The 57671-nt window shown below is 65.2% G+C and carries 48 protein-coding genes and 1 pseudogene (2 of these 49 cut by a window edge); 32 read left to right on the forward strand and 17 right to left on the reverse strand.

Annotated features, from left to right (window positions below; genetic code table 11):
• The 4 genes from NH14_RS12490 to NH14_RS12505 all read left to right on the forward strand — a co-directional run.
• On the forward strand, positions 1–355 hold the 3' end of the coding sequence (locus NH14_RS12490) for a ribonucleoside-diphosphate reductase subunit alpha (RefSeq protein ID WP_035532979.1). The gene continues 2627 nt to the left of window position 1, outside the view; 355 of the gene's 2982 nt are visible here — the last part of the coding sequence; its start codon lies off the left edge, out of view; its stop codon occupies positions 353–355.
• A 510-nt stretch (positions 356–865) separates the two neighbouring features.
• The gene (locus NH14_RS12495; RefSeq protein WP_035533029.1) at positions 866–2089 is read left to right on the forward strand and encodes a ribonucleotide-diphosphate reductase subunit beta; all 1224 of its coding nucleotides are present in this window, start codon (positions 866–868) and stop codon (positions 2087–2089) included.
• 92 nt (positions 2090–2181) lie between these two features.
• Positions 2182–2508 carry a hypothetical protein gene (locus NH14_RS33475; RefSeq protein ID WP_084225893.1) on the forward strand — a complete coding sequence of 109 codons (327 nt, stop codon included), beginning with the start codon at positions 2182–2184 and terminating at the stop codon, positions 2506–2508.
• Between the two features lie 28 nt (positions 2509–2536).
• Positions 2537–3157 (forward strand): histone H1-like DNA-binding protein, encoded by a 621-nt coding sequence (locus tag NH14_RS12505; RefSeq protein ID WP_035532982.1) that lies wholly within the window; start codon positions 2537–2539, stop codon positions 3155–3157.
• Positions 3158–3477: 320 nt separating this feature from the next.
• Here NH14_RS12505 and NH14_RS12510 read toward each other — a convergent pair whose 3' ends face one another.
• From NH14_RS12510 to NH14_RS12555, 10 genes are all read right to left on the reverse strand, one after another.
• Complete coding sequence (locus tag NH14_RS12510) at positions 3478–3954, reverse strand: outer membrane lipoprotein (RefSeq protein ID WP_035532984.1); 477 nt, start codon at positions 3952–3954, stop codon at positions 3478–3480.
• A 52-nt stretch (positions 3955–4006) separates the two neighbouring features.
• Entirely contained in the window at positions 4007–4948 is a 942-nt protein-coding gene (locus NH14_RS12515; protein WP_035532985.1) for a carbohydrate kinase family protein, read from the reverse strand.
• Between the two features lie 109 nt (positions 4949–5057).
• Positions 5058–5558: a thiol peroxidase gene (tpx, locus tag NH14_RS12520; protein ID WP_035532986.1), complete on the reverse strand. Its 501-nt coding sequence runs from the start codon at positions 5556–5558 to the stop codon at positions 5058–5060.
• A gap of 102 nt (positions 5559–5660) precedes the next feature.
• The gene (locus tag NH14_RS12525) at positions 5661–6854 is read right to left on the reverse strand and encodes a zinc-ribbon and DUF3426 domain-containing protein (protein ID WP_035532987.1); all 1194 of its coding nucleotides are present in this window, start codon (positions 6852–6854) and stop codon (positions 5661–5663) included.
• 98 nt (positions 6855–6952) lie between these two features.
• Complete coding sequence (gene prmA, locus NH14_RS12530) at positions 6953–7849, reverse strand: 50S ribosomal protein L11 methyltransferase (protein WP_035532989.1); 897 nt, start codon at positions 7847–7849, stop codon at positions 6953–6955.
• 3 nt (positions 7850–7852) lie between these two features.
• The gene (gene accC / locus NH14_RS12535) at positions 7853–9220 is read right to left on the reverse strand and encodes an acetyl-CoA carboxylase biotin carboxylase subunit (protein WP_035532991.1); all 1368 of its coding nucleotides are present in this window, start codon (positions 9218–9220) and stop codon (positions 7853–7855) included.
• Positions 9221–9242: 22 nt separating this feature from the next.
• On the reverse strand, positions 9243–9713 hold the full coding sequence (accB, locus tag NH14_RS12540; RefSeq protein ID WP_035532992.1) for an acetyl-CoA carboxylase biotin carboxyl carrier protein: 471 nt from the start codon (positions 9711–9713) through the stop codon (positions 9243–9245).
• A gap of 103 nt (positions 9714–9816) precedes the next feature.
• Positions 9817–10269, reverse strand: coding sequence for a type II 3-dehydroquinate dehydratase (gene aroQ / locus NH14_RS12545; RefSeq protein ID WP_035532993.1), 453 nt, complete (start codon positions 10267–10269; stop codon positions 9817–9819).
• 205 nt (positions 10270–10474) lie between these two features.
• Positions 10475–11020 carry a TlpA family protein disulfide reductase gene (locus NH14_RS12550; protein WP_035532995.1) on the reverse strand — a complete coding sequence of 182 codons (546 nt, stop codon included), beginning with the start codon at positions 11018–11020 and terminating at the stop codon, positions 10475–10477.
• Between the two features lie 28 nt (positions 11021–11048).
• Entirely contained in the window at positions 11049–11693 is a 645-nt protein-coding gene (locus tag NH14_RS12555; RefSeq protein ID WP_035532997.1) for a hypothetical protein, read from the reverse strand.
• 212 nt (positions 11694–11905) lie between these two features.
• Here NH14_RS12555 and mpl point away from each other — a divergent pair, with 212 nt between their 5' ends.
• From mpl to mtgA, 5 genes are all read left to right on the forward strand, one after another.
• The gene (gene mpl / locus NH14_RS12560) at positions 11906–13309 is read left to right on the forward strand and encodes a UDP-N-acetylmuramate:L-alanyl-gamma-D-glutamyl-meso-diaminopimelate ligase (protein ID WP_035532999.1); all 1404 of its coding nucleotides are present in this window, start codon (positions 11906–11908) and stop codon (positions 13307–13309) included.
• Positions 13306–13926 (forward strand): YqiA/YcfP family alpha/beta fold hydrolase, encoded by a 621-nt coding sequence (locus tag NH14_RS12565; RefSeq protein ID WP_052148456.1) that lies wholly within the window; start codon positions 13306–13308, stop codon positions 13924–13926. Before mpl ends, NH14_RS12565 begins: the two co-directional genes overlap by 4 nt.
• Positions 13927–14028: 102 nt before the next feature.
• Positions 14029–16155: a ribonuclease catalytic domain-containing protein gene (locus NH14_RS12570; RefSeq protein ID WP_035533000.1), complete on the forward strand. Its 2127-nt coding sequence runs from the start codon at positions 14029–14031 to the stop codon at positions 16153–16155.
• Entirely contained in the window at positions 16152–17024 is an 873-nt protein-coding gene (gene aroE, locus NH14_RS12575) for a shikimate dehydrogenase (protein WP_035533002.1), read from the forward strand. The genes NH14_RS12570 and aroE overlap by 4 nt, the downstream gene beginning before the upstream one ends.
• Positions 17025–17035: 11 nt before the next feature.
• Entirely contained in the window at positions 17036–17839 is an 804-nt protein-coding gene (gene mtgA / locus NH14_RS12580) for a monofunctional biosynthetic peptidoglycan transglycosylase (protein WP_084225894.1), read from the forward strand.
• 98 nt (positions 17840–17937) lie between these two features.
• On the opposite strand, the gene queF is transcribed toward mtgA, so the two are convergent.
• The 3 genes and pseudogenes from queF to ilvA form a co-directional block, all read right to left on the reverse strand.
• A complete protein-coding gene (gene queF, locus NH14_RS12585) occupies positions 17938–18762 on the reverse strand; it encodes an NADPH-dependent 7-cyano-7-deazaguanine reductase QueF (RefSeq protein WP_035533003.1) in 825 nt (274 codons plus the stop codon).
• Positions 18763–18872: 110 nt separating this feature from the next.
• Positions 18873–19778 (reverse strand): annotated as a pseudogene (locus NH14_RS12590) (5'-nucleotidase); the annotation flags it as partial.
• A 12-nt stretch (positions 19779–19790) separates the two neighbouring features.
• Positions 19791–21317 carry a threonine ammonia-lyase, biosynthetic gene (ilvA, locus tag NH14_RS12595; RefSeq protein WP_035533005.1) on the reverse strand — a complete coding sequence of 509 codons (1527 nt, stop codon included), beginning with the start codon at positions 21315–21317 and terminating at the stop codon, positions 19791–19793.
• Between the two features lie 582 nt (positions 21318–21899).
• Between ilvA and NH14_RS12600 the strand changes: the two genes are divergently transcribed.
• The 18 genes from NH14_RS12600 (at position 21900) to NH14_RS12685 (ending at position 44550) form a co-directional block, all read left to right on the forward strand.
• Positions 21900–25955 carry a DUF3683 domain-containing protein gene (locus NH14_RS12600; protein ID WP_035533007.1) on the forward strand — a complete coding sequence of 1352 codons (4056 nt, stop codon included), beginning with the start codon at positions 21900–21902 and terminating at the stop codon, positions 25953–25955.
• Between the two features lie 42 nt (positions 25956–25997).
• On the forward strand, positions 25998–26429 hold the full coding sequence (locus tag NH14_RS12605; RefSeq protein ID WP_035533009.1) for an HIT family protein: 432 nt from the start codon (positions 25998–26000) through the stop codon (positions 26427–26429).
• A 78-nt stretch (positions 26430–26507) separates the two neighbouring features.
• Positions 26508–26921: a gamma-butyrobetaine hydroxylase family protein gene (locus NH14_RS12610; RefSeq protein WP_035533011.1), complete on the forward strand. Its 414-nt coding sequence runs from the start codon at positions 26508–26510 to the stop codon at positions 26919–26921.
• 100 nt (positions 26922–27021) lie between these two features.
• Positions 27022–27753 carry a bifunctional demethylmenaquinone methyltransferase/2-methoxy-6-polyprenyl-1,4-benzoquinol methylase UbiE gene (gene ubiE / locus NH14_RS12615; RefSeq protein WP_035533012.1) on the forward strand — a complete coding sequence of 244 codons (732 nt, stop codon included), beginning with the start codon at positions 27022–27024 and terminating at the stop codon, positions 27751–27753.
• 36 nt (positions 27754–27789) lie between these two features.
• Positions 27790–28812 carry a Tim44 domain-containing protein gene (locus NH14_RS12620; protein WP_035533014.1) on the forward strand — a complete coding sequence of 341 codons (1023 nt, stop codon included), beginning with the start codon at positions 27790–27792 and terminating at the stop codon, positions 28810–28812.
• Between the two features lie 163 nt (positions 28813–28975).
• Positions 28976–29647, forward strand: a complete 672-nt coding sequence (locus tag NH14_RS12625) for a ubiquinone biosynthesis accessory factor UbiJ (RefSeq protein WP_052148457.1) — start codon at positions 28976–28978, stop codon at positions 29645–29647.
• Positions 29648–29650: 3 nt separating this feature from the next.
• Positions 29651–31228, forward strand: a complete 1578-nt coding sequence (gene ubiB, locus NH14_RS12630; RefSeq protein ID WP_035533015.1) for a ubiquinone biosynthesis regulatory protein kinase UbiB — start codon at positions 29651–29653, stop codon at positions 31226–31228.
• A 55-nt stretch (positions 31229–31283) separates the two neighbouring features.
• Positions 31284–31985: a methyltransferase domain-containing protein gene (locus tag NH14_RS12635; RefSeq protein ID WP_084225896.1), complete on the forward strand. Its 702-nt coding sequence runs from the start codon at positions 31284–31286 to the stop codon at positions 31983–31985.
• Between the two features lie 167 nt (positions 31986–32152).
• Entirely contained in the window at positions 32153–32503 is a 351-nt protein-coding gene (locus NH14_RS12640) for an FmdB family zinc ribbon protein (RefSeq protein WP_035533017.1), read from the forward strand.
• A 72-nt stretch (positions 32504–32575) separates the two neighbouring features.
• On the forward strand, positions 32576–33205 hold the full coding sequence (locus tag NH14_RS12645; protein WP_035533018.1) for a DUF502 domain-containing protein: 630 nt from the start codon (positions 32576–32578) through the stop codon (positions 33203–33205).
• A 63-nt stretch (positions 33206–33268) separates the two neighbouring features.
• Entirely contained in the window at positions 33269–35074 is a 1806-nt protein-coding gene (gene aspS / locus NH14_RS12650; protein WP_035533019.1) for an aspartate--tRNA ligase, read from the forward strand.
• 154 nt (positions 35075–35228) lie between these two features.
• On the forward strand, positions 35229–35714 hold the full coding sequence (gene nudB / locus NH14_RS12655) for a dihydroneopterin triphosphate diphosphatase (protein ID WP_035533020.1): 486 nt from the start codon (positions 35229–35231) through the stop codon (positions 35712–35714).
• Between the two features lie 53 nt (positions 35715–35767).
• Positions 35768–37120 (forward strand): cardiolipin synthase ClsB, encoded by a 1353-nt coding sequence (clsB, locus tag NH14_RS12660; protein ID WP_035533035.1) that lies wholly within the window; start codon positions 35768–35770, stop codon positions 37118–37120.
• A gap of 257 nt (positions 37121–37377) precedes the next feature.
• Positions 37378–37977, forward strand: coding sequence for a TetR/AcrR family transcriptional regulator (locus NH14_RS12665; protein ID WP_168727141.1), 600 nt, complete (start codon positions 37378–37380; stop codon positions 37975–37977).
• Between the two features lie 88 nt (positions 37978–38065).
• A complete protein-coding gene (locus tag NH14_RS12670) occupies positions 38066–39853 on the forward strand; it encodes an acyl-CoA dehydrogenase C-terminal domain-containing protein (protein WP_168727142.1) in 1788 nt (595 codons plus the stop codon).
• Positions 39854–39982: 129 nt separating this feature from the next.
• Positions 39983–42424 (forward strand): 3-hydroxyacyl-CoA dehydrogenase/enoyl-CoA hydratase family protein, encoded by a 2442-nt coding sequence (locus NH14_RS12675; protein WP_035534675.1) that lies wholly within the window; start codon positions 39983–39985, stop codon positions 42422–42424.
• Between the two features lie 39 nt (positions 42425–42463).
• The gene (locus NH14_RS12680; protein WP_035534678.1) at positions 42464–43663 is read left to right on the forward strand and encodes an acetyl-CoA C-acyltransferase; all 1200 of its coding nucleotides are present in this window, start codon (positions 42464–42466) and stop codon (positions 43661–43663) included.
• Positions 43664–43779: 116 nt separating this feature from the next.
• Positions 43780–44550 carry an enoyl-CoA hydratase gene (locus tag NH14_RS12685; RefSeq protein WP_035534719.1) on the forward strand — a complete coding sequence of 257 codons (771 nt, stop codon included), beginning with the start codon at positions 43780–43782 and terminating at the stop codon, positions 44548–44550.
• Between the two features lie 69 nt (positions 44551–44619).
• Here the strand turns inward: NH14_RS12685 and fdhD are convergent, their stop codons facing one another.
• Positions 44620–45573 carry a formate dehydrogenase accessory sulfurtransferase FdhD gene (fdhD, locus tag NH14_RS12690; RefSeq protein ID WP_407947141.1) on the reverse strand — a complete coding sequence of 318 codons (954 nt, stop codon included), beginning with the start codon at positions 45571–45573 and terminating at the stop codon, positions 44620–44622.
• Positions 45574–45757: 184 nt separating this feature from the next.
• On the opposite strand from fdhD, the gene NH14_RS12695 reads away from it, so the two are divergent.
• Both NH14_RS12695 and NH14_RS12700 read left to right on the forward strand, forming a co-directional pair.
• Entirely contained in the window at positions 45758–46252 is a 495-nt protein-coding gene (locus NH14_RS12695) for a nitrate reductase associated protein (RefSeq protein ID WP_035534681.1), read from the forward strand.
• A gap of 201 nt (positions 46253–46453) precedes the next feature.
• On the forward strand, positions 46454–49669 hold the full coding sequence (locus NH14_RS12700) for a sensor domain-containing protein (RefSeq protein WP_035534684.1): 3216 nt from the start codon (positions 46454–46456) through the stop codon (positions 49667–49669).
• 97 nt (positions 49670–49766) lie between these two features.
• On the opposite strand, the gene NH14_RS12705 is transcribed toward NH14_RS12700, so the two are convergent.
• Positions 49767–50162: an acyl-CoA thioesterase gene (locus tag NH14_RS12705; protein ID WP_035534687.1), complete on the reverse strand. Its 396-nt coding sequence runs from the start codon at positions 50160–50162 to the stop codon at positions 49767–49769.
• 299 nt (positions 50163–50461) lie between these two features.
• On the opposite strand from NH14_RS12705, the gene NH14_RS12710 reads away from it, so the two are divergent.
• Entirely contained in the window at positions 50462–52372 is a 1911-nt protein-coding gene (locus tag NH14_RS12710; RefSeq protein WP_035534689.1) for an ABCB family ABC transporter ATP-binding protein/permease, read from the forward strand.
• 16 nt (positions 52373–52388) lie between these two features.
• Here NH14_RS12710 and murU read toward each other — a convergent pair whose 3' ends face one another.
• The gene (murU, locus tag NH14_RS12715; RefSeq protein ID WP_035534691.1) at positions 52389–53090 is read right to left on the reverse strand and encodes an N-acetylmuramate alpha-1-phosphate uridylyltransferase MurU; all 702 of its coding nucleotides are present in this window, start codon (positions 53088–53090) and stop codon (positions 52389–52391) included.
• Between the two features lie 84 nt (positions 53091–53174).
• Complete coding sequence (locus NH14_RS12720; RefSeq protein ID WP_035534694.1) at positions 53175–54224, reverse strand: aminoglycoside phosphotransferase family protein; 1050 nt, start codon at positions 54222–54224, stop codon at positions 53175–53177.
• Between the two features lie 140 nt (positions 54225–54364).
• Here NH14_RS12720 and NH14_RS12725 point away from each other — a divergent pair, with 140 nt between their 5' ends.
• Entirely contained in the window at positions 54365–56752 is a 2388-nt protein-coding gene (locus NH14_RS12725; protein ID WP_035534697.1) for an LPS-assembly protein LptD, read from the forward strand.
• A 111-nt stretch (positions 56753–56863) separates the two neighbouring features.
• On the forward strand, positions 56864–57671 hold the 5' portion of the coding sequence (locus NH14_RS12730; protein WP_084226013.1) for a peptidylprolyl isomerase. 554 nt of this gene lie beyond the right edge of the window; 808 of the gene's 1362 nt are visible here — the first part of the coding sequence; the start codon lies at positions 56864–56866; the stop codon falls past the right edge of the window.

Here is a 57671-nt window from a genome sequence, read left to right on the forward strand (position 1 = left end):
GTCGCTGAACATCTTCATGGCGGGCGCATCGGGCAAGAAGCTCGACGAGATCTACAAGCTCGCCTGGATCCGCGGCCTGAAGACCACTTACTACCTGCGCACGATGGCAGCCACGCACGTCGAGAAGTCGACGGTCGCGCACGGCGCGCTCAACGCAGTGCCGACCGGCGGCAACGGTAACGGCGGCAGCGCGGGCGGCGCGGGCTTCGGCGCGGCAGGCGGTGCTGGCAACGGCGCGGGCTCGAGCGTGATGCAGGCGGCGCCGGCAGCAGAGGCCGCGCCCGAAGCGGAAGGTCCGGTGTGCATGATGCGTCCGGGCGATCCCGGCTTCGAAGAGTGCGAAGCTTGCCAATAAAGCGGCAGCGCGCGATGCAACGTCGCGCGTATGCAGCAGGACCGCAAGCACGGCAGCATCAGTAGTAAGTAGTAAACAGTAGGTAGTCGAAGTAACGGTCAGCGCGCGCCATGCGCGCGGACCGCTCTCCTGGCGACGCGCGGCACGCGCGTTGCGAAGCGCGAAGCTGACGCAAACGCAGGATGCAACGAGATGCACATGCGAGAAGCCAGAAGCGCTAACAGGAAGGAATCCTTGGAGTTTCGCGCGCGAGCGAACGGCGCGTGGCGAACCGACCTTCACACACGTTCGCGATGTCGCGAAGACTCACGATCGGCCTCGCAAGGACATGATCGTCGCGACGAACACGCGATGCTTGAGCGCCGTTCATGCGATGCGAACGACACGATGCAATAACAAAGTGTTGTATCGAGGTCGCAACGCGAATCGAAAACAGGATTTTTCGTGTGCGAGCCCTTTTATCGCGCATGAAAAGATGGTACAAACCGATCTAAATTGATGGTGACATTTATGCTCAACTGGGATGACGAGATCACGGCCGTAACTCCGTCGAGCGGTGCGCAGCAAAACGCAATGCGCAACCTCGCGGGAGTGGCTGTCTCTGTTCCGGAAACGCAGCTCAATCTGCATTCCGCTCCTCAGTCCTCTTCGGCGCACAACATCTTCGCCGCCGACTTCGCAGTCGCACCGCCGCCGCAAGCACCGGTCTCGGCAGAGGCCCGCGTGAATGTCGCCGACAAGCGCATCATCAACGGCCAGACCGACGTGAATCAGTTGGTCCCGTTCAAGTACAAGTGGGCCTGGGAGAAGTACCTGTCCGGCTGCGCGAACCACTGGATGCCGCAGGAAATCAACATGTCGCGCGACATCGCCCTGTGGAAGGACCCGAATGGTCTGACCGAGGACGAGCGCCGCATCGTCAAGCGTAACCTCGGCTTTTTCGTCACCGCCGACTCCCTCGCCGCCAACAACATCGTGCTCGGCACCTACCGGCACATCACGGCGCCCGAATGCCGCCAGTTCCTGCTGCGCCAGGCGTTCGAAGAGGCGATCCATACGCACGCCTACCAGTACATCGTCGAGTCGCTGGGTCTGGACGAGAGCGAGATCTTCAACGCGTACCACGAGGTCAAGTCGATCCGCGACAAGGACGAGTTCCTGATCCCGTTCATTCAGACGCTGACTGATCCGTCTTTCAAGACCGGCACGCTCGAAGCGGACCAGACGCTGCTCAGGTCGCTGATCGTGTTCGCCTGCATCATGGAAGGCCTGTTCTTCTACGTCGGCTTCACGCAGATCCTCGCGCTCGGCCGCCAGAACAAGATGACAGGCGCCGCGGAGCAGTATCAGTACATCCTGCGCGACGAGTCGATGCACTGCAACTTCGGCATCGACCTGATCAACCAGATCAAGCTCGAAAACCCGCAGCTGTGGACCCCGGCGTTCCGCGCGGAGATTACCGAACTGTTCAAGCACGCGGTCGACCTCGAGTACCGTTACGCGGAAGACACCATGCCGCGCGGCGTGCTGGGCCTGAACGCGTCGATGTTCAAGAGCTATCTGCGCTTCATCTGCAACCGCCGTTGCCAGCAGATCGGTCTCGATACGCTGTTCCCGAACGAAGAGAACCCGTTCCCGTGGATGAGCGAGATGATCGACTTGAAGAAGGAACGCAACTTCTTCGAGACGCGTGTGATCGAATATCAGACCGGCGGTGCGCTGTCCTGGGAATAACCCGGGCGCACCTGGAGCCAAGTCTTTTGGGGTTGCCGCCAGGCGCCATATGAGCGTCCCGGCCGGCGGATGATTAGGAGCAGGAACGCCTGATGCAAAGCGTGTCCGGGGCCTTGGCGGCTCACCGATATGACAGGCACTTTGCGAACCCTTCAGTGGGATGGGCAAACTTCCCCCCGGAAAAGGGCGTGGGCCTCGCGAGTCGCGCGGCCTGCGCTTTCAACGAACGTTGGTCGGCGTCGGTATTCGACGCCGGATCGATCTGGCGCGCGGTGCCTCGTGGCACGGCGCGCCTTACCGCATTCATTAGCGTAAGCGCGCGGGATCAGCGTACGCCGATGAATAGCCCGCTTCGTAGTGTGCGCCGTGAGAAGCGTTCGCGGGAAGCGGGTTTTGACGAAGGGTGTAGTTTGAACTGACTCTCATCTGAACCTGAAGGAGAAAAAAATGGCAACTGCCAAGAAAAAGCCGGCGGCCAAGAAAGCCGCAGTGAAGAAGGTTGCAGCGAAGAAGGCGGCACCGGCGAAGAAGGCCGCAGCGAAGAAGGTTGCAGCCAAGAAAGTCGCCGTGAAGAAGGTCGTTGCGAAGAAGGCAGCACCGGCGAAGAAGGCCGCAGCGAAGAAGGTTGCAGCCAAGAAAGTAGCGGTGAAGAAGGTCGCAGCGAAGAAGGCAGCACCGGCGAAGAAGGCCGCAGCGAAGAAGGTTGCAGCCAAGAAAGTCGCCGTGAAGAAGGTTGCAGCGAAGAAGGCAGCACCGGCGAAGAAGGCCGCGGTGAAGAAGGTTGCCGCCAAGAAGGCCGCGCCTGCGAAGAAGGCTGCTGCCAAGAAGGCCGCGCCTGCGAAGAAGGCTGCTGCCAAGAAGGCCGCGCCTGCGAAGAAGGCTGCTGCCAAGAAGGCTGCACCTGCGAAGAAGGCTGCTGCGAAGAAGGCTGCCAAGAAGGCGCCTGCGAAGGCCGCTGCTGCCGCGCCTGCTGCCCCTGCTGCGCAACCGGCCGCGCCCGCAGCAACGGTCAAGACTGCCCTGAACCCGGCCGCAGCATGGCCGTTCCCGACCGGCAGCCGTCCGTAAGCAGTACGAGCCGAAGCGCACGAGAGTCAGTCAATACGCGCGCTTCGGTGGCAGGGCCGGGCGCTGTGCCTGCGGATGCATCCGCGCAGACGCAAATGCCGGGCCCGCTCCCAATCCCGTCGCCGGGTTTGTCCGCGACGGGATTTTTTTCGTCCACGTTTGCTCATTCGCCGCGTTAAGGCGTGCTGAGTGCTGGCAACCCCTGCAGGTAACCTGTTGGGAGCGGGCATGAAAAAAGGCGCATGCACAGGGGAGCACATGCGCCTGAGGTTCCGCAGGAAGGCGCAAGGCGCCGCTGCGGTACAGGGGAAACCGGCTAATCAGTGTGTCACGCGCGTGACGCCTCCGCTCGAAACCAGTCGCACCCGCTCGCCAGCCTGAAAGACCTCGCCGGTGGCGGCCTGGGTGATGGCGCGATAGTCGCCGTTGTCGAGAAGCACCGTGATCTCGAGGCCGTTGTGCATCGCCACACCGTTCTCGACGGCGTTGCCGGCCACCGCGCCCGCGATGCCGCCGATGATGCCGGTGATGATCGAGCCCGTGCCGCCGCCAATCTGGCTGCCTGCCACGGCGCCAAGCGCGCCGCCGCCCACTGCGCCAATCCCGCTCGGCTGGCCGTTGTTGGAACTGATCTTCACCGCGCGTACGCTTTCGACCGTGGCCATGCGCACGGTGGCTTCACGTTGCGCCTGCGAGGCGGTGTAGACATCGGCGGAACTACTGTTATAGGCGCAGCCCGTCATGGCGAGCGAGCCCGCGATCATGACGGCGACAATCAGACGACTTGTTGTTTTCATTTCCCGTAACTCCAAAGAGCGCCGCCGGTGACGAACGCGGCGGCGCCCGGATTCAGAGCGGCAGTTCGTAGTCGAACGCCGCCTTGAACCGTTCCTTGATTTGCGCCTGCGTGGGCGCGTAGTTCTGCGGCCCGAGATGCTCGATTTTCAGCGCGCCCATGAGGCTTGCGAGACGTCCCGTGGTGGCCCAGCCGAGGTTGTTCTCGATGCCATAGAGCAGACCGCCGCGGAAGGCGTCGCCGCAACCCGTGGGGTCGAGCACCCGTTCCGCGCGCACCGACGGAATCTCTTCGATGCCGGCGCCATGATAGATCTGCGAACCGTGTTCGCCGCGCGTGACGATGAGTGCTTCGACGTGGCTCGCGATTTCTTCGAGCGACCAGCCAGTGCGATGACTGACCAAGCTCGCTTCGTAGTCGTTGACCGTCACATAGGTCGCAAGTTCAATGGCGCGTCGAAGCGACGCACCGTCAAAGAGCGGTAGCCCTTGACCTGGGTCGAAGACAAATGGAATGTCCGCATTCGCGAACTGCTCCACGTGCTGGACCATGCCGTCGAAGCCGTCCGGCGCAACGATGCCGAGCTTGATGCCGGGCGCTTCGTCGGCGCGGTTCAGGTGCGATTGCATCATCGCGCCCGGGTGGAAGGCCGTGATCTGGTTGTTCTCGAGATCGGTCGTGATCATCGCTTGTGCCGACCACGTGTCGGGCAGCACACGCACGTGCGTCTTCGAGAGGCCGAGCGTGTCGAGGCGTTCGAGATAAGGTTGCGCATCGGCGCCGCCAAGCGTCGCCATGATGCGCGCGTCGCCGCCAAGCAGATGCAGCGAGTAAGCGATATTGCCCGCGCAGCCGCCGAATTCGCGGCGCATCGTCGGCACGAGAAAGCTCACGTTCAGGATGTGCACCTGCTCGGGCAGGATGTGTTCCCGAAAGCGGCCTTCGAAAGTCATGATGTTGTCGTAGGCGAGCGAGCCGCAGATCAGCGTAGCCAAGGCAGGGATTCCTGTAATGCGTTTGGGTGTGGGAGGCGGCGCGCCGTGAGCGGCACTGGGCCGGCATGGCGCCGGGGCAGTGTCCAGCTCGCGCGCACCGCGACGGGTATTACTTCAGTGCGGCGAGCGCGGCGTCGTAGTTCGGCTCATTCTTGATTTCGCTAACGCGCTCGGCGTAGACGACGTTGTCGTTCGCGTCGATGACCACCACGGCGCGCGCCGTGAGACCCGTCAGCGGGCCGCTCGTGACGTCCACGCCGTAGGCTTGCGCGAACTCATGGCCGCGGAAGGTCGATGCCGTGACGACGTTCTCGATCCCTTCGGTCGTGCAAAAGCGCGCGGCGGCGAACGGCAGGTCGGCCGAGATCACGACGACGGCCGTGTTGTCGAGCTTGGCTGCGGCTTCGTTGAACTTGCGCGTGGAGGTGGCGCAGACCGGCGTGTCGAGGCTCGGCACGATGTTCAGCACCTTGCGCTTGCCAGCGAAATCGGCGAGCGAGACGGTATTGAGGTCGCGGCCGACGAGCGAGAATGCGGGGGCCTTTTGGCCCGCCGTCGGGAATGTGCCTGCGACGTCGATCGGGTTACCGCCTAGCGTGACTTGACTCATGATGTGCTCTCCGAATGTATTGCTCTAGTGGTGAAGGGTGCGCCCGGCGTGGCCGGGCGCAGGAAACGCGCGCCGGCGCAAAGGGGAGCGCCGGCGCGGAATTCAGGGGTAGAAGATTTCGATGCGGAAGTTCGACGCTACAACGTTGCCGGTGTCGAGCCGCACGATCATCGTCTGCGTGCTATGCGGGGCCATGCCGGCTTCGATGGGCGTGCCAGGCGGCGCGTAGTCCTGCGGCCACAGCACGCGGCGCAGAACGATGTTGTTCTGGCGGTCGAGCAGCGTGAGCTCCATGGCCGGCCACGCGAGCGCCACGTCGAATCGGTTATGCAGCGGCACCTTCAGCTCCAGGTGATGCGGGTCGTCCACCTGGCGCAGATCGGATGGCCGGACCTGCAGGCCGTCGATGTCGCGCGGCGGGCGCAACTGGCACCCGAGCTGCGCGCAGGCCTGTTGATAGTAGGGCTGCGAGGCGGGCCAGTGGACCATCACGGTTTCGCGCATCCACCACGCAAGCTGAGCGGCGAGCGTCGCGAGGAGCACGAGCGCGATCAGCACGCCTACGATGCGCCAGCCCGTGTGGCGCTTCGCGCGAGCGGGCGCTTCTCGCGTGACCGCGAAGGGTTCGCCGGTGGCGTTGGGTTCGAGCGCGGTGAACGCGGGGGCAGCCGACGGCCCAGCCGGCGCGCGCCGCAGCACGGGCTCGGGGTCGGCATGGTGACGGTGAATGGCTTCGTTCGCCGAAAGAGTCGGCTCGACGGGAGCGGGTGCACCGGGTTGCCGGGCAGGTGCGGCGCTGCGTCCAGCGCCAGGCGGGAGCGTGGGCTCGGCGTCGCGGGCGAGGCGCATTTCGACGTTGCGTGCCGGGGCAAGGCCTGCACGCGGCAGGCTGCTGCCGTTGTATTGCAGGCTGGGGTCGAGGTTGCTGTCCGCGCGCGGAGCCCATGGGTCCCAGCCGCGGCCCGAGAAGTTTGGCGCTTGACGCGATGCGGATTCCGCAGATGGAGCCGCAGGCTCGCCTTGCGGTGGCTGATCGGGCGCTTGAGCGGCTTGAGCGGCAGCTTGCACAGCAGCGGCCTGCTGAGCGGATGGCGCAGCCAGGCTTGCGGCGATATCGGGCGCGACAGGCGTGGCCTGAGCGAAATCGCCGTTTTCGGGCAGCTCGTACAGGCTACCCGACGCGTCGAACGCTTCCTGACAGTGCCCGCAGCGCACGAGGCCGCGACGCGCGGCGAGGTGTGCGGGCTGAATACGGAAAACGGTTTCGCAGAAGGGACAGCGCGTTGCCAGAAGCATGTGTGCCGTGGAACCGGAGGGTTGGCGATACTCGCATTCTACTGGCAATCCACGGCGGCCTACGACTTCGCGCCTTGCTCATGGGGCGCGAACAGGTTTTACGCGCGCCGCGTACCGGCGAGGCAAACCCAGCCTTCGTGCTCACGCCAGACCGAGATGTCGATCCATTGTGCGTAGACCTGAGCGACTTCCTCGGCCTGACGCGCGAGAATGCCCGAGAGCGCAATGCGTCCGCCCGGCTTCACGCGCGACGACAACATCGACGCCATCAGCTTGAGCGGATTCGAAAGAATGTTGGCGACCACGATGTCGAACTCGCCCGCCGGGCAGTCGTCGGGCAGGCCGTAGGCGACGTCGGCGCGATTGCGCTCGCTGTTCTGGCGTGCCGATTCGACCGCCTGCGGGTCGATGTCGATGCCGATCACCGATTGCGCGCCACACTTCTTCGCGAGGATTGCGAGGATGCCCGAACCGCAGCCGTAGTCGAGCAGAGAATTGCCCGGTTGAACGTGCTGCTCGAGCCACTCCATGCACAGCCGCGTAGTGGGGTGGCTGCCGGTGCCGAACGCGAGGCCCGGATCGAGTTCGAGCACGAGCGCGTCAGGGTCGGGGGCATCGTGCCACGAGGGCACGACCCAGATGCGTTCCCCGATCTGGATCGGATCGAATTGCGATTGCGTGAGCCGCACCCAGTCCTGCTCTTCGACTTCGCGCAGCGAGAACTTTGGCGTTTCAGCGAGACCGACCTCGTTCGCGGCGGCCGCGAGCAGCACGGCGGGATCCTGATCGTTGCCGATCAGCGCGATCACGCGCGAATGCTGCCATGCGGTGCGCTCGGGCGTGAGGCCCGGCTCGCCGAAGAGCGGCTGCTCGTCGGGCGTGTCGGCATCGGCGTCTTCCACCGACACCGAGAGGGCGCCAAGCTCGATCAGCGCGTCGGAGAGTGCTTCCGCGCGATTGCGATCCAGCTCGACGATCAGTTCCCGATAGCTCATGAATTACGCTTCATCCTTCTTCACAGCCTGACGTTCGGCCAGACGGCTTTCGAGGTAGTGAATGCTCGTGCCGCCTTCAACGAACTTCGCGTCGAGCATCAGCTCGCGGTGCAGCGGAATGTTGGTCAGGATGCCTTCGACCACCATTTCCGAGAGCGCGATGCGCATGCGCTGAATGGCCTGCTCGCGCGTGGCGCCGTAGGTGATCAGCTTGCCGATCATCGAATCATAGTTCGGCGGCACGAAATAACCATTGTAGGCGTGGGAATCGACGCGCACGCCCGGGCCGCCCGGCATGTGCCACGAGGTGAGACGTCCCGGCGAAGGCGTGAACTTGAACGGATCTTCGGCGTTGATGCGGCACTCGATCGCGTGGCCCTTCAACTGGATGTCGCGCTGGCGGAACGAGAGCTTTTCGCCCGCGGCGATGCGGATCTGCTCCTGCACGATGTCGATGCCGGTGATCAGCTCCGTGACCGGGTGCTCGACCTGCACGCGCGTGTTCATTTCGATGAAGTAGAACTCGCCGTTTTCGTAGAGGAATTCGAACGTGCCCGCGCCGAGGTAGCCCATCTTCTTGCAGGCGTCGGCGCAACGGTCGCCGATGCGGTCGAGCAGGCGGCGCGCGATGCCCGGCGCCGGTGCCTCTTCGATCACCTTCTGGTGGCGGCGCTGCATCGAGCAGTCGCGCTCGCCGAGCCACACGGCATTCTTGAACGAGTCCGCGAGGATCTGAATCTCGATGTGACGCGGATTCTCGAGGTACTTCTCCATGTAGACCTGCGGGTTGCCGAACGCACGGCCCGCTTCCTCGCGCGTCATGTTGACCGCGTTCACGAGCGCTGCTTCCGTGTGCACGACGCGCATGCCGCGTCCGCCGCCGCCACCGGCCGCCTTGATGATGACGGGGTAGCCGATCGCACGCGCGATCTTCACGATTTCCTTCGGATCGTCGGGCAGCGCGCCTTCCGAGCCCGGCACGCAAGGCACGCCGGTCTTGATCATGGTCTGCTTGGCCGTGACCTTGTCGCCCATCATGCGGATCGTTTCAGGGCGCGGGCCGATGAACGTGAAGCCCGATTGCTCGACGCGCTCGGCGAAGTCCGCGTTCTCGGAGAGGAAGCCGTAGCCGGGGTGGATCGCTTCGGCGTCGGTGACTTCGGCCGCGCTGATGAGCGCCGGCATGTTCAGATAGCTCAGGTTCGAAGGGGCCGGGCCGATGCAGACCGCCTCGTCGGCGAGCTTCACGTACTTGGCTTCCTTGTCGGCTTCCGAATAGACAACGACCGTCTTGACGCCGAGCTCGCGGCACGCGCGCTGAATGCGCAGCGCGATTTCGCCACGGTTGGCAATGAGGATTTTTTCAAACATGGTGGGTATTCGCCCTCGCGCCTTAGGCGATCACGAAGAGCGGCTGGCCGTATTCGACTGCCTGACCGTTTTCGACGAGGATTTCCTTGACGACGCCGGCGGCGTCCGATTCGATCTCGTTGAGCAGCTTCATCGCTTCGATGATGCACAGCGTCTGGCCTTCCTTGACCGTGTCGCCCACTTGCACGAACGGATCGGCGCCCGGCGACGGTGCGCGGTAGAACGTGCCGACCATCGGCGAGGTCACGACGTGGCCCTGCGGCAAGGCCGGTGCGGTAGCGGCGGGCGCGCCGACTTCGGCTGCGGGGGCCGGCGCGGCGGCGAGCGGGGCGCCGGCGATGGGGGCGGCGTATTGCGCAGGGCTTGGCTGCACGTAAACCGGCGGCGCGTTCTTGACGATGCGCACCTTGCCTTCGCCCTCGGTGACTTCGAGCTCCGAGATGCCTGATTCGGAGACGAGGTCGATCAGAGTCTTCAGCTTACGTAGATCCATGGTGCAGCCCCCTTGCTATGCATGCGTGAGGTGCCGGCGCGCGCGCCCGGCACGGGATTGGTGTTGTCTTGCAGAATGCGTTGGTTTCTTTTCGCCGCTGGAATCACGCGGCCGAGCCGGCTGCGAGCCGGTCGAGCGCGTATTCGAGCGCGTAGAGATAACCCTTCCAGCCGAGGCCGCAGATGACGCCTTCGGCCTGGTCGGAAAAATACGAGTGATGCCGGAAGGCTTCGCGGCGATGCACGTTCGAGAGATGAACCTCGACGAACGGGATTCCGACGCCTGCCAGCGCGTCCCGGATCGCCACGCTCGTGTGCGTGTACGCCGCCGGGTTGATCAGGATGAAATCCGTTTGTTCGCTGCGAGCCGCCTGGATGCGGTCCACCAGCGCGCCTTCGTGGTTGCTCTGAAAGGTTGCCAGCTCCACACCCGCATCGGCGGCACGGTCGGCGAGCGCCTGATCGATCTGTGGCAGCGTCACGCGCCCATAGACCTCGGGTTCCCGGGTGCCGAGAAGATTGAGGTTGGGGCCGTGCAGAACCAGCAGTCGCGTCATGGTGGCTTCTTTTTCCGTGGAATTGCGCGAACTTTAGCGCTGATTAGAGAAATTTGTCTAGTTTTCCATAAGATCGATATGGCCCCGAGCGCGGCTTGCAAGACCCGCCCGGGCCGATCTCCTGCGAATTTCCCTGAATTTCGCGGCAAAAAGTGCCGTACGCCCGTTAAGCCGCGGTCAATTGTTCCGCGGTATTTGGGGCGCGTCAGAGTGTATCAAGCGTGTGGCGCAGCTCGTCCATCTTGATTTGGCCTAATTTTGTTGCACGTACCGTGCCGTTCGCGTCGATTACGACGGTGTAGGGCAAGCCGCCGGCGGCATTTCCGAACGCGCGCGCCACGTCGGCGCCGCCGAATCCGGCGATGTAGATCGGGTAGTCCACAGGCACTTTCTTGAGGAAGTTCTGGATGTTCGCGGCGGAATCGACGCCGAGGCCGACGAACTGGATGCCTTTCTTCGCGTACTCGCGCTGCAGCGCGGCGAGCTCGGGCATCTCTTCGACACAAGGCCCGCACCAGGACGCCCAGAAGTTGACCACGATCGTGCGGCCCTTATACATGGAGAGCGATTGGGGTTTGCCGTCGGGTGTGGTCACGGCAGCGGTCCACAGCTGACCGACCGCATCGGGTTTGCTGGCGACCGATGCCGCATCGGCTACGCCGGTGTTGCCGCTGTTTGCATAATGTCCGGCCAGGATGCCGCCGCCAGCTGCCACCGCCGCCACTGCGACGCCGGCAAGAATCCGCTTCATGTTCATTGCTGCGTTTGATCTATATGAGTCAGGTGGTGGAAGAGGTGGCGCCGCTTTCGTTGATCAGCGCCTGGAGCGCCTGCGCATTCGCGCGCGGCAGCCGCCCGCGGGCATCGGCGCGCACCGCGCCGCGCAGGTCGTCGGTATTGTAGAGCGCAATATGAATGCCCACCGGCTCCTCGTTTCGCGATGGCTGCCACATGAAACTGAACGTTTCCACGTAGCCGCGCGCCGCGAAATGACGCGTTTCCGAGACGTCGTACTGCACGTTCGCGTTCAGAAGCCAGATTGCGACATCTTTCGCGTTATCGCAAAAAATCTGCAGATGGATGTCCGAGTGCTCGCCGGCCGTGCCGTTGAGCACGGCGCCGGTGAGGAACGGATTGAACGGTTCGAGCCGCCGCATCCATTCGAGTGCGATCTCGCGCAGGCGCCGCAGAATCGCGGGCTGGTGCTCGCCCTGAAAGAGGGCCTGATATTCGCGGATTTCGTCTTCGATCTGGTCGTTGTCGGGCAGCCAGGCGCCTTCGATGCGCGCGTCCCCCGCAACCTGCCGCGCGGCTTTGCGTTTGGCGGTGGCGTAGTCGAGGCCGTCCTCGGCAATCATCCTTGCTGCCGCGATGGCGATTTCCTCGCGCACGCGCTGGGGATCGAAATGTGATCTGCGAACCATGCGCTCATGATACTAGAGATCGTATGGCGTCCTTGTTCGGCCCCGGGCCGCGGATGCGCCCGCAGCGGCGGCGAAAAAGCCGCAGGGCGTCGGGTACAATACCGATCTTTGCTCCGGCGGCCTGGCGCCGCCGTTCTGCGTTGCCCATCCCGGTAAACCGCTTGACCCCGCTTTAACCCTTTTTCACGACGCCCGCGCGGCGCGACAGGCTTATGCACATCCATATCCTCGGCATCTGCGGCACGTTCATGGGCGGTCTCGCCGTGCTCGCGCGCAGCGCGGGCCACACGGTGACCGGCTGCGACGCAGGCGTGTATCCGCCGATGAGCACCCAGCTCGAAGCACAGGGTATCCGCCTGATCGAGGGTTACGACGCAAGCCAGACCGAACTCAATCCCGATCTCTATGTGATCGGCAATGTGGTTTCGCGCGGCAATCCGCTGATGGAGGAAATCCTCAATCGCGGCCTGCCGTACACGTCGGGGCCGCAGTGGCTCGGCGAGCACGTGCTGCGCGACAAGTGGGTGCTAGCGGTGGCGGGCACGCACGGCAAGACCACCACGAGCTCGATGCTCGCGTGGCTGCTCGAAGACGCTGGCCTGAACCCCGGTTTTCTGATCGGCGGCGTGCCGCTGAACTTCGGCATCTCGGCGCGCCTGACCGATTCGAGCTTCTTCGTGATCGAAGCCGACGAGTACGATACGGCGTTCTTCGACAAGCGCTCGAAGTTCGTCCATTACCGTCCGCGCACGGCGGTGCTGAACAATCTCGAATTCGATCACGCCGATATCTTCCCCGATCTGGCCGCCATCGAAACGCAGTTCCACCATCTCGTGCGCACCATTCCGGGCGTGGGCCGCGTCGTATCGAATGGGCGCGAAGACGCGCTCGAACGCGTGCTTTCGCGCGGCGTGTGGAGCGATGTAGAGCGCTTCGGCGTGCAGGGCGGCTGGCAGGCGCTGCCCGCTGAAGAAGGGACGCCGCTCGATGAACGCTTCGCCGTCTATCACAACAGCGAGCGTGTGGGCATGGTCGACTGGCAGATCCAGGGCGAGCACAACCGCATGAACGCGCTCGCGGCCATCGCCGCCGCGCGCAGCGTGGGCGTGCCGCCCGCGCAGGCCGCGGCTTCGCTGTCGACCTTCCGCAACGTCAAGCGCCGTATGGAAGTGCGCGGCAGCGTCGACGGCGTGACGGTTTATGACGACTTCGCGCACCATCCCACGGCAATCGAAACGACGATCGCCGGGTTGCGCACGCGCATAGGCAACGGGGAAGGCGACAAGCGCACGCGTATTCTCGCCGTGCTCGAGCCGCGCTCGAACACGATGAAGCTCGGCGTGATGAAGGCGCAACTGCCCGGCAGTCTCGCCGACGCCGACCTCGTGTTCGGCTATGGCGCTCCGAGCGGCAAGGACGCACTCGGCTGGGATCTCGCTGGAGCGCTCGCGCCGCTGGGCGAGAAGGCGCACGCATATCACGATCTCGACGCGCTCGTGAAGGCGGTGGTGTCGGCCGCCCGTCCCGGCGACCAGGTGCTCGTGATGAGCAACGGCGGGTTTGGCGGCGTGCATCAGAAGCTGCTTGATGCGCTCTCGTCGAGGAGCACGGCGTGATCGTCTATCTGCACGGGTTTCGCTCGTCGCCGCAATCGTTCAAGGCGCGTTTGCTGGCCGCACGCCTCGAAGCGCTCGGGCGCGGTGGCGAATGGCTGTGCCCGACGCTGCCGGTTTCGCCGCTCGAGACCGTGGCGCTCGTCGAGCGCGAGTTCGCGGCGCGTGCGCAAGCTGGCGAGCGCATCACGCTGATCGGCAGTTCGCTCGGCGGTTTCTTTGCCACGCATCTGGCCGAAAAGCATGGCTGGCGCGCGGTGCTGCTCAATCCGGCCGTGGTGCCGGACCGCGACCTGTCGAAGTACCTCGGCGAGCAGCCGCTCTGGCACGGCGGCGGCAGCATCGTCGTGGAGCCGCGTCATCTGGAAGAATTGCGCGCGCTGGCCGTTGCGACGGTGACCGAGCTCCAGCGCTACTATCTGATCGCTGCAACCGGCGACGAAGTGCTCGATTACCGCGAGATGCTCGCTCATTATCCGGGCGCCAAAACGCGCCTGATCGAAGGCAGCGACCATGGCATCAGCGAATTCGCCGATTACGTCGACGACGTGATCCAGTTCTGCGGAGCGCCCTTTGGCGGGGCGCCCTTTGGCGGAGCGCCCTTTGGCGACGCGCCTTGATGCGTCGCTTACGTTCGCGCCGTGCGCGTGAACGCCTATATGTATACAGCACCGCCGGGCGCGTCGCGCCCGCGGTCCGCCAAGTTTGAACGAGAGTGTTGAGTGAACGTTTTCTTTGAGGAATCGGGCAGTTTCAAGGCGGGCAGCGTGCTGTCGCGCCAGGGCGACGCGTTTCAGGTCGAGTTGCCGGGTGGGCGGCGCGCCAAGGTGCGCGCGAAAGACGTGCTGATCGAATTCGAGAAGCCGGCCGCCGGCGATCTGCTGGAGCAGGCCGACGCCGCTGCACAGGACATCGATCTCGATTTCCTGTGGGAGTGCGCGCCTGCCGAGGAATTCGCCTATACGGCGCTCGCCGCCGAGTACTTCGGCGAAACCTATGGCCCGGTCGAGCGCGCCGCACTCGTGCTGCGACTGCATGGCTCGCCCGTGTATTTCCGCCGCAAGGGCCGTGGCCAGTATCAGCGCGCGCCCGAAGAGCAACTGAAGATGGCGCTTGTTTCGCTCGAGCGCAAGCGTCAACAGGCGCTCGTGCAGGCAGGCTACGAAGAAGATCTCAAGGCGGGCAAGCTGCCCGAGGCGCTCAAGGACAAGGCGCTGGGTCTGCTCACGAAACCCGACAAGAATACGATCGAATACAAGGCGCTCGAAGCGGCCGCCGCTGCGCGTGGCATTTCGATGCCGCGCCTGATGCTCGAATGCGGCGGCATTGCCTCGCCGCGCGCGCTGCACGAAGCGCGCTTTCTCGCCGAGTTCTTCCCGCACGGCACGGGCTTCCCGGCCGTGGAGGTGGGCGCGCTGCCCGATGACCTGCCCGATGCGGCCGCGCACGTGCAGGCGTTCTCGATCGACGACGTCACCACGACCGAAATCGACGATGCGTTCTCGATCGAGCATCTCGCCGATGGCCGCGTGCGCATCGGCATCCACATCGCGGCGCCTGCGCTCGGCATCAAGCGCGGCGATACCGCCGACACGGTGGCGCGCACGCGCCTGTCGACGGTGTACATGCCTGGCGACAAGATCACCATGCTGCCCGACGATTTCGTCGACGCCTTCACGCTGAAGGAAGGCGGCATGCGCCCGGCGCTCTCGCTCTATTGCATCGTGAACCGCGAGACGCAGGAGATCGTCGCCACGGAAACGCGCGCCGAGCGCGTGTTCGTGAAGAACAACCTGCGCCACAACACGCTCGATGAGGTCGTGACCGAAGAGACGCTGGCCGCGGGCACGGGCGACTATCCGCACAAAGAAGACATTGCCGTGCTGTGGCCGTTTGCGCAGGCGCTGTTCGAGAAGCGCCAGCAAGCGCGCGCGGGCTACGGCCTGCGCCGCGAAGTCCAGCGCAACACCGACTTCAACTTCTACGTGGATGGCGAGCACGTCACCATCTCGCCGCGCCGCCGTGGCTCGCCGCTCGATCTGATCGTCGCGGAACTGGCGATTCTCGCCAACTCCACGTGGGGCGCGTTCCTGCACGATCATGGCGTGCCGGGCATCTATCGCTCTCAACGCGCATTCGGCGCGCCCACGGGCCCCAAGCGCACGCGCATGCAGACCAACGCCGCGCCGCACGAAGGCCTGGGCGTCGCGCAGTACGCCTGGAGCACCTCGCCGCTGCGCCGCTACGTCGACCTCGTGAACCAGTGGCAACTGCTCGCGTGCGTCGAGCACGGCGTGGCCGCCAAGCTGGTCGCGCCGTTCAAGCCCAAGGACGCCGATTTGTTCGCCGTCGTGCAGGGCTTCGACGAAACCTATACCGCTTACGCCGATCATCAGCGCCGCATGGAGTACTTCTGGTGCCTGCGCTGGCTCCAGCAGGAGATGCGCGGTGAAGATGGCCGCGAAGCGCGCCGCGAATTCCCGGCCACCGTCGTCAAGGACGACCTCGTGCGCTTCGAGGAAGTGCCGCTGCTCATGCACGTGCCCGCGCTCGGCGTGCATGCGCGCGGCACGCGCCTGATGATGGAAGTGCTGTCGATCGACGAGTTGACGATCGAGGCGTCGGTGCGCATGTTGCGCGTGCTCGACGCGCCGGTCGTGACGAGCGGCGATCAAGCCGAAGACGACACCGGCGAGGACGAAGAGCTCATCGAAGCCGCCGACGCTTCCGCCGAGAGCGAAGCGGAGGCGCTGGCCGAGGCTCCGGCTGATTCGACCGGTGCGGACAATGCCGCCGAGGGCGAAGAAGCGCAGTCGTCCGAGCAGCATGCTGCGGAGCCGCGTTCATGAGTGCCGGGCAGGTTCGCGACCGCTACGCCGTGGTCGGTAATCCGGTCGCGCATAGCAAGTCGCCATACATTCACGCGCAGTTCGCCGCCGCAACTGGCGAGCCCGTCGAATATGACCGTCTGCTCGCACCGCTTGACGGCTTCGTCGAGCACGTCCAGGCGTTCCGCGCCGCTGGCGGACGTGGCCTGAACGTAACCGTGCCGTTCAAGCTGGAGGCGCACGCGCTGGCAGACCGGCTGTCGCCGCGCGCGGCGGCGGCGGGCGCCGTCAACACGCTGCGCTTCGACGAAGACGGCATATTCGGCGACAACACCGACGGTTTCGGCCTTGTTCGCGACATCGAGGTGAATCTGGGCGTCTCGCTCAAGGGCGCGCGCGTGCTGTTGCTCGGCGCGGGCGGGGCGGCGCGCGGCGTCGTGCTGCCGATGCTCGAGCGTCGGCCGCGCGAGATCACCATCGTGAACCGTACCGCGCAAAAAGCGCATGCGCTCGTCGAGCAGTTCGAAGACGCGGCGCGTGAAGCTGGCTGCCTCATCAACGGCGGCGGCCCGGACGCGATCTATCGCGACTCGACCGATGCCAAGCCCTACGACGTGATCGTCAACGCAACGGCCGGCAGTCTCGACGCCGCGCTGCCCGAGTGCGACGCTCGCGCGTTCGGCCCAGGCACGCTGGCCTACGACATGATGTACGGCGCCGAACCCACCGTGTTCATGCGTCACGCCGAATCGCTGGGCGCGCGCGCATCGGATGGGCTCGGGATGCTGGTCGAGCAGGCCGCCGAGTCGTTCTTCGTATGGCGCGGCGTGCGCCCCGAAGGCGCGCCCGTGCTGGCCGCGCTGCGCAAGCAACTGGCGGCGCAGGCCTGACGCGCGCCGCCATGCGCAGAGAAGCCACGGGACAGCGCGCAGCAGGGCTCGGCAATGGACAACATGCCGAGCCGTTCGCGCACAGCGTTGCCGCGCTGAACGCGAAGCGCCCCGGCTTGCTGCGCTGGCTCGCCTACGTGGCGCTGGTGTTCGGCGCCGCCTGGGTTGGAATGCAGCTTTTCTACTTCGCGCAGATCGCCGTCTGGAATTTCGCCGATCCGCAATCGACGGCCTTCATGCGCAGCGACGAGGCGCGACTTTCCGCCGACCGTCCCGACCTCGACATCCAGCACCAGTGGGTGCCCTACGACCAGATCTCGCGCAATCTCAAGCGCGCGATCATTGCGTCCGAGGACGCCAATTTCGCCAATAACAACGGCTACGAAACCGATGCCATTCTGCAGGCGTGGGAGCGCAACAAGAAGCGCGGCCACATCGTGCGCGGCGGCTCGACGATCACGCAGCAACTTGCGCGCAACCTGTTTCTATCGCGCGAGAAGAGCTATATCCGCAAGGGCCAGGAACTCATCATCACGTGGATGCTGGAGACGCTGCTCGACAAGGAGCGCATCTTCGAGATCTATCTGAATTCGGTGGAGTGGGGCAATGGCGTCTACGGCGCGCAGGCCGCCGCGCGCTACTACTATCGAACGACGGCGGCGAAGCTCACGCCGTGGCAGGCGGCCCGGCTGGCGGTCATGCTGCCGCAGCCGAAGTATTTCGACGAGCACCGCAACTCGCCATATCTCGCTCAGCGCGCGAGGGTGATTGCGCGCCGCATGGGCGCTGCAGAGCTCCCGCCTTCGTCGCAATAGCCGCAATAGGCCATCAGCTCAAACGACACGCAAACGACACGCAAGCAAAAAGCGCCGGACGAACCGGCGCTTTTTGTATCAACTCCCGCTATTGCGGCTTATTGGCGCGCAAGCCGCGCGTTATCCGGCATCGGCATGTTGAAGTTGGTGCGGAACGGATTGATGTCGAGGCCGCCGCGCCGCGTGTAGCGCGCGTACACCGCGAGCCTGTCCGGTTTGCACTCGCGCAGGATGTCCATGAAGATGCGCTCGACGCATTGCTCATGGAAGCCCGTGTGATTGCGGTACGAAATGATGTAGCGCAGCAGGCCCGCCTGGTCGATCTGCGGTCCCACGTAATGAATCTGCACGCTGCCCCAGTCGGGCTGGCCCGTCACGGGGCAGTTCGACTTCAGCAGGTTGGATATCAGCGTCTCCTCAACGGGCGACTCGTCCTGAGCGGACTTGAGCAGCGTCGGGTCCGGGTGATAGATCTCGGTGTCCAGATCGAGCCGGTCGAGCGACAGGCCGTCGAATTCCTCGAACGGGATTTTGCCGAACGCGCCCGGCTGATCGAGCCGCACGGAAACCGAAGCGCCGCACGCCGCCGACACATCGCGCTTGATGGTGTCGCGCACCACGTCGGCGGATTCGAACGGCGTTTGCGCGAACGAGCCCAGATAAAGCTTGAACGACTTCGATTCGACGATGTTGGGCGAATCGGCGGGAATGAAGAACGTGGCGATGGCAATCTGCGGCTTGCCGCGCGCATTGAGCCACGAAAGCTCGTACGCGTTCCAGATATCGGTGCCGAAGAAGGGCAGTTGCGCGCCGATGCCGATTGTTTCGCGCGCACCCGCGCGCGGGATCGGAAACAGCAGCGAGGCGTCGTAATGCTCGGTGTAGGTCGCGGCCTTGCCGAGCGGAGATTGTTCGGGAGTCATGATGCGCTGGTTTCAGTGGGTACGTCGTTCGACGCGTTGCTCGTCGCGATCGTTGCGCTTATTGCGCTCTTTGCGCTCGGGCGCGCCGCGCGATTTGCCGGATTCGCGGGATTGGCCACGCCGCTTGCCACATGGCCGGTCGCCGTGACCGAGCGGGCCGATTCGCAATGGCGGATCTGGTCGTCGAAGAAGAAGTCCGGTTCGAACTCGCGCAGGAACGGGCCTTTGTCGAGTCCGCCGAGGAACATCGCTTCGTCGATTTCGATGTTCCAGGCCATCAGCGTGCGGATCGCGCGCTCATGCGCGGGCGCCGAGCGCGCCGTCACGAGCGCAGTGCGGATGCGCATCGTCGCATTGGCGTCGGCGAGCTTTTGCAGCCGGTCGAGTGCTTCGAGCAGCGGCTTGAGCGGCCCTTGCGCGAGCGGCAGCTCACGATTGTCGCGCTCGTGGCTCACGAACGCGCTCAAGCCCTCGCGCTGGAAGATCTGCTCGGCTTCGTCGGAAAACAGCACCGCATCGCCGTCGAACGCGATGCGAATCTCGTGCGCATTGCGTTCCGACATTGTCGCCGAATTTGCTTCGACGCGTGGCAACACACGCGCGGCGGGGAAGCCGGCGTCGAGCGCGCCGCGCACGTCCTCGGGGTTCGCCGAGAGAAACAGCGACGCGTTGAGCGGCTTGAGATAGCGCCACGGCTCGCGCCCGCGCGTGAACACGCCGCGCTGCACGTCGAGTTGATGCTCGCGGCACGAATTGAAGGCCCGCAGCCCGCTGATGGGATCGCTGCGCGAGAGGATCACCACTTCCACGTGGTGCGCACCGTTATTGAGCGCGAGCAGCTTCTGGATCAGCGCGAACGCGACGCCGGGCCGCGCGGGCACATTCAGGCGTTCGCGCTGCAACGCCTCGTAATCGCGCAACTCGCCGGTCTCGTAGACGCGGTTCTCTTCTTCGAAGTCGAACAGCGCGCGCGAAGAGATGGCGACGACGAGCTTGTCAGAGAGCGAAACGGCCATGATCGTCGTGCTTTATGCGAGAAACAACCGGTAAGCCGGATTCTGCGTCTCTTCCCAATGCGGGTATCCGAGCGTGGCGAGAAAGCGGCGGAACTCCGCGTCTTCGGCCGCCGGCACCTGAATGCCCACGAGAATCGAGCTGTAATCCGCGCCCTGGTTGCGGTAGTGGAACAGGCTGATGTTCCAGTTCGGGGCCATCGACGAGAGAAAGCGCATCAGCGCGCCCGGACGCTCCGGGAACTCGAAGCGGAACAGCCGCTCGTCGTGCGCGAGCGGCGAGCGCCCGCCCACCATGTAGCGGATGTGCTGCTTCGAGAGCTCGTCGCCGGTAAGGTCCACGCACGGGAAACCGTGATCGACGAAGGCCTGCGCGATCTGCTGCGACTCGCCGCGATTGCGGATCTGCACGCCCACGAAGATGTGCGCGCGCTCGGCGTCGTCGATGCGGTAGTTGAACTCGGTCACGCTGCGCGTGCCCACGAGTTCACAGAAACGCTTGAAGCTGCCGCGCTCCTCGGGGATCGTCACCGCGAACACCGCCTCGCGCGCCTCGCCCACCTCCGCGCGCTCGGCCACGAAGCGCATGCGGTCGAAGTTCATGTTCGCGCCCGAGGTCACCGCCACCAGCGTCTGGCCCGTGACGCCCTCGCGCTCCGCGTACTGCTTCGCACCCGCCACGGCCAGCGCGCCCGCCGGCTCCAGCACGCTGCGCGTGTCCTGGAAGACGTCCTTGATGGCCGCGCACAGTGCGTCGGTGTCCACCGTGAGCACCTCGTCCAGATACTGGTGGCACAGCCGGAAGGTTTCCTCGCCCACGAGCTTGACCGCCGTGCCGTCCGAGAACAGGCCGACTTCGCTCAGCTCCACGCGCTTGCCCGCCTTCATCGACTGCGCCATCGCGCACGAATCGTCCGTCTGCACGCCGATCACGCGGATCTCGGGGCGCACCGCCTTTACATATGCGGCCATGCCCGCCGCAAGTCCGCCGCCGCCGATCGGCACGAAGATCGCGTGAATCGGGGCCTGATGCTTGCTGAGCACCTCCATCGCCACGGTGCCCTGGCCGGCGATCACATGCGGATCGTCGAACGGATGCACGAAGGTCAGGCCGCGTTCTTCCTGCAGGCGCACGGCGTGCGCGTAGGCGTCGCTATACGATTCGCCGGCCTGCACGACTTCGACGGTGGGACCGCCGTGGGCGCGCACCGCGTCGACCTTGACCTGGGGCGTGGTGACCGGCACGCAGATCACGGCCTTCACGCCGAGCCGCGCGGCGGAAAGCGCCACGCCCTGGGCATGATTGCCGGCCGAGGCGGTGATCACGCCGCGTTCGAGTTGCGCGGGCGTGAGGTGCGCCATCTTGTTGTAGGCGCCGCGCAGCTTGAAAGAGAACACGGGTTGGTTGTCCTCGCGCTTGAGCAGGACGGTGTTGCGCAGGCGCGCCGAGAGGTTCGGCGCGCGCTCCAGTTCGGTCTCGCGGGCCACGTCGTAGACGCGGGCGGTGAGAACTTTTTTCAGATAATCGTCGTGGGAGGCCATGCGAGGGATGCGTCGGGCGCGGGATTTGACGGGAAAACGTAAATGATAGCGCCAATGATCGTCCCAGCAGCGGACCAATTCCCGACTGTCCGGACGGCGAATCCATTGCGGCTCGATGTGTCACGTCCCTATCACCTGCCTGTCGCGCGAATGACAGAGACTGGCGTTTACAAGATGGCAAAGTTCCCGGCACCGTCAGCGCGGGCGCGGATCATGCGTTAAAATCGCTTTTTGAAACAAGGATCGGAAGATGCACAGGCAGACTCGGACAGCCCATTTGATGCCCGCGCGGCGCGAGACCCGCCCCGCGGCGCCGCGGCAAGTCCGGCACGCACGATCGTGCCGCTAAGTCCGAGCGCCGGGGAACCATCGGCGTGAGTGCAGCCGCCATGCTTGCCCACCCCTAAAGTCCGCTATCAGCCAACCGCGAGCCAACAGCGCGCCACTGCGCGCCAGCCGCGAGCCACCGGCGGACACGATTTCAGAATAGCGCCCCACGCGCCCCGTCAGCGTCCGCCTTGCCCGCTGCGAGCAATATCAGCGAGCCACATGAGCGGGGCTGTCACCAAGAGTCGTCCAACCATGAACGCACCTCAAGTTTTCGATCCTCACGGCGCCGCTGCTGCCGTGGCCGCCGATGTCGAACCGCGCCTGCGCGAGATTCCGTACAACTACACGTCCTTTTCGGATCGCGAAATTGTCATCCGCCTGCTAGGCGAGGATGCATGGAACGCGCTCGCCGAGCTGCGCGCCGAACGCCGTACCGGCCGATCGGCACGCATGCTCTACGAGGTGCTCGGCGACATCTGGGTCGTGCGCCGCAATCCGTATCTGCAGGACGACCTGCTCGACAATCCGAAGCGCCGCACGCTCCTGATCGAGGCGCTGAACCACCGCCTCGCCGAAATCGAGAAGCGCCGCCGCGCCGACCTCCAGGAGCACGCCGATCAGGACGGCGTGGACCGCGCCGCGCGCGTCGAAACGCTGGTCGCCGCCACCCGCCGCGCCATCGACGAGTTCGCCGCCGAATTCGAGAAGATGGCCGACCTGCGCCGCCGCGCCACCAAGGTGCTCGGCCGCCGCACGCAGAAGGACAACATCCGCTTTGACGGCATGGCGCGCGTCGCGCACGTGACCGACGCAACCGACTGGCGCGTCGAATATCCGTTCGTGGTCCTCACGCCCGACACCGAAGCCGAGATCGCGGGCCTCATCAAGGCCTGCTTCGAACTGGGCCTCACGGTGATCCCGCGCGGCGGCGGCACGGGCTATACGGGCGGCGCGGTGCCGCTCACGCCGTTCTCGGCCGTCATCAACACCGAAAAGCTCGAGCAGCTCGGCCCCGTCGAAATGACCGATCTGCCCGGCGTCGACCGCAAGGTCGCGACGATCTTCTCGGGCGCGGGCGTGGTCACGCGCCGAGTGACAGAGGCCGCCGACTCGGCGGGCTTCGTGTTCGCGGTCGACCCGACCTCGCTCGACGCCTCCTGCATCGGCGGCAACATCGCGATGAACGCGGGCGGCAAGAAGGCCGTGCTGTGGGGCACGGCGCTCGACAACCTCGCGTGGTGGCGCATGGTCGACCCCGAGGGCAACTGGCTCGAAGTCACGCGACTCGACCATAACCTCGGCAAGATCCACGACGTTCCCGTGGCGCGCTTCGAGCTCAAGTGGTTCGACGGCGAACATGCGCCGGGTGAAAAGCTGCTGCGCACCGAATGGCTCGACATCGAAGGCAAGCGCTTCCGCAAGGAAGGCCTCGGCAAGGACGTCACCGATAAATTCCTCGCGGGCCTGCCCGGCGTGCAGAAGGAAGGCTGCGACGGGCTCATCACGTCCGCGCGCTGGGTGCTGCACAAGATGCCCGCGCACACGCGCACCGTGTGCCTGGAGTTCTTCGGCCAGGCGCGCGAGGCGATTCCGAGCATCGTCGAGATCAAGGACTACCTGTTCGAGACGTCGAAGAAGGGCGGCGCGATCCTGGCCGGCCTCGAGCATCTGGACGAGCGCTATCTGCGCGCTGTCGGCTACGCGACCAAGAGCAAGCGCAACGCGTTTCCGAAGATGGTGCTGATCGGCGACATCGTCGGCGACGACGCCGATGCCGTGGCCACCGCCACCTCGGAAGTCATCCGCATGGCGAACGGCAAGAGCGGCGAGGGGTTTGTCGCCGTGAGCGCCGAGGCGCGCAAGCGCTTCTGGCTCGACCGCAGCCGCACCGCCGCGATCGCGAAGCACACCAACGCGTTCAAGATCAACGAAGACGTCGTGATTCCGCTCGACCGCATGGGCGAGTACACAGACGGCATTGAGCGCATCAATATCGAGCTGTCGATCAAGAACAAGCTTCAGCTCGTGGACGCGCTCGAAGCGTTTTTCAAGGAAGGGAAGCTGCCGCTCGGCAAGACCGACGACGCCAACGAAATCCCGTCGGCCGAACTGCTCGAAGACCGCGTGCAGCAGGCGCTCGACTTGCTCAAGCGCGTGCGCGAGCGCTGGACCTTCGTGGGCGAGAAGCTCGACATGCCGCTGCGCGAGGCGCAGCACTATCTCGTGCAGCTGGGCTACGAGGCACTCGCGGAAAAGTTCGCCGATCGCACCGACGTCCAGCCCGACGCCACCGTGTTCCACGTCACCCAGGACCGCACGGTGCGCATCTCGTGGAAGCAGGAGATTCGCGCGGAACTGCGCCAGATCTTCAACGGCGGCGCGTTCAAGCCGATCCTCGACGAAGCTCAGGCGATCCACAAGAAGGTGCTGCGCGGCCGCGTGTTCGTGGCGCTGCACATGCACGCCGGCGACGGCAACGTGCACACCAACATTCCGGTCAACTCGGACAACTACGAGATGCTCCAGGACGCGCACCATTCGGTCGCGCGCATCATGAAGCTCGCACGCTCGCTCGACGGCGTGATCTCGGGCGAGCACGGCATCGGCATCACCAAGCTCGAATTCCTCACCGACGAGGAGATCGCCGAATTCCGCGCCTACAAGCAGCGCGTCGACCCGCAAGGGCGCTTCAACAAGGGCAAGCTGCTCGACGGCGCCGACCTGCGCAACGCCTACACGCCGTCGTTCGGGCTGATGGGCTACGAGTCGCTGATCATGCAGCAGTCCGACATCGGCGCGATTGCGGAATCGGTGAAGGACTGCCTGCGCTGCGGCAAGTGCAAGCCCGTGTGCGCGACGCACGTGCCGCGCGCGAACCTGCTCTACAGCCCGCGCAACAAAATTCTTGCGACTTCGCTGCTAGTCGAGGCGTTCCTGTACGAAGAGCAGACGCGCCGCGGCGTGTCGATCAAGCACTGGGACGAGTTCAACGACGTGGCCGACCACTGCACGGTCTGCCACAAGTGCGTGACGCCGTGCCCGGTCAAGATCGACTTCGGCGACGTCACCATGAACATGCGCAACCTGCTGCGCAAGATGGGCAAGAAGAAGTTCAACGCCGGCAACGCGGCGGGCATGTTCTTCCTGAACGCGACCAACCCGCGAACCATCAACCTCGCGCGCGAAGCGATGATGGGCGTGGGCTACAAGGCGCAGCGCCTCGGCCACGACCTGCTCAAGAAGGTCGTGAAGAAGCAGACGGCGCATCCGCCCGCGTCCACCGGCAAGCCGGCCGTGGTCGAGCAGGTGATCCACTTCGTCAACAAGAAGATGCCGGGCAACCTGCCGAAGAAGACGGCGCGCGCGCTGCTCGACATTGAAGACAACAAGATCGTGCCGATCATCCGCAACCCGAAGACCACGAACGTGGATTCGGAGGCGGTGTTCTACTTCCCGGGTTGCGGCTCGGAGCGGCTGTTCTCGCAGGTGGGTCTCGCCACTCAGGCGATGCTCTGGGAGGCGGGCGTGCAGACCGTGCTGCCGCCGGGCTATCTGTGCTGCGGCTATCCGCAGCGCGGCTCGGGCCAGTACGACAAGGCCGAGAAGATCGTCACCGATAACCGCGTGCTGTTCCACCGCGTCGCGAACACGCTCAACTACCTCGATATCAAGACGGTGGTGGTGTCGTGCGGGACCTGCTACGACCAGCTCGCCGGTTATGAATTCGACAAGATCTTCCCGGGCTGCCGCATCATCGACATCCATGAGTTCCTGCTCGAGAAGGGCATCAAGCTCGATGGCGTCTCCGGCACGCGCTACATGTATCACGACCCGTGCCACACGCCGATCAAGACGATCGACCCGGTCAAGCTCGTGAATGAGCTGATGGGTTCTGAACACGATGGCTACAAGATCGAGAAGAACGAGCGCTGCTGCGGCGAATCGGGCACGCTCGCCGTGACGCGTCCCGATATCTCGACGCAGGTGCGTTTCCGCAAGGAAGAGGAAATTCGCAAGGGTGCGGCGAAACTGCGCGGCATTCCGATCGTCGCGAGTGGCATAAGCGGAGCAAACGGGGTGCAGCCGGCTACGCAGCAGGAAGCGGGCGGGCAGGGCGGCACGCAGGATGTGAAGATTCTGACGAGCTGCCCGTCGTGTCTCCAGGGGCTGTCGCGGTACAACGAGGACGCCAACATCGAAGCCGACTACATCGTGGTGGAAATTGCCCGACACGTGCTTGGCGAAAACTGGATGGCGGACTACGTTCAGAAGGCGAACAATGGCGGAATCGAGCGCGTGCTGGTCTAATGGCAGCGCCAAATTTTCCGTAACACCGGTTCGAGGACGACGATGGGATGCGTATTCTGCAATGAGGAAGGCGGCGATGTGCTGTGGCAAGACGAGCGTATGCGCGTCGTGCTCGCCACCGCCGAAACTGAGTATCCGGGCTTTTGCCGGGTCATCTGGAATACGCACGTCGCCGAATTCTCGGATCTGCGCGACGAAGACCGGGAACATCTGATGCGCGCGGTCTACGCGGTCGAGCGGGCGCTGCGCCGCGTGATGCATCCATCGAAGGTGAATCTCGCGAGCCTCGGCAACCAGGTGCCGCACGTCCACTGGCACGTGATTCCGCGCTTCACGAACGACGCGCATTTTCCGATGTCGGTCTGGTCGCCGCGCCAGCGAACGGTCTCGGAGGCCATGCTCGGGCAGCGCCGCGCCCAGGCCACGCTGCTGCGCGACGCGGTGCGTCAGGAAATCGACCAGGCGCTTGCCTGAGCCAGAGCGCTACGCACGGGTGCCATGCCTTGCGTGCCTGTGCGTGCCGGCGACATTGAGGGAGGGACAGAAACAATCATGAGTGGAATGAGAGCCGATACGCCGGTGCCGACCGGCATCGTGGTGCATGCGCTGTCGCGCGTGCTCGAACTCCAGTACGGAAACGGCGAGAGCTATCGCATTCCGTTCGAGCTGATACGCGTCTATACGCCATCGGCGGAAGCGCGCGGCCACGGGCCCGGGCAGGAGACGCTGCAAACGGGCAAGCGCGAAGTGACGATCACGGCGCTCGAAGCGGTCGGCAACTACGCGCTGCAGCCCACCTTCTCCGACGGCCACAATACCGGCATCTACTCCTGGGACCAGCTTTACGAGCTGGCGACGCGCCAGGACGAACTCTGGGCAGAGTATTTCGCGAAGCTCGAGGCCGCCGGCGTCGAGCGCGACACCCCCATGGCCCCGCCGCCTGCTGCGCATGGCCACTGCCACTGACGCTTCCTGTTACGATCCTGCCCGCCGCGGCGCTCACGCGCTGCACTTCATCCAATAAGACCGGACGCGATCCGGTCAGACCCGCGAAAGGACGAGCGCGATGAGCAAAACCCACTTCGGCTACGAAACAGTCGACGAACAGGACAAGGCGAAGAAGGTGGCCGGCGTGTTCCATTCGGTCGCCTCGAACTACGACCTGATGAACGACCTGATGTCGGGCGGGCTGCATCGCGCCTGGAAGGCGTTCACGATCGCGCAGGCCAACGTGCGGCCGGGCGCCCGGGTGCTCGATATCGCGGGCGGCACGGGCGACCTCTCCATGGCGTTCGCGAAGAAGGCCGGCCCGACGGGTGAGGTCTGGCACACCGACATCAACGAGTCGATGCTGCGCGTGGGCCGCGACCGGCTCATCGACCGCGGCGTGATCACACCGGCGCTGCTTTGCGACGCCGAGAAAATTCCCTTTCCGAACAACTACTTCGACGTGGTGACGGTGGCCTTCGGCCTGCGCAACATGACGCATAAGGACGCCGCGCTCGCCGAGATGCGCCGCGTGCTCAAGCCGGGCGGACGCCTGCTCGTGCTCGAATTCTCCAAGGTCTGGGAGCCGCTCAAGAAGGCCTACGACGTGTACTCTTTCAAGGTGCTGCCGTGGCTGGGCTCGCGCTTTGCACAAGACGCCGATAGCTACCGCTATCTTGCCGAGTCGATCCGCATGCACCCCGATCAGGAAACATTGAAGACGATGATGGAACAAGCTGGCCTCGATGCCGTCAAATATTACAATTTGTCAGCTGGCGTGGTAGCCTTACACGTCGGCACAAAGTATTAGTGTTCCCAACTCTCTGTCTTTAAAGGAAATTCCGCCATGTCTGAGTCCCGAAGCATTGCTTCCAAAAAGCTTTCAGTATCGTGGGTCAGGCGGATCGGAGTTCTGGCCCTCGTCGGCGTGATGGTGGCGGGAAGCTTGGCATCGTTCGATGCCGAGGCGCGCCGCATGGGTGGCGGCCGCAGCATCGGCAAGCAATCGTCGGTGGCCTCGCAGCGCAGCACCACGCCGCCACCGGCCCAGCCGAGCCCCACGAATCCCGCGCAGCAGGCTGGCGCCCAGCGCGCCCCCGCTACGCCGGCACCCACGCCCGCTCCGGCGCGCAATCGCTGGCTCGGGCCGATCGCGGGCCTCGCGGCTGGCCTCGGCATCGCGGCGCTGCTGTCACATTTCGGGCTAGGCGAGGCGTTCGCCGGCATGATGGCGAACATGATCGTGATCGCGCTGATCGCGTTCATCGCCATCTGGCTGATCCGCAAGTTCATGGCGCGTCGCCGTGGGCCGCAGCCGGCGTATCAGGCGGGCGGCGCAGGCTTGTCGCCCTCCGGCGGACTGAACCAGATGGGCGGCTACCCGTCGTCCGAGCCGCGCTACCCGGCGCCGGCCACGGGCTCCACGGGTCAATACCTCGCGCCTGAAGCCAATTCGCTCAACACGCCGCACGCCGACACGGCGCCGACCGTTCCGGCAGGCTTCGACACCGAGGCGTTCGTGCGCAACGCGAAAGTTTATTTCGTACGCCTGCAGGCCGCGTGGGACGTGGGCAACATCGAGGATATCCGCGAATTCACCACGCCCGAGATGTTCGCCGAGATCCGTGTCGACTTGGCAGGCCGCGGCACGCAGCCCAATCAGACCGACGTCGTTCAGCTCAACGCCGACCTGCTCGCGGTGGAGGAGCGCGGTAACGAATATCTTGCGAGCGTGCGCTTCTCCGGCCTGATCCGCGAAGACGCGGGCGCTGCCGCCGCGCCGTTCGTCGAGATCTGGAATCTCTCGAAGTCGCGCACTTCCGGCGAGGGCTGGCTGCTGGCCGGTATCCAGCAGGTCGAATCGCATTGACCGACCAATGAGTTGGCATTGATGCAGCGTTGATCCCGCGCAGCCTGGTGGCGCGCGTTAGCCAGGTGGCCAGGACCCCGGCAAGGCGCGATCGGACTGCGCGAACGCTACAATAGGAACCCGCGCGAGCTGGAGCCCGCGCGGGTTTTTTTATTCCACGCCGATGACTCTCGCCGCCAAGCCTTTCGCCGCCGCTGTCAATCACCTGCTCGCCCGCGAATCGTGGGCTCGCAACCGCCTCGCACCTTATGCCGGCAAGACGGCGCGCCTGTCTTGCCCGCCGGTCGTGCTCACGCTGCTCGTGGAGCCCGAAGGCTACCTGGCGGCGGTCGAAGAGCACGACGCGCACTGCGCGGATGTCGCGCTTTCGCTGCCGGCCGGCGCGCTTTCTTCGTACGTGCAGGGCGGCCAGTCCGCCGTCATGAAGCACGTGAAGATCGAGGGCGACGCCGAATTTGCGCAGATCATCGGCAAGCTGGCGGAACACCTGCGCTGGGAGCCTGAAGAGGACCTCGCGAAGCTGATCGGCGACGCGCCGGCGTCGCGTGTCGCGACGCTTGCGCGCACGGTGCATGAGCAGGCATTGCGCACGGGGCGCAACGTGCTCGGCTCCGTGACCGAATACCTGCTCGACGAGAAGCCGCAACTCGTGCGGCGCGCCGAGCTCGACGGCTTCAACGCAGAGTTGTCGCGCGCGCGCGATGCATTGGCGCGCGTTGAGAAGCGCATCGAGCGCCTCGAACAAAAATCACAAGCGCGTGGCGCCGCGAACGGTACCCAGGCGGTGCCGTCGAGCACCGCACCGCGCGGCCCGAGCCAGACAACAGGCCACTAAAACATGCGTTTTCTGCGTTTCCTGAAGATCTTCTTTACGGTCATCCGCTTCGGACTCGACGAAATGATGTTGAGCCGGATCAATGACCGGCGCGTTGCACTCTTGCTGCGCATCACAACCATTGGCCGCAAGTTCGATCAGCCGCCCGGCGTGCGCCTGCGCCTCGCGCTCGAAAGCCTCGGGCCAATTTTCGTGAAGTTCGGCCAGGTGCTCTCCACGCGCCGCGACCTGCTGCCGCTCGAAATCGCCAACGAACTCGCGAAGCTGCAGGACCAGGTGCCGCCGTTCGAATCGCAGGTGGCAATCGACATCATCGAAAAATCGCTGGGCGCGCCCGTCGACACGCTGTTCGACGAATTCGAGCGCGTGCCGGTGGCGAGCGCCTCGATCGCTCAGGTGCACTTCGCGAAGGTGAAGTCCGGCCAGCATGCGGGCAAGGCCGTGGCGGTGAAGGTGCTGCGCCCGAACATGCGGCCCGTGATCGATTCGGACCTGCTGCTGCTGCGCGACATCGCCGTATGGGCCGAGCGCCTGTGGGCCGACGGCAAGCGCCTGAAGCCGCGCGAAGTGGTGGCCGAATTCGACAAATACCTGCACGACGAACTCGACCTCATGCGGGAGGCCGCCAACGGCAGCCAGCTGCGCCGCAATTTCGTGGGCCTCGACCTGCTGCTCGTGCCGGAGATGTACTGGGAGTTCAGCGCGCCGGACGTGCTCGTGATGGAGCGCATGGTGGGCGTGCCGATCAGCCAGGTGGACAAGCTGCGTGCGGCCGGCGTCGACATTCCGAAGCTCGCGCGCGAGGGCGTGGAAATTTTCTTCACGCAGGTGTTCCGCGACGGCTTCTTTCATGCCGACATGCACCCCGGCAACATCCAGGTCAGTCTCGACCCCGCGCATTTCGGGCGCTACATCGCACTCGATTTCGGCATCGTCGGGGCGCTCTCGGACTTCGACAAGAACTACCTCGCGCAGAACTTCCTCGCATTCTTCAAGCGCGACTATCACCGCGTCGCCACGCTGCACATCGAATCGGGATGGGTGCCGCCCACCACGCGCGTCGAGGAGCTGGAGAGCGCGATCCGCGCCGTCTGCGAACCGTATTTCGATCGCGCGCTCAAGGACATTTCGCTCGGCCAGGTGCTGCTGCGTCTGTTCCAGACCTCGCGGCGGTTCAATGTGGAGATCCAGCCGCAGCTCGTGCTGCTGCAAAAGACCATGCTCAACGTCGAAGGTCTTGGGCGCTCGCTCGATCCGGAACTGGATCTCTGGAAAACGGCCAAGCCTTATCTTGAACGCTGGATGACCGAGCAGATCGGCCTGCGCGGCTGGTACGAGCGTTTCAAGATCGAGGCGCCGCAGTGGAGCAAGACGCTGCCGCAGTTGCCGCGTCTCGTGCACCAGGCGCTGCTGCATCGCCAGGCCCCCGCGCATCTCGCCAATGACGACACCATTCGCCAGATTCTTGCCGAGCAGCGCCGCACCAATCGCCTGCTGCAGGGCCTCGTGCTGTTCGGCGTGGCGGTGGGGGTGGGCATGGTCGCTGCGCGCATGTGGCTGACGCTGGCGTATGGTGGATGAGGCGCGAATCAGGCCCTGACAAGACCGACCTGCTTCGCCGACAAGGAGTGACACGATGAACGATCCGACCTGTCCCCAGCAGCCAGGCGGGGCGCCTGATGACGTGCCCGGCGGGGTGCCCGACGGGGTGCCCGAGTTCCAGACGCGCGACCCGGGCGCGCGCGAGTTCTGGGACGAGCGCTTCGAGCGCGGCTTCACGCCATGGGATCAAGCCGGCGTCCAGCCGGCCTTCGAGTCTTTCGCGCAGGCTCATTCCGCCGCTGCCGTGCTGATACCTGGCTGCGGCAACGCGTGGGAAGCGCGCTGGCTGGCCGAGCGCGGCCGGACCGTGCGGGCGATCGATTTCGCGCCGTCGGCGGTGGCGAATGCGCGCGTAGCGCTCGGCGATTTCGCGGATGTGGTCGAGGAAGCGGACTTCTTCACCTACGAACCGCCATTCGCGGCGGACTGGATTTTCGAGCGCGCGTTTCTATGCGCGCTGCCCAAGGCGCTCCGGCCGCACTACGCGCAGCGCATGGCGGCATTGCTTGCACCGGGCGCGCTGCTGGCGGGTTTCTTCTTTCTCGGCGATACCCCAAAAGGGCCGCCGTTCGGCATCTCGCGCACCGAACTCGACGCGCTGCTAACGCCTTGGTTCACGCTGCTCGACGACCAGCCCGTGGAGGGCTCGCTGCCCGTGTTCGTCGGCCGCGAGCGCTGGCTCACGTGGCAGCGCAACGACATGCCCGCCGCGCCACCCCCGTCGTCGCGAACGTGAAAACGCGCACGCGCACTTGATCGCGCGCAAGCCGCCCCCAGCTACAGCAGCGTCGCTTTCGCCCAACCTGGCCCGGCAAATCCCGGGCCAGGGGAGCGTTTGCGGCTATAATTCAAGGCTTTGCAAGCATTTCTCAGAATTTCACCCGTTTCATCAGGAAAGAGATCATGCCGATCTACGCTTATCGCTGCGAGTCGTGCGGCTTCGACAAGGACGTCCTGCAAAAGATCAGCGATGCGCCCCTGACGCAGTGCCCGAGCTGCGGCGCGGACACATTTCGCAAGCAGGTCACCGCGGCTGGCTTCCAGCTGAAGGGCTCGGGCTGGTACGTCACCGATTTCCGCGGCGGCCAGTCCGGCGGCACGAGCGCTGCGGCAACCGGCGCGAAGTCTGCCGAAGGCACGTCGTCGTCCGAGGGCAGCAAGCCGGCGGGCGAGGGCGCGAGCGCCGCAACGCCCGCGGCCGCACCCGCAGCCGCTTCCGCGAGCTCGGCGACCGGCACGGCCGGCACCTCCTGAAACCTGCTGCCAGGCTCCCCCTGAGTCCGGCGGCGCAAGCGCCGCGCGTCGCGCGGCCCGGATGGCGTGTACATGACGATCAAGAAAGCGACCTTCAAATCGGTATTCCTGACCGGCCTTCTCGTGCTGGTGCCTTTGGCCATCACGCTGTGGGTGCTGAATCTCGTCATCGGCACGATGGACCAGACGCTGCTCCTGCTGCCCGCAGCATGGCGGCCTCCGGTGCACCTGCCCGGCCTGGGCGCGATCCTCACGCTGGCGTTCATCTTCCTGGTGGGCTTGCTCACGCACAACTTCGTCGGCCAGAAGCTGGTGGTGTGGTGGAACGGGCTGGTGCGCCGCATCCCGATCGTGGGCCCGCTGTACAGCAGCATCCAGCAGGTTTCCGATACACTGCTTTCCAGCAATGGCAATGCTTTTCGCAAGGCACTCCTGATCGAGTACCCGCGCAAGGGCTCCTGGACCATCGCGTTCCTCACCGGCATTCCGGGCGGCGACGTGGTGAACCATCTGCAGGGCGAGCACGTGAGCGTTTATGTGCCGACCACGCCCAATCCCACTTCGGGTTTTTTCCTGATGGTGCCGAAGAGCGAGGTGATCGAACTCGACATGACGGTCGACGCCGCGCTCAAGTATATTGTTTCGATGGGCGTCGTCGCGCCGGTCGCGAATTCCCGCCGCCCCATCGATCCCCCGCTTTAAATACCGGACGCCGCGCCGCATGCGGCGCTCCCGTTCATTCATGCATAACGAAAGACGAACATCATGTCGATGAGATCTGAATACTGCGGTCTGGTGACCGAACAGCTGCTGGGCCAAACTGTTTCGCTGTGCGGATGGGTGCAGCGCCGCCGCGACCACGGCGGTGTCATTTTCATCGACCTGCGCGATCGCGAGGGCCTCGTCCAGGTGGTGTGCGACCCCGACCGCGCCGAGATGTTCAAGACTGCCGAAGGCGTGCGCAACGAGTTCTGCGTCCAGGTGAAGGGTCTCGTGCGCAACCGTCCGGAAGGCACGGTCAACGCGAATCTCACGAGCGGCAAGATCGAAGTGCTGTGCCACGAGCTCGTGGTGCTGAACGCATCGGTTACGCCGCCGTTCCAGCTCGACGACGACAACCTCTCGGAAACCACGCGTCTCACGCATCGCGTGCTCGACCTGCGCCGTCCGCAGATGCAGCACAATCTGCGCCTGCGCTACCGCGTGACGATGGCCGTGCGCAAGTATCTCGATTCGCTCGGCTTCATCGACATCGAAACGCCGATGCTCACGAAGAGCACGCCCGAAGGCGCGCGCGACTACCTCGTGCCGTCGCGCGTGAACGCGGGCCAGTTCTTCGCGCTGCCGCAGTCGCCGCAGCTCTTCAAGCAGTTGCTGATGGTGGCGAACTTCGACCGCTACTACCAGATCGTCAAATGCTTCCGCGACGAAGACCTGCGCGCCGACCGTCAGCCCGAATTCACGCAGATCGACTGCGAAACGTCGTTCCTCGGCGAGCAGGAAATTCGCGACCTGTTCGAAGACATGGCGCGTCACGTGTTCAAGGAAACGATCGGCGTCGAACTCGACGCGAAGTTCCCGATCATGCCGTACTCGGAAGCCATGAGCCGCTTCGGTTCGGACAAGCCGGACCTGCGCGTGAAGCTCGAATTTACCGAGCTGACCGACGCCATGAAGGACGTCGACTTCAAGGTGTTCAGCGCACCGGCCAACACGAAGGACGGCCGCGTCGCGGCGCTGCGCGTGCCCAAGGGCGCGGAGCTCTCGCGCGGCGACATCGACGGCTACACGGAATTCGTGCGCATCTACGGCGCGAAGGGCCTCGCGTGGATCAAGGTCAACGAAGCCGCGAAGGGCCGTGACGGCCTGCAAAGCCCGATCGTCAAGAACCTGCACGACGCCGCGATCGCCGCGATCCTCGAGCGCACCGGCGCGCAAGACGGCGACATCATCTTCTTCGCGGCCGACCGCGCGAAGGTCGTGAACGACAGTCTCGGCGCGCTGCGCCTGAAGATCGGCCATTCGGAGTTCGGCAAGGCCAACGGTCTCGTCGAAAAGGGCTGGAAGCCGCTGTGGGTGATCGACTTCCCGATGTTCGAGTACGACGAGGAAGAAAACCGTTACGTGGCCGCGCACCACCCGTTCACGAGCCCGAAGGACGAGCACCTGGAATACCTGGAAACGGATCCGGGCCGCTGCCTCGCGAAGGCTTACGACATGGTGCTGAACGGCTGGGAAATCGGCGGCGGCTCGGTGCGTATCTATCAGGAAGACGTGCAGAGCAAGGTGTTCCGCGCGCTCAAGATCGGTGCTGAGGAAGCGCGTGCGAAGTTCGGCTTCCTGCTCGACGCGCTGCAGTACGGCGCGCCTCCGCATGGCGGCATCGCGTTCGGTCTGGACCGCATCGTCACGATGATGGCCGGCGCCGACTCGATCCGCGACGTGATCGCATTCCCGAAGACGCAGCGCGCGCAGTGTCTGCTCACGCAGGCGCCGAGCGAAGTGGACGAGCGTCAGCTTCGCGAACTGCATATCCGTCTGCGTCAGCCCGAGCAGAAGACGGCGCAATAAGCGGCGTCACCCAATACAGAAAAGGCGGCAACACAAAAAAGGCGCATCGTGCGCCTTTTTTGCTTTTTGCGTTAAATTCATCATTCAAGCGCCGCGCGCTGTTTCGCACATTGCTCCGCGTATCTCTCAAGACGTACCGTCGCGCACCATCGCCATGCAGAAGCCGCCGAAGATTCCGCAATCCGTACTCGTCGTCATTCATACCCCGCGGCTCGAAGTCCTGATCATCGAGCGCGCCGACCGGGCGGGCTTCTGGCAGTCGGTGACCGGATCGAAGGACCGTCTCGACGAGGCGTACGTCGAAACGGCTATTCGAGAGGTTGCCGAGGAAACCGGGATCGTGGTGGGCGCGCCGGACGTACCGCAGCACGCGCTGCGTGACTGGCGCCACGAGATCGAGTACGAAATCTATCCGGTCTGGCGGCACCGCTATGCGCCGGGCGTCACGCGCAACACCGAGCACTGGTTCAGCCTCGAGGTGCCCGAGGGCACGCTCGTCACGCTCGCGCCGCGCGAGCACGTGGCGTATCGATGGCTGCCTTACGAAGAGGCGGCCGCGCAGTGCTTCTCCTGGTCGAATCGCGAAGCGATCCTGCAACTGCCCGGGCGGCTCGAGCAGCTTCGTGGGGCGCAGGTGTGAGCGATACCCGCACCGAACCCGGCACCGAATCTGGCACAGACTCGCAGCGCGTAATGCGGCTGCGCGATGTGCTGCTGGGGCGGCGCTATCGGTCGCGCTACCGTTTCACGAGCGGCAACGACGTGCGCCTGTTCTGCTCAGGCGCGGAACTCTTCGGGGCGATGGTCGAGCATATCGATGCCGCCACGCGCGACGTCGCTATCGAAACCTATATCTTCTGCGACGACGAGATCGGCCGCGCACTCTCTGCGGCGCTCGTGCGCGCGGCGCAGCGCGGCGTGCGCGTGCGCGTGATTACCGACGGCATCGGCACGCCTCATCTCGCGCTCTTCGAGGCCTGGCTCGCGGCCGGCATCGAGCATCGCGTCTACAACCCGCATATCTTCGGGCGCTTCGGTTTTTCGCGCACGCATCGCAAGCTCGCTGTGATCGACGATCAGTACGCGTCGTGCGGCGGCATCAACGTGATCGACGACCTCGAGCAGGACGGCAAGACGCTGCCGTATCCGCGCTGGGATTTCGCCGTTGAATTGCATGGTCCTGTAGTGGTCGACGTGCGCCTCGCGTTCGAGCAGCAATGGCGGCGCATCCGGCTCGGCCATCGGCCGCCGTTGCCTGCGGGCATGCCGTCGCCCGGCGTTCCCGCGAGCGCGGGCTACCTGGCGCCGCGCCCGACCGGGCATACGATTGTGAATGCTTCATCGGCGCATATCGTCGACGATGCTTTGCGCGCACTTTCGCCCGCTATGCGCTCGGGCCCTGCCGGGCGCCTGTTTGCGCGCTTGCGCGAACGTCTGCGCGCGAGCGTGCGCGACCCGCGCGCGGCGCATGTGGCGTGTGTGGCTTTCGTCGCGCGCGACAACGTCGTCAACCGGCGCGCGATCGAGAAGGCTTATCTCGATGCGATCGGCGAGGCGCGCCACGAAGTGCTGCTCGCCAATCCGTACTTCATGCCGGGGCGCCGGCTGCGCCGCGCGCTTCTCGAGGCCGCCGAGCGCGGCGTCGCCGTCAAGCTTTTGATCGGACGAAAAGAGTTTGCGGTGCTCGACTACGGCGTGCCGTTCCTCTACCACCAGCTACTGAGCGCCGGCGTGCAAATCGCTGAGTACGAGAAGACCATGCTGCATGGCAAGGTCGCGGTGGTCGATTCGAGCTGGGCGACGGTGGGCTCCTCGAATCTCGATGCGCTCTCGCTCGTGCTCAACAACGAGGCCAACGTGCTGATCGTGCAGCATGCGGAGATCGAGCGACTGCGCGACGCCATTCTCTGCGCCTTTGAAGAATCCCCGCAGATCGACCGGGCGCGCTACGAGGCGCGGCCCTGGCAGGTGCGCGCGCTGAACTGGCTGGCGTGGTCGTTCTACCGCGCGGCCATGAAACTCCTCACCGTGGGCGGCTACGACTAGCCGCTTTATCCTCCCTGCATGCACGCCTGCCATACGAATCGACAAGCCTGCAATCCAGAAATGTTCGCTTGTGCATGGCGCGCGATGCCCGAAAATTAGAGTACCGGCTAGAAATCGGTTTCTAATAAAGTTCTTGTTTTCGCGAGCGGCTGTCTTTAATAATAGTACGGCCGTTCGATTTCATTTCGGCCTTGATGTGAGGGGTTGCCCGGTTCGGATACCCACATCGCGGTCTCATCGTTACGGTAAATAAAGCTATGCGAAAAGGCGAACAGACACGAGCCGCCATTCTGGATGCAGCACTCGACCTCGCGAGCCGCGACGGACTGGAAGGTCTGACGATTGGCTTGCTTGCCGAGCGCATGCAGATGAGCAAGAGCGGCGTCTTCGCGCACTTCGGGTCGCGCGAGGACCTGCAGGTCGAGGTGGTGCGCGAGTACCACCGCAGATTCGAGGAAGAAGTCTTCTTTCCGAGCCTGCGCGAACCGCGGGGTTTGCCGCGCCTGCGTGCGATGCTCTCGCGATGGATCGAGAAGCGTATCCACGAGGTCACGACCGGCTGCATCTACATCAGCGGCGCGGTCGAGTACGACGACCGTGCGGAGAGCCAGGTGCGCGAGACGCTCGTTGCGAGCGTGACGACGTGGCGGGCAGCGTTGATGCGGGCGATTTCGCAGGCGATTGAAGAGGGGCATCTGCGCAAGGACACCGATCCCGCGCTGATGTTGTTCGAACTGTATAGCGTGACACTCGGTTTGCATCATGACGGCCGCTTCCTGCATTTGCCGGATGCGGTCGAGCATACGTGGGCCGCGTTCGAAAAACTGATCGTTTCGTACCAGAGCGTAAGCCGCTAGCGGCCGGGCGTGCGCGAGAGCGCAGCGGCGGCACATGACGGTATGCGAGAGGCCCGAAACTCCAGGTTCAATTTTGGGGAGAAGAGAGATGGGACAGTACACCGCGCCGCTGCGCGACATGCAATTCGTGCTGCACGAACTGCTGAACGTCGAAGACGAAGTCAAGCAGATGCCGAAGCACGCCGACCTCGACGCCGACACCATCAACCAGGTGCTCGAGGAAGCCGGCAAGTTCTGCTCGGAGGTGCTGTTTCCGCTGAACCAGGTCGGCGACCGCGAAGGCTGCACCTACGCCGGTGACGGCGTCGTGACCACGCCGACGGGTTTCAAGGAAGCGTACGCACAGTATGTCGAGGCCGGCTGGCCGGCGCTCGGCTGCGATCCCGAATTCGGCGGCCAGGGCCTGCCCGCGTTCGTGAACAACGCGCTCTACGAGATGCTCAACTCGGCGAACCAGGCGTGGACCATGTATCCGGGCCTCTCGCATGGCGCCTACGAGTGCCTGCACGCGCACGGCACGCCCGAACTCCAGAAGACCTATCTGCCGAAGATCGTCTCGGGCGAATGGACCGGCACGATGTGCCTGACCGAGCCGCACTGCGGCACCGACCTCGGCTTGCTGCGCACGAAGGCCGAGCCGAATGCGGACGGCTCGTACGCGCTGTCCGGCACGAAGATCTTTATCTCGGCCGGCGAGCACGACATGGCCGCCAACATCATCCATCTCGTGCTCGCGCGCCTGCCGGATGCGCCGCCGGGAACCAAGGGCATTTCGCTGTTCGTCGTGCCGAAGTTCGTACCGACCGAAGCAGGCGAGCCCGGTGTGCGCAACGGCATCAAATGCGGTTCGATCGAGCACAAGATGGGCATCCACGGCAACGCGACCTGCGTGATGAATCTCGACAGTGCGAAGGGCTGGATGGTCGGCGAGCCGAACAAGGGCTTGAACGCGATGTTCGTGATGATGAACGCCGCGCGTCTGGGCGTCGGCATGCAGGGTCTCGGCCTCACCGAAGTCGCGTACCAGAACTCGCTCGCCTATGCGAAGGAGCGTCTGCAGATGCGCGCGCTGACCGGCCCGAAGGCGCCTGAAAAGGCAGCAGACCCGATCATCGTGCATCCGGACGTGCGCCGCATGCTGCTCACGCAGAAGGCCTGGGCCGAGGGTGCGCGCGCGTTCACGTACTGGTCGGCACTGCAGATCGACAAGGAGCTCTCGCACGGCGACGAAACCGAACGCAAGGAAGCGGCCGATCTCGTCGCGCTGCTCACGCCGATCATCAAAGCCTTCCTCACCGACAACGCGTTCGAATCCACCAACCTCGGCATGCAGGTGTACGGCGGTCACGGCTTCATTTCCGAGTGGGGCATGGAGCAATACGTGCGCGACGCGCGCATCAACCAGATTTACGAAGGCACCAACACCATCCAGTCGCTCGACCTGCTCGGACGCAAGGTGCTCGGCGACATGGGCGCGAAGCTCAAGAAGTTCGGCAAGCTCGTGACGGATTTCGTCGAGGCCGAAGGCATCAAGCCGGAGATGCAGGAGTTCGTGAATCCGCTCGCCGACATCGGCGACAAGATGCAGAAGCTCACGATGGAAATAGGCATGAAGGCGATGCAGAACCCCGACGAAGTGGGTGCCGCCGCGGTGCCGTACCTGCGCACGGCGGGCCACCTCGTGTTCGCGTACTTCTGGGCGCGCATGGCGCGCATCGCGCTCGACAAGGAAAGCTCGGGCGATCCGTTCTACAAGTCGAAGCTGGCCACGGCACGCTTTTACTTCGCGAAGCTGCTGCCCGAAACGGCGACCTCGATCCGCCAGGCGCGCGCGGGCTCGAAGACGCTGATGGAAGTCGACGAAGCGCTGTTCTAAAAGCCAATGGGTACGCGCTCGTCAAAGGCGCGTGCCCCTCAACCCGATGTCCAGAGGCGGCCGACGCGTGACGCACGCCGCCCCCACACCTCAATCCGCTCGACATTGCATATCCGCTGGAGGAACAACGTGAGCAACCTCAATATTCGCAAGGTGGCCGTGCTCGGCGCCGGCGTGATGGGCGCGCAGATCGCCGCGCACCTGATCAACGCGCGCGTGCCCGTGCTGCTGTTCGATCTGCCCGCGAAAGAAGGCCCGAAGAACGCCATCGCGCTCAAGGCGATCGAAACGCTCAAGAAGCTCTCGCCCGCGCCGTTCGGCGTGAAGGACGACGCGCAATACATCACGCCTGCGAACTACGAAGACGACATCGCCAAACTCGCGCAATGCGACGTGGTGATCGAGGCGATCGCCGAGCGCATGGACTGGAAGCACGACCTCTACAAGAAGGTCGCGCCGCATATCGGCCCGAACGCGATCTTCGCGACCAACACCTCGGGCCTGTCGATCACGGAATTGTCCGAAGGCTTCGACGATAACCTCAAGGCGCGCTTTTGCGGCGTGCACTTCTTCAATCCGCCGCGCTACATGCACCTCGTCGAGCTGATCCCGACGACGCATACCAAGCCTGAAATCCTCGATCAGCTCGAATCGTTCCTCACGAGCGTGGTGGGCAAGGGCGCGGTGCGCGCGAAGGATACGCCGAACTTCATCGCGAACCGCGTGGGCGTGTTCTCGATCCTCGCGGTGATCGCCGAGGCGAAGAAGTTCGGCCTGCGCTTCGACGAAGTCGACGACCTCACTGGCGCACGCCTTGGCCGCGCGAAGTCGGCAACGTTCCGGACTGCTGACGTTGTCGGCCTCGACACCATGCAGCACGTCATCAGGACGATGCAGGACAACCTCAAGGATGATCCGTTCTTCCCTGTGTACGAAACGCCGGCCGTGCTCGCGGGTCTCGTTGCGAAGGGCGCGCTCGGCCAGAAGACCGGCGGCGGCTTCTATCGCAAGGAAGGCAAGACGATCAAGGTGCTCGACGCCAGCACGGGCGAGTACGTCGACGGCGGCGGCAAGGCCGACGAACTGGTGGGCCGCATCCTCAAGCGGCCGCCCGCCGAACGCCTGAAGCTGCTGCGCGAAACGCAGCATCCACAGGCGCAGTTCCTGTGGTCGATTTTCCGCGACGTGTTCCATTACATCGGCGTGCATCTGGCGTCGATCGCCGACAACGCGCGCGACGTCGATCTCGCGATCCGCTGGGGCTTCGGCTGGAACGAAGGTCCGTTCGAGGGCTGGCAGGCCGCGGGCTGGAAGCAGGTGGCCGAGTGGGTGAGGGAAGACATCGACGCAGGCAAGGCGCTCTCGAATGCGCCGCTGCCCGCCTGGGTGTTCGATGGCCCGGTGGCCGCGAACGGCGGCGTGCATGGCGCGGAAGGTTCGTGGTCGGCGGCTGAGGCGCGCTTCGTGCCGCGCTCGAACTTGCCGGTGTACGAGCGCCAGGTGTTCCGCGCGGCGCTCGTTGGCGAAACCAGTGCACGCGATCCGAAGACCTTCGGCAAGACGCTGTTCGAGAACGAGCATCTGCGCGCGTGGGTTGACGAGCGCGCCGGCGAGGACGACGTCGTGATCGTCTCGTACAAGAGCAAGATGAACACCATGGGTCCGGGCGTGCTCGACTCGCTCGTGAAGGCCATCGACATCGCCGAAGATGGCTACAAGGGCGTCGTGATCTGGCAGCCGACGTCGCTGAAGCTCGGCACGCCGGGCGGCCCGTTTTCGGCGGGCGCGAACCTCGAAGAAGCCATGCCTGCGTTCATGATGGGCGGCGCCAAGGGCATCGAGCCGTTCGTGAAGAAGTTCCAGGACACCATGCTGCGCGTGAAGTACGCCAACGTGCCGGTGGTGGCTGCCGTGTCGGGCATCGCGCTCGGCGGCGGCTGCGAAATCATGCTGCACAGCGCGAAGCGCGTCGCGCACATCGAGAGCTATGTCGGCCTCGTGGAAGTGGGCGTGGGTCTCGTGCCGGCGGGCGGCGGCCTCAAGGAAGCGGCGCTGCGTGCTGCCGATGCCGCGCAAGCGGTTGGCGCAGCGCCCAGCGATCTGCTCAAGTTCCTGCAGAAGTCGTTCGAGAACGCGGCAATGGCCAAGGTCTCGGGCTCGGCGCTCGAAGCGCGCGCGATGGGTTATCTGAAGCCTTCGGACACCATCGTCTTCAACGTGTTCGAACTGCTCGACACGGCGAAGAAGGAGGCGCGTGCATTGAGCGCGGCCGGCTGGCGTCCGCCGCTGCGCGCGACGCAGATTCCGGTCGCGGGCCGCTCGGCGATCTCGACCATCAAGGCGTCGCTCGTGAACATGCGCGATGGCCGTTTCATCAGCGACCACGATTTCCTGATCGCGGGCCGCATCGCGGAAGCGGTGTGCGGCGGCGATGTCGAAGCGGGCAGCCTCGTCGACGAAGCCTGGCTGCTCACGCTCGAGCGCCGCGCCTTTGTCGACTTGCTCGGCACGCAAAAGACGCAGGAACGCATCATGGGCATGCTGCAAACCGGCAAGCCGGTGCGCAACTAAAACGGCACGACGTACGCATATAACGGACTGGAGTAAGAGATGAGCAAACAGTTGCAGGACGCCTACATCGTCGCCGCGAGCCGCACGCCCATCGGAAAGGCGCCGCGCGGCGCGTTCAGGAACACCCGCCCCGACGAGTTGCTGGTGCACGCAATCAAGTCGGCGGTGGCGCAGGTGCCGGGACTCGACACCAAGGTGATCGAAGACGCCATCATCGGTTGCGCGATTCCCGAGGCGGAGCAGGGCTTGAACGTGGCGCGCATTGGCGCGCTGCTCGCGGGGCTGCCGCAGAGCGTGGGCGGCGTGACCGTCAACCGCTTTTGCGCCTCGGGCCTCACGGCGCTCGCGATGGCCGCGGACCGCATCCGCGTGGGCGAAGCCGACGCGATGATCGCGGGCGGCTGCGAGTCGATGAGCATGGTGCCGATGATGGGCAACAAGCCGTCGCTCTCGCCGCACATCTTCGACCGCAATGAGGACATCGGCATTGCTTACGGCATGGGTTTGACCGCCGAGAAGGTCGCGGAGCGCTGGAAGGTGAGCCGCGAGGCGCAGGACGCGTTCTCGGTGGAGTCGCACCGCCGCGCGCTAGCCGCGCAACAGGCGGGCGAGTTCAAGGACGAGATCGCGCCGTACACGATCGTCGAGCGATTTCCGGATCTCGCCACGGGCGAAGTGAAGGTGAAGGAGCGTTTGATCGAGCTCGACGAAGGCCCGCGCGCGGAGACCTCGCTCGAAGGCCTCGCGAAGCTGCGTCCGGTGTTCGCGAACAAGGGCTCGGTCACGGCGGGCAACAGCTCGCAGACTTCGGATGGCGCGGGCGCGCTGATCGTCGTCTCCGAGAAGATGCTCAAGCAGTTCAACCTCACGCCGCTCGCGCGCTTCGTGAGCTTCGCGGTGCGCGGCGTGCCGCCCGAGATCATGGGCATCGGCCCGAAGGAAGCGATTCCGGCGGCGCTGAAGGCAGCCGGGCTCAAGCAGGACGATCTCGACTGGATCGAGCTCAACGAGGCGTTTGCCGCGCAGTCGCTGGCGGTGATCCAGGACCTCGGCCTCGATCCTTCGAAGATCAACCCGCTCGGCGGCGCGATCGCGCTCGGCCACCCGCTCGGAGCGACAGGCGCGATCCGCGCTTCGACGGTCGTGCACGGGCTGCGCCGCCGCAACTACAAGTACGGCATGGTGACGATGTGCGTCGGCACCGGCATGGGCGCGGCGGGCATCATCGAGCGGCTGTAAGCACATCACTCCGCGAGTGCATGGGCGCTATCGACACGGTTCGCGGGCTTCACGGCCCGCGGGCCGTTTTTCGTATCGGGCTCGCCACGACGTCGAGCCCGGCAGGAGACAACTACATGAGCAACGAAATCCTGATCGCACGCGAAAACGGCGTGCTGACGATCACCATCAACCGGCCCGAGCGCAAGAACGCGCTGACGCCCGCGATGTACCAGGCGATGGCCGACGAGCTGGCTGCGGCGCAGGATGACGCCGCCGTGCGCGTCGTGCTGATGCGCGGTCACGCCGAAATTTTCACGGCGGGCAACGATATCGAGGATTTCCTGAAGTCGCCGCCCACCCTCACCGATTCGCCCGTGGGCCACTTCCTGAAAGCCATCGCGGTTTTCGAAAAGCCGCTCGTGGCGGCCGTGGCGGGGGCGGCCATCGGCGTGGGCACGACGTTGCTGCTGCACTGTGACATGGTCTATGCCGCCGATACCGCGCGCTTCGCCATGCCGTTCGCGCAACTCGGGCTGTGCCCCGAGGCGGCTTCGTCGCTGTTGCTGCCACGCGTGGCCGGCTATCAGGGCGCGGCGGAAAAGCTGCTGCTCGGCGATGCCTTCGATGCAGCCGAGGCGCACCGCATGGGTTTCGTGAATCGCGTGCTGCCCGCCGCCGAGCTCGATGCATTCGTGGCCGCGCAACTGGCGAAGCTCGTCGCGCTGCCCGCTTCGTCGCTGCGCGTGACCAAGGCGCTCATGAAGCGCGCGAGCGCGCATGAGGTTGCGACGCAGATGGAAGAGGAGGGCGGGCACTTCCGCACGATGCTGGTCGCGCCTGAAGCGCGCGAGGCGTTCACGGCTTTTCTGCAAAAGCGCAAGCCCGATTTCCGGCAGTTCGACTGAGCGATTGGGCGACTGAAACCACGCGCTTCGGCGCGCGTCGTTCGAGCGGTTAAGAGGGGGTTAACTAGCTCAATTGGCGCCCGGCACGGCATTCTGCGCCGTGTCGTAATCGACATAGCCGGACTCGCGGCAGAAGCTCACGAGCCGCAATCCGGCGCGCTTCGCGATGGCGATGGCGAGCGTCGAGGGCGCCGAGATGGTCGCCACCATCGGGATGCCTACGCGCGCGGCCTTGCGCACCAGCTCGTAGCTCGCCCGGCTGGAGAGGAACACGAAGCCTTGCTGCGTGTCGGCGCGCTCGATCACCAGTTGGCCTATGAGCTTGTCGAGCGCGTTGTGGCGGCCCACGTCTTCGAACGCGCGCAAGATTGCACCGTTCGCATCGCACCATGCGGCCGCGTGCAGCCCGCCCGTGAGTTTCGTGAGGGCCTGATGTTGCGGCAGTTCGCGGGCGGCGCGCGCGATGGCGTCCGGCGCAAGGCGCGTGAGAAAGCCCGTATCGGGCACGATTTCGGGCTCGAGGTCGAGCAAATCGATGCTCTCGATGCCGCACACGCCGCAGCCGCTACGCCCGGCGAGGGCCCGGCGCTTCTCCTTCAACTCGACGAACGCTTGCTGCACGACCGTGAGATGGACCTCGGCGTGCGGCAGCGCGTCCGAATCCGGCTTGGCATACCAGAAGACTTCGATGTCCTGGATATCGGCGTTGCGCGCGACGATGCCTTCCGAGATGGCGAAACCAACCGCGAACGCTTCGAGATCGCGCGGCGTGCACATCATGACCGCGTGCGAGATGCCGTTGAAGACGAGCGCGACGGGCCATTCCTGGCCCACGTGATCGGTGAGCGTCTCCACCGCGCCGCCGCGATGCCGGTGCACGCGCAGCTCGATGGCGCCGGGCTGGCCTTCGGTTGCCAGCGGGTTTGGCGCGGCGTTTGGCGTGGCTTGGGGGGCGGCATTGGGGGCGTTGCTGGGGGCGGCGTCTGGCGCGGCGGGCAAATGAGGGTTCGGTCGGGAATTCAAGCAGGGTGCTCCATCAAGGCCTGGTGCGTCGTCGTGCATTCTGGCGGGCCGCACGGGCATGCGCTTGACGCGGAAGGTTCTAAAATACCTCAAGCGGGCGCCTTTCGCTGCCGTCCGGCTGTTCGCCCAGTTTTTTACCCAGCCTTTGCCCGGACGGGCCCGCATCGTGAGAAGGAATAACGCCATGGCCTTGACCGAAGCTCCGCTGCTGTTCCATTACGAGGTCGAATCGTCGGAAGATCTCACCTTCATCCCTATGTGCGTGCGCTTCAATCTGGACCGCTTCGGGCTGCGCATCTCGCTCGCGCAGTGGCAGCTGCTGCCCTATGAAGACCGCCGCCTGCTCGCGCGCTTTCCCGTCGACGAGGACACCGAGATCGAGCCCAATTTCGATCACGCGCTCTTCGAGATGTTGCGCACGCATGCCAATGTCGAGCCCGAATGGTTCGCACCCGAGGAAGCGCCTGCCTGGCGGGACACCCAGACCGTGCCGGGCGGCATCGCGAATCAGGCGGCGCTCGCGAACCTGAGCGCGCCGGCTGTCGAGGACTGGGCCCGGCTCGCGCCGTTCCAGCGCTATGTGCTGACCAAGCTCGCGCGCAAGCCCGAGGCGAATCACGATTTCGTGCCGGCGATGCGGGAGTTCGGGCTGGCGGCGCCGGGGCAGGCGGCGTCGTGAGCCGCCGCACAAGCCACCCCATGAGCCACCCCATGAGCCGCGCGTCTCGCCCTCACGCGTTTTCCTAAAGGTCTTGCCGTATTTTGCCGTTATCTGGTATGGCGCATTCGCGCTGGCGCAGATGCGCGCCGGCCGGTTGCGCGCAGATCGTAAGCAGTCTTTCCGTGCCCGCCGCACGGGGGCGAACGGCGTTCGGCATTCATGAATCTTCATTACTCGAAGCGGCACCTCATCAACCTGCTGGTCGTTGCCGCCGCCGTGGGCGCGAACGCTTTCGTGGCGTGGGCGCAGATCGGCGCGCAGCGCGAGATCAACGAGCGGGCGGTGCAGGCTGCGCGCGTGCGGCAGGATCTGGATCGTTTTCGCAATGCGCTTGACAGCGGGCTTGCAGTACTTGGCCGCATCGAGGCTGGCGGCGTGACGGAGTCTCCCGGCGAGCGCGAAGCCCGCGCCGTCGCGCTTCGCGATACGGCGCAGACATTGCGCGACGAGCTGGCCGGGGATCCCGCGCAGGCTCGGCGTTTCGACGACATGGAGGGGCAAGCCGCGCGGCTTGCCCGCGAGATCGACGAAACGCTTTCGCGCGCACAGGCGCGGCTCGCCGATGCCCGCGTGCAGGGCAGCGCGCAGCAAGCCATGGCGGCCGCAGCGCAACCGGGCGACGCGAAAGCCGCCGATGCCGCGCTGACGAAAGTCGCGTCCTGGATCGCCAGCGAATACATTCGGCTCGATGCGCGCGCCGACCGCGTCGACGCCACGCTCTCGGCCTTGCAGGGCGACCAGGATCGCGCGCTCGCCGGCGTGTTCGCCGAGTCGTCGAGCATGGGCCGCCGCGCGTCGATCCTGCTGATCGTGACGATGCTCTCGGGCGCCGCGCTGCTGTTTTATACCTTCGGCGCACGCGAGAACGCCGCGCGCGAAAGGCTGCGCGCGCTTGCAGGCACGCAGGCGCGCAACGAGCGCGTCCATGGCCTGTTCGACGCCCATCCGGTGCCGATGTACGTATTCGACCGCGCAACGCTGCGCTTTCTCGCGGTCAACGCGGCGGCGATCCAGCAATACGGCTATAGCGAGGAGGAATTCCTCGCGATGACGATCCGCGATATCCGCCCCGCCGACGACGTGGCGCGGCTCGAGCAGCATCTCGCGCGCTCGGACATGCTTACGCAGAACGTGCGCATGGTGGCGGGCATCTGGCGTCATATGCGCCGCGACGGCTCGCTGATCAGCGCCGATATCTCGCACCATTCGCTGGTCTTCGAGGGCCGTGAGGCGGTATTCGTGCTTGCAGACGATGTGACCGAGCAGATCAAGGCCGAGGTCGAGGCGCAGCGCTCCAACCAGATGCTCGAGACGGTGATCGACAACATCCCGCAGCGGATCTTCTGGAAGGACGCGCGATCGCGCTACCTGGGTTGCAACATGGCCTTCGCGCGCGATGCTGGTCTGGCGTACCCCGAGCAGATCGTCGGCAAGACCGACGAGGATCTGCCGTGGTACGCCTACGTGAGAACCTTGCATGCACAGGACCGCGAAGTAATCGAGTCGGGCCTGCCGCGCGTCAATTTTGAGGAAGAGCTGACGTTCGGCGGCGTGCACCGCACCATACTGGCGAGCAAGCTGCCGTTGCTCGACGGCGCGGGCCGCGTGATGGGCGTGCTCGGCAGCTACTCGGACACCACCGAGAGCAAGCGCGCCGACCTCGCGCTGCGCCTGCAAAGCCGCGCGCTCGACGCCTGCGTGAACGCCATTCTGATCACCGCGCCGGGGCGGGACGGCAGCAACCTGATCGAATATGCGAATCCGGCGTTCCGCCGCATCACCGGCTACGATCCGGCCGAGGTGATAGGGCAGGACTGCCGCTTCCTGCAGCGCGACGACCGCGACCAGGAAGGGCTCATCGCCATGCGCCAGGCGTTGGTCTCGAACCGCGAAGTCAACACGGTGCTGCGCAACTACCGCAAGGACGGCGCGCTCTTCTGGAACCAGTTGCTGATCGCGCCGGTGCCCGACTTCGACGGGCGCATCACGCATCATATCGGCATCATCAACGACGTGACCGAGCTGATCCGCTATCAGGAACAGCTCGAATACCAGGCGAATTACGACAGCCTCACGCAGCTGCCCAACCGCAACCTGCTGCGCGACCGCCTGCAGCAGGCGCTCGTTTCGGCGCAGCGCCACCGGCGCGGCGTGGCCGTGGTGTTCATCGACCTGGACGGCTTCAAGAACGTCAACGACAGCCTCGGCCACAGCGTGGGCGACCGGCTGCTGGGCGTGGTGGCCGAACGGCTCACTCGCTGCACGCGCACGAGCGACACCGTCGCGCGCCACGGCGGCGACGAGTTCGTGATCGTGCTGACCGAGACCATCGACGAAAAAGTGCTGATCAGCTGGATGGAGCGTGCGCGCTCGATGATTTCGGAGCCCGTATGGATCGACGGCACCGAACTCTATGTGGGCTGCAGCATGGGCGCGAGCGTGTACCCGCAAGACGGCAACGACGCCGAGGCGCTGCTCAAGAAGGCCGACGTCGCCATGTACCGCGCGAAGGAACTGGGCCGCAACACGTTCCAGTTCTATCAGCCCGAGATGAACGCGAGCGCGGGCGCGCGCATGGACCTCGAGCGGCGCCTGCGCCGCGCGCTGCGCGACGGCGAGTTCTTGCTGCACTACCAGCCGCAGGTGGAGATCGAGGGCGGACGCATCGTGGGCATGGAGGCGCTGGTGCGCTGGCGCGATCCCGAGGCTGGGCTCGTGTCGCCCGCGCAGTTCATTCCCGTGGCCGAGGAAAGCGGCCTGATCGGCCCGCTGTCCGACTGGGTGCTGCGCGAGGCCTGCCGGCAGAACCGGGCGTGGCAGGACGCGGGGCTGCCGCCGGTGCGCGTATCGGTGAACTTCTCGGCGAAGACGTTTCACCAGCGCGATATCACCGAACTCGTGAAGGGCGTGCTTCAGGAGACGGGGCTCGACCCGTGCTGGCTCGAAGTCGAGCTCACCGAAAGCACGCTGATGCGAAATACGGAAGAAGCCGTGTCGATGCTCAATGCGCTGCACGAGGCTGGCGTGGGCATTGCCATCGACGATTTCGGCACCGGCTATTCGAGCCTGAGCTATCTGAAGCGGCTGCCGGTGGACCGGCTCAAGATCGACCGCTCGTTCGTGGCCGACATCGGCAACAGCAGCGACGACGAGACCATTACGGCGGCCATCATCGCGCTCGCGCACGAGCTACGGTTGCAGGTAATCGCGGAAGGCGTGGAGACGTCGCAACAGTTCGCGTTCCTGCGCGAGCGCGCGTGCGACGAACTGCAGGGATATTTCTTCGCGCCGCCGATGCCGGGAGAGGAAGCCGCGGCGCTGTTGAGCACGAGCGCGGCGTACGAGGAGGGCGCTGGCCTTGCGTGGCCCGCTTGAGGTTCGCTTGGGGCCCGCTTGGAGCCTGCTTGAGGCTAGCGCTCGCTCACGGTGTGCAGGCCAACAAGCGCGCCCAGTGAGGCGCGCGTCGGATGGCTTATGCGATCTCGGGCAACGGGCGCGGGCGGCGGTCGTTGTCCGTGGCCACGTAGGTGAGCGTCGCTTCGGTCACCTTCACGACTTCATCGGCCAGACGCATGCGCTGGGCGTAGACCTCGACCTCGACGGTCACCGAGGTCCTGCCGGTCTTGACGATCTCGGCGTAAAAGCTCAGCAGGTCGCCGACGAACACCGGCTGCTTGAACAGGAACGAGTTCACCGCGACGGTCGCGACGCGGCCATTGGCGCGGCGGCTCGCCGGGATCGAGCCGGCGATGTCGACCTGCGACATGATCCAGCCGCCGAACACGTCGCCATGAACGTTGGCGTCGGAGGGCTGCGGCACGACGCGCAGCGCGGGCGACTTCTGGGGGAGCGGGGAGGAGTCGGTCATCGGGTGTCCATGAAAGAGACTGGATAGGCGGGGGCTCGGGCGGCGCGGCTGAAGCAACGGGGCCGCGCCCGGCGGCCGTCAGCGGCGCGAGCGGCCTTCTGCGACAATACGCTGTCAGGAATTGTACGGGAAAGCCGCAAGCGCGGCGGTGCGGCCGAAACGGCGCCCAGCCCCAGCTTCAGCCTCGCGCCGACGCGCCCGGAACCCGTCTTCCACTCCGCCAACAACACGCCGTGCTTCCCGCGCGCGCCCTCGACTCTTCGGGCGCACACTCGCGGCACGCTGATAGCCGCTCGCCCATGCGCCGCTTTCCCGCTTCCAACGAACCCGCGCCGCCCGCTGCCGGGCCGCGCAACGACTGGCAGACCATTGTTTCGCTGCTGCCTTATCTCACCGCCTACAAATGGCGCGTGGCGTTCGCGCTCACCTGCCTGATCGGCGCCAAGGTCGCCAACCTCGGCGTGCCGGTCGTGATGAAGCACATCGTCGACAATCTCGCGGCCGCGCAGCACCTCACCGCGCTCGGGCGTGCCGAGCACGCGCCCGGCATCGTGCTGATGGGCGGCGTGGGGCTCCTCGTGGTGGCCTACGCGGTGGTGCGCCTCTCGACTTCGCTGTTCACCGAGCTGCGCGAGATACTTTTTTCGAAGGTGACGGAAAGCGCCGTGCGCCAGCTTGCGCTCAAAGTATTTCGCCATCTGCATTCGCTTTCGTTGCGCTTTCATCTGGAGCGGCAGACCGGAGGCATGTCGCGCGACATCGAGCGCGGCACGCGCGGCATCACGCAGCTCATCTCGTACTCGCTCTACAGCATCTTGCCGACGCTCGTCGAAGTAGGGCTCGTGCTGGGCTTTTTCACCGTGAAATACGAGGCCTACTACGCGATCGTCACGCTCGTGGCGCTGGCTGCGTACATCGTCTTCACCGTGAAGGTCACCGAATGGCGCACGCATTTCCGGCGCACGATGAACGAACTCGATTCGCGCGCGAATTCGCGCGCGATCGATTCGCTCATCAACTACGAGACGGTGAAGTACTTCGGCAACGAAGCCTGGGAGGCGCAGCGCTACGACGAGAACCTGCGCCGCTATCGCGCTGCGGCGATCACGTCGCAGCAGTCGCTTTCAGTGCTCAACTTCGGGCAGCAGGCGATTATCGGCACGGGGCTCGTCTTCATCCTGTGGCGCGCGACCCAGGGCGTGATGGCCGGAAAGCTCACGCTGGGCGATCTCGTGCTCATCAACACCTTCATGCTGCAGCTCTACATTCCGCTGAATTTTCTCGGCGTGGTGTATCGCGAACTCAAGCAGAGCCTCACCGACATGGACCGCATGTTCAACCTGCTCACCGTCGCGCGCGAGGTGCCCGACGCCCCGGGCGCGCCGCCGCTCGTGGTGCGCGGCGCGGAGGTGCGCTTCTCGCACGTGAATTTCGCTTACGAGCCGGCGCGCCAGATCCTGCATGACGTGAGCTTCACCATCGCGGCGGGCACGACTACAGCAGTGGTGGGCCACAGCGGCTCGGGCAAGTCCACGCTTTCGCGGCTCCTGTTCCGCTTTTACGATCTCGACAAGGCGATGGGTGATAAAAGCGGCGGCGCGATCACGATCGACGGCCAGGACATCCGCGAGGTGACGCAGGATTCGCTGCGCGCATCGATCGGCATCGTGCCGCAGGACACGGTGCTGTTCAACGATTCGATCTACTACAACATTGCGTACGGCCGGCCTTCGGCTAGCCGCGAAGAGGTGATCGCGGCGGCGCGCGCGGCGCACATTCACGCGTTCATCGAGAGCCTGCCGAAGGGCTATGACACGCCGGTGGGCGAGCGCGGGCTGAAGCTCTCGGGCGGCGAGAAGCAGCGCGTCGCGATCGCGCGCACGCTGCTCAAGAATCCGCCGATCCTGCTGTTCGACGAAGCGACTTCGGCGCTCGATTCGCGCTCGGAGCGCGCGATCCAGCACGAACTCGATCAGATCGCGCGCGAGCGCACGACGCTCGTGATCGCGCACCGGCTATCGACGATCATCCACGCGCAGCAGATCATCGTGATGGATCACGGACGCATCGTCGAGCGCGGCACGCACGCGGAGCTTTTACAGGCCGACGGCCACTATGCGCAGATGTGGGCGCTGCAGCAGCAGCGCGCGAACGAAGCGCAACGGGCCGCAGCAGAGCCCGCTCCGGTTGATGCCGAGCGCGGGCATTGAGCGTTTCGACTGGGCCTCAGCCGCGCTGCGGCGCGCGCAACGCGGCGTCGAGCGCCGCGAGCTGCGCGGGCGTGCCCACGTTCTCCCAGAGCCCCTCGAAGAGTTCGCCGCTTGCGCGCCGCGCCGCAATGGCTTCGCGGTAGTACGGCGTGAGCGCGCGCTTCTCGCCGCGCTGCAGCGCGCGGAACATGCGGGTGTCGTAGAGCCCGATATTGCCGAAGGTGTAGCGCGGCGCGCCGTCGAGCGCGAGCAGGCCGTCCTCGCCTAGCGCGAAGTCGCCGGACGGGTGAAACGGCGGGTTGGGCACCATCACCAGATGCATGCCCGGCTCGGGCCGCGCCGCGAGCGCCTCGGCGCGCGCGTTCAGCATGGCGAAGTCGTATTCGCTATGGACGTCGCCGCTCACGGCGAGAAACACGGCCGGCTCGCCTTCGCGTTCCAGCAGCGGCAGCGCCTGCGCGATGCCGCCGGCGGTTTCCAGCGCATCGGTTTCGGCGGAGTAGAGCAGTTGCACGCCAAAACGCGCGCCATCGCCGAGCGCGGCTTCGATGCGCGCACCGAGCCACGCATGATTGATGACGATGCGCGTATAGCCCGCCGCAGCGAGCCGCTCGATCTGCCAGACGATGAGCGGTTTGCCGCCGGCTTCGAGTAGCGGCTTGGGGCAGGTGTCGGTGAGCGGGCGCATGCGCTCGCCGCGCCCGGCGGCGAAGATCATCGCCGTGCGCTCAGCCGTGTCCCTTGCAGTGGCACGCGTCATGTATTCGACCTTGTCGTGAAGGATAGTGGTGAGCCGGCGCGATCAGAACGTGTAGCCGACGTCGGCGCTCGTGCCCTGCAGCTCGTCGATGAGCCGCGCGAACGGCACCAGCGGCCGATAACGGTGCGCGACCTTGCCCGCGTAGTCGAGAAAGCGTGGCAGGTCGGCCATGTAGTGCGGCTTGGCATCCCGGTAGTTGATGCGGCAGAACAGGCCCAGCACCTTGATATGGCGTTGCAGGCCCATCCATTCGAGCTGGCGGTAGAACTCGCCGAAGTCCGCATCCACGGGCAGCCCGGCTTTCTTCGCGCGCTCCCAGTAGTACGCGAAGCAGTCGAGCTCGAACTCCTCGTCCCAGCTCAGGAACGCGTCGCGCAACAGCGAGGCGATGTCGTACGTGATCGGGCCGTACACGGCGTCCTGGAAGTCCAGCACGCCGGGGTTGGGCGTCGCGATCATGAGATTGCGCGGCATGAAATCGCGCAGCATGAAAACCTGCGGCTGGGCGAGCGCGCTGGCGCTCAGCAGCGCGAAGGTGCGATCGAGCATGCCGCGCGTGGCCTCGTCGATCTTGCGGCCGAGGTGGCGCTCCAGATACCACTCGGGCATGAGCTCCATCTCGCGGCGCAGGAAGGCGTCGTCGAACGGCGGCAGCACGCCCTCGCGCGAGGCGAGCTGGACGCGGATCAGCGCGTCGATGGCGTCGCGCATGAGCGTGCGCGCCTGAGGGCCGGGGCCGGCATCGGTGAGCGCCTTGAGGTAGGGCGCCGTGCCGAGGTCGGTCACGAGCATGAGCCCGGCGTCGAGATCGACTTCCAGCACGCGCGGCACGTGCACGCCGGCGGCTTCGAGCAATTGTGCGATCTGCACGAATTCGCGGCATTTCTCGGGCGGCGGCGCGTCGACGGCGATCAGCGTGGCGCCGTGCGCGCCGGCGCTCGCGAGCCGAAAGTAGCGCCTGAAGCTCGCATCGGCGGAGGCCGGGGCGAGGGTGGCGAGGTCGAGTGCGTATTTTTCTGCGTGGCCGGCGAGCCAGGCGGCGAGCAGGTCGCGGCGGGCGTCGGCCGGGGCGGGCGGGGCAGTGAGGGTCATGAAAACCGGAGGCAAAATCAGTGGATCAACGTCTTGCCATATAATACCCCACGACTTTTTTGACGCGACTCGCGCCAAAGCCCGCATGACGATTCGCTCTGGGCGGGCAGGCTGACGGGGCCGATACGCCAAAACCATACATGCCGCCCAGACAGTATTTCCAGACTATCTCCCAAAGTGACGACGGCGTGCCGGGCAAGCGGCGGCTCATCGCGGCGCTCGTGGCCATGCCGGGGCTCATGCCCGCGCTGGCGCACGCCCAGCTTGCGGGTGATGCTGCGCAGCCCCAGCGGCTGGACGACGCGTGGAGCCTGCGCCTGTCCCCGCAGCTCGAAGAGCAGCCGAGAGCGCCGGGCCAGCGTCCCGCAACGTTCGTGCTCGGCGATTCGACCACCGGCACGTCGGGCACCGACTTCGCCGTCAAGGGCGCGGCCGAGCTGCGCCAGGGCACCAACGTCGTCAAGGGCGACGCGCTGCACTACGACCAGGACACCGACATGGCCGACGCTTACGGCAATGTCGTCGTCTCGCAGAGCGGCACCACCTTCGCAGGCCCCGAAGCGCATCTGAAGGTCGAGGCGAACGAAGGCTTCATGCCCACGCCGAAGTACCATTTCTCGGCCACCGGCGGCTCGGGCAGCGCCGAGCGCGCTGACCTGCTCGACGGCGAGCGCTCGGTGCTCACCAACGGCACCTACACGGCCTGCCAGTGCTCGGCGGATCCGGCCTGGTACATCAAGGGCACCGAGTTCGACTTCGACACGGGCTCGGACGAAGGCGTCGCGCACAACGGCGTGCTGTTCTTCCAGAACGTGCCGATCCTCGCGAGCCCGTGGTTCACGTTTCCGCTCTCGGGCGAACGCCGCAGCGGGCTCTTGCCGCCGACGTTCTCCATCAGCTCGACGAATGGCCTCGAGCTGTCGATGCCGTATTACTTCAACATCGCGCCGAACCGCGACTTCACGTTCACGCCCGAGATCATCTCGAAGCGCGGCGTGTTTCTCGAGGGCAACTACCGGTATCTGTCGACGAACTACTCGGGCTCGATTACCGGCACGTTCCTGCCCAACGACGCGATCACGAAGACCAACCGCTATGCGCTGTTCATCCAGCACAACCAGAACTTCGGCAACGGGTTCGGCGGTTACATCTACTACAACAAGGTCTCGGACAACACCTATCCGGAAGATCTGGCGTCGCCGGCCAATCAGTTCCTGAACGGCACGCAGACGCTGTATCAGCAGGAAGCCGGCCTTACGTACAGCAACGGACCGTGGTCCGTGCTCGGCCGCTACCAGCACTGGCAGACGCTGTCGCCGTCAATCGCGCCGTACGGCCGCGAGCCCGAGCTCAACGTGAAGTACGCGAAGTACAACGTGGGCGGCTTCGACTACGGCATGGAAGCTGACTACTCGCGCTTTCGCATCACGACGGCCGATGCTACCGAAGGCGACCGCGTCGTCTTCAATCCGTACCTGTCGTACTCGCTGATGGGGCCGGGTTACTTCGTCACGCCGAAGGTGCAATGGCACTTCGCGGACTACAACCTGAGCAATATCGGCACGGGCTCGCCCGCGGGCACGCCCAAGAGCTTCACCGAATCGATTCCCACCTTCAGCTTCGACACGGGGCTCGTGTTCGACCGCTCGGTGCAGCTGTTCGGCCAGGACTATATCCAAACCCTGGAGCCGCGCCTGTACTACGTGTACACGCCGTACCGCAACCAGAACTTTGCGCCCCTTTTTGACACCGCCGAGGCCGACTTCGGCCTCGCGGAGATCTTCACGCCGAACACCTTCGTCGGTAACGACCGCATCGCCGACGCGAACCGCCTCACGGCGGCGCTGACCACGCGCTTCATCGACGCGGCCACGGGCGACGAGCGCGCGCGCTTCGTGATCGCGCAGCAGTACTATTTCACTGATCAACGCGTCACGCTGCTGCCGCCCGTCGCGGGTCAGCCGGCCCCGAACGCGGGGTCGGCGCATTCCGACCTGATTGCGGGGATGTCGCTAAAGATCGGGGGCGGTTTCGCTTCGGAAACGGCGTTCCAATATAATGCCGACGCGGGCCAGCTGACCAAGGCGAGCGTCGGCTTCGGCTATAGCCCTGGGCCGAGCCGCGTGTTGAACGTCGCGTATCGCTACACGCGCGAGAACAACAGCACGCTCGACAATCAGCCGATCAACCAGATCCTGATTTCGGCCCAATGGCCGTTCTCGCATCGGGTGTACGCTGTGGGCCGCTTCAACTACGATCTGAACGGCCACAAGATCGTCGATGGCCTGGTCGGCATGCAGTACGACGCGGATTGCTGGGCGCTCGGCGTTGGCGTGCAGCGCTATGCGAACGGGGTCAACACCACGGGCGGCAACAATTCGGCCACGCGTTTTCTCGCGCAGCTCACGCTCAAGGGGCTGTCGAACGTGGACAACGGTCTCATTTCGGCATTCAAGGCCAGCGTGCCGGGCTACACGCAGCCGCCGGGGCAGTTGCCGCTGCCGTCGCGCTTCACGGATTACCAATAACGCGTGAACCAGCGCACGCGGCCGCAGGGCCAGGCGTTCGGACACCGCGCGAGGTCGGTTGCATAGAGACGGGCGAAGCTGCCCGCCAACTTTGGAGTATCAGTGGGAATCATGAAAAAGCTTCGCCTGGCAGCGTTTGCTGCGAGCATCTTCGCCGTCGCAGGACTGTTGCCGGCCGCGCCGGCGTTTGCACAGGGGCTGGCGCCCGCCGGCGGCCGCACCGCCGACACGATTGCGGCGGTCGTCAACGACGGCGTGATCACGCAGCGCGAGCTCGACAACCGCGTTGGCCTCATCACGCGCCGCCTGAACCAGCAGAACGCGCCGGTCCCGCCCATGGACCAGATGCAGGCGCAGGTGCTCAACCAGATGGTGCTCGAGCGCATCCAGCTGCAAAAGGCCAAGGAAGACGGCATCTCGATCGACGACGCCGCCGTGCAGCGCACGCTCACGCGTCTGGCCCAGGCCAACGGCATGGACCTCGCCACCTATCGCACGCGCATCGAGGCGGCCGGCGTACCGTGGGCGACGTTCATGGGCGACGCGCGCACCGAGCTCACGCTCTCGAAGCTGCGCGAGAAGGAAGTGGACAGCAAGATCTCGGTCACCGACGCCGAAGTCGCGAACTACATCGCGAGCCAGCGCGGGCCGAACGCAGGCCAGCAAAACGACCTGCACTTCGAGCACATCTTTATCAAGGCGCCGCTAAACGCGTCGCAGACCGACATCGAGGCCGCGCAGAAGAAGGCCGACGAACTTCTCAAGCAGGCCCAGTCGGGCAGCAAGTTCTCGAGCCTCGCAAAGTCCAATTCGCAGGCGGCCGACGCCAGCAAGGGCGGCGACTTGGGCTTCCTGCCGCCTGCGAAGCTGCCGCCCGAGTGGGTGACGGCCGCTTCCACGCTGCGCCCGGGCGAAGTGA

Source organism: Paraburkholderia sacchari (assembly GCF_000785435.2).
Lineage (GTDB): Bacteria > Pseudomonadota > Gammaproteobacteria > Burkholderiales > Burkholderiaceae > Paraburkholderia > Paraburkholderia sacchari.

Coding starts and splice junctions, on each gene's coding strand:
- NH14_RS12645 (WP_035533018.1), top strand. CDS start 32,576: ATGACGATCAAGAAAGCGACCTTCAAATCGGTATTCCTGACCGGCCTT.
- NH14_RS12680 (WP_035534678.1), top strand. CDS start 42,464: ATGAGCAAACAGTTGCAGGACGCCTACATCGTCGCCGCGAGCCGCACG.
- accC (WP_035532991.1), bottom strand. CDS start 9,220: ATGTTTGAAAAAATCCTCATTGCCAACCGTGGCGAAATCGCGCTGCGC.
- nudB (WP_035533020.1), top strand. CDS start 35,229: ATGCAGAAGCCGCCGAAGATTCCGCAATCCGTACTCGTCGTCATTCAT.
- aroE (WP_035533002.1), top strand. CDS start 16,152: ATGAGTGCCGGGCAGGTTCGCGACCGCTACGCCGTGGTCGGTAATCCG.
- NH14_RS12625 (WP_052148457.1), top strand. CDS start 28,976: ATGACTCTCGCCGCCAAGCCTTTCGCCGCCGCTGTCAATCACCTGCTC.
- NH14_RS12635 (WP_084225896.1), top strand. CDS start 31,284: ATGAACGATCCGACCTGTCCCCAGCAGCCAGGCGGGGCGCCTGATGAC.
- NH14_RS12550 (WP_035532995.1), bottom strand. CDS start 11,020: ATGAAGCGGATTCTTGCCGGCGTCGCAGTGGCGGCGGTGGCAGCTGGC.
- ilvA (WP_035533005.1), bottom strand. CDS start 21,317: ATGGCCTCCCACGACGATTATCTGAAAAAAGTTCTCACCGCCCGCGTC.
- NH14_RS12555 (WP_035532997.1), bottom strand. CDS start 11,693: ATGGTTCGCAGATCACATTTCGATCCCCAGCGCGTGCGCGAGGAAATC.
- aspS (WP_035533019.1), top strand. CDS start 33,269: ATGTCGATGAGATCTGAATACTGCGGTCTGGTGACCGAACAGCTGCTG.
- queF (WP_035533003.1), bottom strand. CDS start 18,762: ATGACTCCCGAACAATCTCCGCTCGGCAAGGCCGCGACCTACACCGAG.
- aroQ (WP_035532993.1), bottom strand. CDS start 10,269: ATGACGCGACTGCTGGTTCTGCACGGCCCCAACCTCAATCTTCTCGGC.
- mtgA (WP_084225894.1), top strand. CDS start 17,036: ATGCGCAGAGAAGCCACGGGACAGCGCGCAGCAGGGCTCGGCAATGGA.
- ubiB (WP_035533015.1), top strand. CDS start 29,651: ATGCGTTTTCTGCGTTTCCTGAAGATCTTCTTTACGGTCATCCGCTTC.
- NH14_RS12670 (WP_168727142.1), top strand. CDS start 38,066: ATGGGACAGTACACCGCGCCGCTGCGCGACATGCAATTCGTGCTGCAC.
- NH14_RS12605 (WP_035533009.1), top strand. CDS start 25,998: ATGGGATGCGTATTCTGCAATGAGGAAGGCGGCGATGTGCTGTGGCAA.
- NH14_RS12600 (WP_035533007.1), top strand. CDS start 21,900: ATGAACGCACCTCAAGTTTTCGATCCTCACGGCGCCGCTGCTGCCGTG.
- NH14_RS12510 (WP_035532984.1), bottom strand. CDS start 3,954: ATGAAAACAACAAGTCGTCTGATTGTCGCCGTCATGATCGCGGGCTCG.
- tpx (WP_035532986.1), bottom strand. CDS start 5,558: ATGAGTCAAGTCACGCTAGGCGGTAACCCGATCGACGTCGCAGGCACA.
- clsB (WP_035533035.1), top strand. CDS start 35,768: ATGCGGCTGCGCGATGTGCTGCTGGGGCGGCGCTATCGGTCGCGCTAC.
- NH14_RS12695 (WP_035534681.1), top strand. CDS start 45,758: ATGGCCTTGACCGAAGCTCCGCTGCTGTTCCATTACGAGGTCGAATCG.
- mpl (WP_035532999.1), top strand. CDS start 11,906: ATGCACATCCATATCCTCGGCATCTGCGGCACGTTCATGGGCGGTCTC.
- ubiE (WP_035533012.1), top strand. CDS start 27,022: ATGAGCAAAACCCACTTCGGCTACGAAACAGTCGACGAACAGGACAAG.
- prmA (WP_035532989.1), bottom strand. CDS start 7,849: ATGAGCTATCGGGAACTGATCGTCGAGCTGGATCGCAATCGCGCGGAA.
- murU (WP_035534691.1), bottom strand. CDS start 53,090: ATGATCTTCGCCGCCGGGCGCGGCGAGCGCATGCGCCCGCTCACCGAC.
- NH14_RS12495 (WP_035533029.1), top strand. CDS start 866: ATGCTCAACTGGGATGACGAGATCACGGCCGTAACTCCGTCGAGCGGT.
- NH14_RS12665 (WP_168727141.1), top strand. CDS start 37,378: ATGCGAAAAGGCGAACAGACACGAGCCGCCATTCTGGATGCAGCACTC.
- NH14_RS12705 (WP_035534687.1), bottom strand. CDS start 50,162: ATGACCGACTCCTCCCCGCTCCCCCAGAAGTCGCCCGCGCTGCGCGTC.
- NH14_RS33475 (WP_084225893.1), top strand. CDS start 2,182: ATGCAAAGCGTGTCCGGGGCCTTGGCGGCTCACCGATATGACAGGCAC.
- NH14_RS12640 (WP_035533017.1), top strand. CDS start 32,153: ATGCCGATCTACGCTTATCGCTGCGAGTCGTGCGGCTTCGACAAGGAC.
- NH14_RS12725 (WP_035534697.1), top strand. CDS start 54,365: ATGCCGCCCAGACAGTATTTCCAGACTATCTCCCAAAGTGACGACGGC.
- NH14_RS12620 (WP_035533014.1), top strand. CDS start 27,790: ATGTCTGAGTCCCGAAGCATTGCTTCCAAAAAGCTTTCAGTATCGTGG.
- NH14_RS12710 (WP_035534689.1), top strand. CDS start 50,462: ATGCGCCGCTTTCCCGCTTCCAACGAACCCGCGCCGCCCGCTGCCGGG.
- NH14_RS12700 (WP_035534684.1), top strand. CDS start 46,454: ATGAATCTTCATTACTCGAAGCGGCACCTCATCAACCTGCTGGTCGTT.
- NH14_RS12525 (WP_035532987.1), bottom strand. CDS start 6,854: ATGCTTCTGGCAACGCGCTGTCCCTTCTGCGAAACCGTTTTCCGTATT.
- NH14_RS12610 (WP_035533011.1), top strand. CDS start 26,508: ATGAGTGGAATGAGAGCCGATACGCCGGTGCCGACCGGCATCGTGGTG.
- NH14_RS12720 (WP_035534694.1), bottom strand. CDS start 54,224: ATGACCCTCACTGCCCCGCCCGCCCCGGCCGACGCCCGCCGCGACCTG.
- accB (WP_035532992.1), bottom strand. CDS start 9,713: ATGGATCTACGTAAGCTGAAGACTCTGATCGACCTCGTCTCCGAATCA.
- NH14_RS12505 (WP_035532982.1), top strand. CDS start 2,537: ATGGCAACTGCCAAGAAAAAGCCGGCGGCCAAGAAAGCCGCAGTGAAG.
- NH14_RS12685 (WP_035534719.1), top strand. CDS start 43,780: ATGAGCAACGAAATCCTGATCGCACGCGAAAACGGCGTGCTGACGATC.